This window comes from Leucobacter sp. gxy201, assembly GCF_051043335.1.
Taxonomy (GTDB): Bacteria; Actinomycetota; Actinomycetes; order Actinomycetales; family Microbacteriaceae; genus Leucobacter.
Window position 1 is genome coordinate 224,075 of sequence record NZ_JAMXWS010000004.1, and the last position, 55,374, is coordinate 279,448.

At 70.3% G+C, this 55,374-nt stretch carries 56 protein-coding genes (2 of these 56 only partly in view); 39 read left to right on the forward strand and 17 right to left on the reverse strand.

Features of this window, described 5'->3' with window-relative positions:
* The 4 genes from NHL51_RS08380 to NHL51_RS08395 all read right to left on the reverse strand — a co-directional run.
* On the reverse strand, positions 1 to 407 hold the 5' end (the start) of the coding sequence (locus NHL51_RS08380) for an ABC transporter permease (protein WP_434143034.1). It extends 430 nt beyond the left edge of the window; the window shows 407 of its 837 coding nt (coding positions 1-407); the start codon lies at positions 405 to 407; its stop codon lies off the left edge, out of view.
* On the reverse strand, positions 404 to 1,249 hold the full coding sequence (locus NHL51_RS08385; RefSeq protein WP_434143035.1) for an ABC transporter permease: 846 nt from the start codon (positions 1,247 to 1,249) through the stop codon (positions 404 to 406). The genes NHL51_RS08380 and NHL51_RS08385 overlap by 4 nt, the downstream gene beginning before the upstream one ends.
* A 63-nt stretch (positions 1,250 to 1,312) precedes the next feature.
* Complete coding sequence (locus NHL51_RS08390; protein ID WP_434143036.1) at positions 1,313 to 2,449, reverse strand: ABC transporter substrate-binding protein; 1,137 nt, start codon at positions 2,447 to 2,449, stop codon at positions 1,313 to 1,315.
* Between the two features lie 164 nt (positions 2,450 to 2,613).
* Positions 2,614 to 3,576 carry a cation diffusion facilitator family transporter gene (locus NHL51_RS08395; RefSeq protein WP_434143037.1) on the reverse strand — a complete coding sequence of 321 codons (963 nt, stop codon included), beginning with the start codon at positions 3,574 to 3,576 and terminating at the stop codon, positions 2,614 to 2,616.
* Between the two features lie 137 nt (positions 3,577 to 3,713).
* Between NHL51_RS08395 and proC the strand changes: the two genes are divergently transcribed.
* Positions 3,714 to 4,574 (forward strand): pyrroline-5-carboxylate reductase, encoded by an 861-nt coding sequence (proC, locus tag NHL51_RS08400; protein ID WP_434143038.1) that lies wholly within the window; start codon positions 3,714 to 3,716, stop codon positions 4,572 to 4,574.
* A gap of 11 nt (positions 4,575 to 4,585) precedes the next feature.
* On the opposite strand, the gene NHL51_RS08405 is transcribed toward proC, so the two are convergent.
* Together NHL51_RS08405 and NHL51_RS08410 are read right to left on the reverse strand one after the other, a co-directional pair.
* Complete coding sequence (locus NHL51_RS08405; RefSeq protein WP_434143039.1) at positions 4,586 to 5,251, reverse strand: potassium channel family protein; 666 nt, start codon at positions 5,249 to 5,251, stop codon at positions 4,586 to 4,588.
* On the reverse strand, positions 5,244 to 6,617 hold the full coding sequence (locus NHL51_RS08410) for a TrkH family potassium uptake protein (RefSeq protein WP_434143205.1): 1,374 nt from the start codon (positions 6,615 to 6,617) through the stop codon (positions 5,244 to 5,246). Before NHL51_RS08410 ends, NHL51_RS08405 begins: the two co-directional genes overlap by 8 nt.
* Before the next feature lie 239 nt (positions 6,618 to 6,856).
* Here NHL51_RS08410 and NHL51_RS08415 point away from each other — a divergent pair, with 239 nt between their 5' ends.
* The 4 genes from NHL51_RS08415 to NHL51_RS08430 all read left to right on the forward strand — a co-directional run bounded on the left by NHL51_RS08415 (position 6,857) and on the right by NHL51_RS08430 (position 8,332).
* The gene (locus NHL51_RS08415; RefSeq protein ID WP_434143040.1) at positions 6,857 to 7,330 is read left to right on the forward strand and encodes an ArsR/SmtB family transcription factor; all 474 of its coding nucleotides are present in this window, start codon (positions 6,857 to 6,859) and stop codon (positions 7,328 to 7,330) included.
* Positions 7,331 to 7,434: 104 nt separating this feature from the next.
* Positions 7,435 to 7,533 (forward strand): 30S ribosomal protein bS22, encoded by a 99-nt coding sequence (locus NHL51_RS08420; RefSeq protein ID WP_005504750.1) that lies wholly within the window; start codon positions 7,435 to 7,437, stop codon positions 7,531 to 7,533.
* Positions 7,534 to 7,643: 110 nt separating this feature from the next.
* Entirely contained in the window at positions 7,644 to 7,946 is a 303-nt protein-coding gene (locus NHL51_RS08425; RefSeq protein ID WP_434143041.1) for a glutaredoxin family protein, read from the forward strand.
* 83 nt (positions 7,947 to 8,029) lie between these two features.
* A complete protein-coding gene (locus NHL51_RS08430) occupies positions 8,030 to 8,332 on the forward strand; it encodes a Dabb family protein (RefSeq protein ID WP_434143042.1) in 303 nt (100 codons plus the stop codon).
* A 33-nt stretch (positions 8,333 to 8,365) separates the two neighbouring features.
* Here NHL51_RS08430 and NHL51_RS08435 read toward each other — a convergent pair whose 3' ends face one another.
* Genes NHL51_RS08435 through NHL51_RS08445 form a run of 3 tightly spaced genes read right to left on the reverse strand, consistent with a single transcriptional unit; the run spans position 8,366 to position 12,186 of the window.
* Positions 8,366 to 9,085 (reverse strand): SDR family oxidoreductase, encoded by a 720-nt coding sequence (locus NHL51_RS08435; protein WP_434143043.1) that lies wholly within the window; start codon positions 9,083 to 9,085, stop codon positions 8,366 to 8,368.
* A gap of 34 nt (positions 9,086 to 9,119) precedes the next feature.
* Complete coding sequence (locus tag NHL51_RS08440; RefSeq protein WP_434143044.1) at positions 9,120 to 10,283, reverse strand: FAD-dependent oxidoreductase; 1,164 nt, start codon at positions 10,281 to 10,283, stop codon at positions 9,120 to 9,122.
* Positions 10,273 to 12,186: an FAD/NAD(P)-binding protein gene (locus tag NHL51_RS08445; RefSeq protein ID WP_434143045.1), complete on the reverse strand. Its 1,914-nt coding sequence runs from the start codon at positions 12,184 to 12,186 to the stop codon at positions 10,273 to 10,275. The genes NHL51_RS08440 and NHL51_RS08445 overlap by 11 nt, the downstream gene beginning before the upstream one ends.
* A 172-nt stretch (positions 12,187 to 12,358) precedes the next feature.
* Here NHL51_RS08445 and NHL51_RS08450 point away from each other — a divergent pair, with 172 nt between their 5' ends.
* The 6 genes from NHL51_RS08450 to NHL51_RS08475 are packed head-to-tail and all read left to right on the forward strand — an operon-like array spanning position 12,359 to position 18,232.
* Positions 12,359 to 13,510, forward strand: coding sequence for an ABC transporter substrate-binding protein (locus tag NHL51_RS08450; protein WP_434143046.1), 1,152 nt, complete (start codon positions 12,359 to 12,361; stop codon positions 13,508 to 13,510).
* A gap of 44 nt (positions 13,511 to 13,554) precedes the next feature.
* Positions 13,555 to 15,486 carry an ABC transporter permease gene (locus NHL51_RS08455; RefSeq protein ID WP_434143047.1) on the forward strand — a complete coding sequence of 644 codons (1,932 nt, stop codon included), beginning with the start codon at positions 13,555 to 13,557 and terminating at the stop codon, positions 15,484 to 15,486.
* Positions 15,483 to 16,328, forward strand: a complete 846-nt coding sequence (locus tag NHL51_RS08460) for an ABC transporter ATP-binding protein (protein ID WP_434143048.1) — start codon at positions 15,483 to 15,485, stop codon at positions 16,326 to 16,328. Before NHL51_RS08455 ends, NHL51_RS08460 begins: the two co-directional genes overlap by 4 nt.
* Positions 16,321 to 17,070, forward strand: a complete 750-nt coding sequence (locus NHL51_RS08465) for an ABC transporter ATP-binding protein (RefSeq protein WP_434143049.1) — start codon at positions 16,321 to 16,323, stop codon at positions 17,068 to 17,070. Before NHL51_RS08460 ends, NHL51_RS08465 begins: the two co-directional genes overlap by 8 nt.
* Positions 17,067 to 17,612 carry a hypothetical protein gene (locus NHL51_RS08470; protein WP_434143050.1) on the forward strand — a complete coding sequence of 182 codons (546 nt, stop codon included), beginning with the start codon at positions 17,067 to 17,069 and terminating at the stop codon, positions 17,610 to 17,612. Before NHL51_RS08465 ends, NHL51_RS08470 begins: the two co-directional genes overlap by 4 nt.
* Positions 17,609 to 18,232, forward strand: coding sequence for a peroxidase-related enzyme (locus NHL51_RS08475; protein WP_434143051.1), 624 nt, complete (start codon positions 17,609 to 17,611; stop codon positions 18,230 to 18,232). Before NHL51_RS08470 ends, NHL51_RS08475 begins: the two co-directional genes overlap by 4 nt.
* A 10-nt stretch (positions 18,233 to 18,242) precedes the next feature.
* On the opposite strand, the gene NHL51_RS08480 is transcribed toward NHL51_RS08475, so the two are convergent.
* The gene (locus NHL51_RS08480) at positions 18,243 to 19,085 is read right to left on the reverse strand and encodes a helix-turn-helix domain-containing protein (RefSeq protein WP_434143052.1); all 843 of its coding nucleotides are present in this window, start codon (positions 19,083 to 19,085) and stop codon (positions 18,243 to 18,245) included.
* A 101-nt stretch (positions 19,086 to 19,186) separates the two neighbouring features.
* On the opposite strand from NHL51_RS08480, the gene NHL51_RS08485 reads away from it, so the two are divergent.
* Positions 19,187 to 19,690, forward strand: a complete 504-nt coding sequence (locus NHL51_RS08485; protein ID WP_434143053.1) for a VOC family protein — start codon at positions 19,187 to 19,189, stop codon at positions 19,688 to 19,690.
* Positions 19,691 to 19,800: 110 nt separating this feature from the next.
* On the opposite strand, the gene NHL51_RS08490 is transcribed toward NHL51_RS08485, so the two are convergent.
* The gene (locus NHL51_RS08490; protein ID WP_434143054.1) at positions 19,801 to 20,199 is read right to left on the reverse strand and encodes a GNAT family N-acetyltransferase; all 399 of its coding nucleotides are present in this window, start codon (positions 20,197 to 20,199) and stop codon (positions 19,801 to 19,803) included.
* A 176-nt stretch (positions 20,200 to 20,375) separates the two neighbouring features.
* Between NHL51_RS08490 and NHL51_RS08495 the strand changes: the two genes are divergently transcribed.
* From NHL51_RS08495 to NHL51_RS08545, 11 genes are all read left to right on the forward strand, one after another.
* The gene (locus NHL51_RS08495) at positions 20,376 to 21,053 is read left to right on the forward strand and encodes a class I SAM-dependent methyltransferase (protein WP_434143055.1); all 678 of its coding nucleotides are present in this window, start codon (positions 20,376 to 20,378) and stop codon (positions 21,051 to 21,053) included.
* A 74-nt stretch (positions 21,054 to 21,127) separates the two neighbouring features.
* Positions 21,128 to 21,640, forward strand: coding sequence for a YbaK/EbsC family protein (locus NHL51_RS08500; RefSeq protein WP_434143056.1), 513 nt, complete (start codon positions 21,128 to 21,130; stop codon positions 21,638 to 21,640).
* Between the two features lie 28 nt (positions 21,641 to 21,668).
* Complete coding sequence (locus NHL51_RS08505; protein ID WP_434143057.1) at positions 21,669 to 22,340, forward strand: response regulator transcription factor; 672 nt, start codon at positions 21,669 to 21,671, stop codon at positions 22,338 to 22,340.
* Positions 22,341 to 22,350: 10 nt separating this feature from the next.
* A complete protein-coding gene (locus NHL51_RS08510; protein WP_434143058.1) occupies positions 22,351 to 23,760 on the forward strand; it encodes a sensor histidine kinase in 1,410 nt (469 codons plus the stop codon).
* The gene (locus NHL51_RS08515) at positions 23,760 to 24,761 is read left to right on the forward strand and encodes a TAXI family TRAP transporter solute-binding subunit (protein ID WP_434143059.1); all 1,002 of its coding nucleotides are present in this window, start codon (positions 23,760 to 23,762) and stop codon (positions 24,759 to 24,761) included. Before NHL51_RS08510 ends, NHL51_RS08515 begins: the two co-directional genes overlap by 1 nt.
* A gap of 232 nt (positions 24,762 to 24,993) precedes the next feature.
* Positions 24,994 to 25,740 carry an amino acid ABC transporter ATP-binding protein gene (locus NHL51_RS08520; protein ID WP_434143060.1) on the forward strand — a complete coding sequence of 249 codons (747 nt, stop codon included), beginning with the start codon at positions 24,994 to 24,996 and terminating at the stop codon, positions 25,738 to 25,740.
* Positions 25,741 to 25,793: 53 nt separating this feature from the next.
* Positions 25,794 to 26,699: a glutamate ABC transporter substrate-binding protein gene (locus NHL51_RS08525; RefSeq protein WP_434143061.1), complete on the forward strand. Its 906-nt coding sequence runs from the start codon at positions 25,794 to 25,796 to the stop codon at positions 26,697 to 26,699.
* 76 nt (positions 26,700 to 26,775) lie between these two features.
* Positions 26,776 to 27,432: an amino acid ABC transporter permease gene (locus NHL51_RS08530; protein ID WP_434143062.1), complete on the forward strand. Its 657-nt coding sequence runs from the start codon at positions 26,776 to 26,778 to the stop codon at positions 27,430 to 27,432.
* Positions 27,429 to 28,382, forward strand: coding sequence for an amino acid ABC transporter permease (locus NHL51_RS08535; RefSeq protein WP_434143063.1), 954 nt, complete (start codon positions 27,429 to 27,431; stop codon positions 28,380 to 28,382). The genes NHL51_RS08530 and NHL51_RS08535 overlap by 4 nt, the downstream gene beginning before the upstream one ends.
* Positions 28,383 to 28,485: 103 nt before the next feature.
* Positions 28,486 to 29,274 (forward strand): TSUP family transporter, encoded by a 789-nt coding sequence (locus tag NHL51_RS08540; RefSeq protein WP_434143206.1) that lies wholly within the window; start codon positions 28,486 to 28,488, stop codon positions 29,272 to 29,274.
* Between the two features lie 116 nt (positions 29,275 to 29,390).
* The gene (locus NHL51_RS08545; RefSeq protein ID WP_434143064.1) at positions 29,391 to 31,088 is read left to right on the forward strand and encodes a DUF222 domain-containing protein; all 1,698 of its coding nucleotides are present in this window, start codon (positions 29,391 to 29,393) and stop codon (positions 31,086 to 31,088) included.
* 9 nt (positions 31,089 to 31,097) lie between these two features.
* On the opposite strand, the gene NHL51_RS08550 is transcribed toward NHL51_RS08545, so the two are convergent.
* From NHL51_RS08550 to aspS, 5 genes are all read right to left on the reverse strand, one after another.
* Positions 31,098 to 33,053 carry a choice-of-anchor G family protein gene (locus NHL51_RS08550; protein WP_434143065.1) on the reverse strand — a complete coding sequence of 652 codons (1,956 nt, stop codon included), beginning with the start codon at positions 33,051 to 33,053 and terminating at the stop codon, positions 31,098 to 31,100.
* The gene (locus NHL51_RS08555; RefSeq protein WP_434143066.1) at positions 33,050 to 33,814 is read right to left on the reverse strand and encodes a hypothetical protein; all 765 of its coding nucleotides are present in this window, start codon (positions 33,812 to 33,814) and stop codon (positions 33,050 to 33,052) included. Before NHL51_RS08555 ends, NHL51_RS08550 begins: the two co-directional genes overlap by 4 nt.
* Complete coding sequence (locus tag NHL51_RS08560; RefSeq protein ID WP_434143067.1) at positions 33,811 to 34,449, reverse strand: signal peptidase I; 639 nt, start codon at positions 34,447 to 34,449, stop codon at positions 33,811 to 33,813. Before NHL51_RS08560 ends, NHL51_RS08555 begins: the two co-directional genes overlap by 4 nt.
* 36 nt (positions 34,450 to 34,485) lie before the next feature.
* Complete coding sequence (locus tag NHL51_RS08565; protein WP_434143068.1) at positions 34,486 to 35,196, reverse strand: SipW-dependent-type signal peptide-containing protein; 711 nt, start codon at positions 35,194 to 35,196, stop codon at positions 34,486 to 34,488.
* Positions 35,197 to 35,534: 338 nt separating this feature from the next.
* A complete protein-coding gene (gene aspS, locus NHL51_RS08570; protein ID WP_434143207.1) occupies positions 35,535 to 36,863 on the reverse strand; it encodes an aspartate--tRNA(Asn) ligase in 1,329 nt (442 codons plus the stop codon).
* A 123-nt stretch (positions 36,864 to 36,986) separates the two neighbouring features.
* Here aspS and NHL51_RS08575 point away from each other — a divergent pair, with 123 nt between their 5' ends.
* From NHL51_RS08575 to NHL51_RS08605, 7 genes are all read left to right on the forward strand, one after another.
* Positions 36,987 to 37,862 carry a MurR/RpiR family transcriptional regulator gene (locus NHL51_RS08575; RefSeq protein WP_434143069.1) on the forward strand — a complete coding sequence of 292 codons (876 nt, stop codon included), beginning with the start codon at positions 36,987 to 36,989 and terminating at the stop codon, positions 37,860 to 37,862.
* A gap of 182 nt (positions 37,863 to 38,044) precedes the next feature.
* Positions 38,045 to 39,205: an ABC transporter ATP-binding protein gene (locus tag NHL51_RS08580; RefSeq protein WP_434143070.1), complete on the forward strand. Its 1,161-nt coding sequence runs from the start codon at positions 38,045 to 38,047 to the stop codon at positions 39,203 to 39,205.
* Positions 39,206 to 39,254: 49 nt separating this feature from the next.
* The gene (locus tag NHL51_RS08585) at positions 39,255 to 40,613 is read left to right on the forward strand and encodes an extracellular solute-binding protein (RefSeq protein WP_434143071.1); all 1,359 of its coding nucleotides are present in this window, start codon (positions 39,255 to 39,257) and stop codon (positions 40,611 to 40,613) included.
* An 8-nt stretch (positions 40,614 to 40,621) separates the two neighbouring features.
* The gene (locus NHL51_RS08590; RefSeq protein WP_434143072.1) at positions 40,622 to 41,395 is read left to right on the forward strand and encodes a tyrosine-protein phosphatase; all 774 of its coding nucleotides are present in this window, start codon (positions 40,622 to 40,624) and stop codon (positions 41,393 to 41,395) included.
* A gap of 46 nt (positions 41,396 to 41,441) precedes the next feature.
* Positions 41,442 to 42,371: a phosphodiesterase gene (locus NHL51_RS08595; protein ID WP_434143073.1), complete on the forward strand. Its 930-nt coding sequence runs from the start codon at positions 41,442 to 41,444 to the stop codon at positions 42,369 to 42,371.
* 89 nt (positions 42,372 to 42,460) lie between these two features.
* Positions 42,461 to 43,474, forward strand: coding sequence for a carbohydrate ABC transporter permease (locus NHL51_RS08600; protein ID WP_434143074.1), 1,014 nt, complete (start codon positions 42,461 to 42,463; stop codon positions 43,472 to 43,474).
* Between the two features lie 29 nt (positions 43,475 to 43,503).
* A complete protein-coding gene (locus NHL51_RS08605) occupies positions 43,504 to 44,463 on the forward strand; it encodes a carbohydrate ABC transporter permease (protein ID WP_434143075.1) in 960 nt (319 codons plus the stop codon).
* Positions 44,464 to 44,599: 136 nt separating this feature from the next.
* Here the strand turns inward: NHL51_RS08605 and NHL51_RS08610 are convergent, their stop codons facing one another.
* Positions 44,600 to 45,148: a flavin reductase family protein gene (locus NHL51_RS08610; protein ID WP_434143076.1), complete on the reverse strand. Its 549-nt coding sequence runs from the start codon at positions 45,146 to 45,148 to the stop codon at positions 44,600 to 44,602.
* 165 nt (positions 45,149 to 45,313) lie between these two features.
* Here NHL51_RS08610 and NHL51_RS08615 point away from each other — a divergent pair, with 165 nt between their 5' ends.
* The 9 genes from NHL51_RS08615 to NHL51_RS08655 all read left to right on the forward strand — a co-directional run.
* A complete protein-coding gene (locus NHL51_RS08615) occupies positions 45,314 to 46,660 on the forward strand; it encodes an LLM class flavin-dependent oxidoreductase (protein ID WP_434143077.1) in 1,347 nt (448 codons plus the stop codon).
* On the forward strand, positions 46,657 to 48,066 hold the full coding sequence (locus NHL51_RS08620; protein ID WP_434143078.1) for an NtaA/DmoA family FMN-dependent monooxygenase: 1,410 nt from the start codon (positions 46,657 to 46,659) through the stop codon (positions 48,064 to 48,066). The genes NHL51_RS08615 and NHL51_RS08620 overlap by 4 nt, the downstream gene beginning before the upstream one ends.
* Positions 48,063 to 48,617: a GNAT family N-acetyltransferase gene (locus NHL51_RS08625; RefSeq protein WP_434143079.1), complete on the forward strand. Its 555-nt coding sequence runs from the start codon at positions 48,063 to 48,065 to the stop codon at positions 48,615 to 48,617. The genes NHL51_RS08620 and NHL51_RS08625 overlap by 4 nt, the downstream gene beginning before the upstream one ends.
* Positions 48,614 to 50,674 (forward strand): FAD/NAD(P)-binding protein, encoded by a 2,061-nt coding sequence (locus NHL51_RS08630; protein ID WP_434143080.1) that lies wholly within the window; start codon positions 48,614 to 48,616, stop codon positions 50,672 to 50,674. Before NHL51_RS08625 ends, NHL51_RS08630 begins: the two co-directional genes overlap by 4 nt.
* Before the next feature lie 78 nt (positions 50,675 to 50,752).
* Positions 50,753 to 51,832, forward strand: a complete 1,080-nt coding sequence (locus tag NHL51_RS08635) for an amino acid ABC transporter permease (protein WP_434143081.1) — start codon at positions 50,753 to 50,755, stop codon at positions 51,830 to 51,832.
* Positions 51,833 to 51,876: 44 nt separating this feature from the next.
* Positions 51,877 to 52,668: an amino acid ABC transporter ATP-binding protein gene (locus NHL51_RS08640; RefSeq protein ID WP_434143082.1), complete on the forward strand. Its 792-nt coding sequence runs from the start codon at positions 51,877 to 51,879 to the stop codon at positions 52,666 to 52,668.
* A gap of 78 nt (positions 52,669 to 52,746) precedes the next feature.
* The gene (locus NHL51_RS08645; protein ID WP_434143083.1) at positions 52,747 to 53,781 is read left to right on the forward strand and encodes an ABC transporter substrate-binding protein; all 1,035 of its coding nucleotides are present in this window, start codon (positions 52,747 to 52,749) and stop codon (positions 53,779 to 53,781) included.
* A gap of 58 nt (positions 53,782 to 53,839) precedes the next feature.
* On the forward strand, positions 53,840 to 54,838 hold the full coding sequence (locus tag NHL51_RS08650; protein WP_434143084.1) for a transporter substrate-binding domain-containing protein: 999 nt from the start codon (positions 53,840 to 53,842) through the stop codon (positions 54,836 to 54,838).
* 200 nt (positions 54,839 to 55,038) lie between these two features.
* Positions 55,039 to 55,374, forward strand: partial view of a histidine phosphatase family protein gene (locus tag NHL51_RS08655; protein WP_434143085.1) — the 5' portion only. Its footprint extends 309 nt past the window's final position; 336 of the gene's 645 nt are visible here — the first part of the coding sequence; it begins with the start codon at positions 55,039 to 55,041; the stop codon falls past the right edge of the window.

Below are 55,374 nucleotides of genomic sequence, written 5' to 3' on the forward strand. Positions count from 1 at the left end.
GAGCCGATCGTCTGGCCGATCGCCCGGTAGATCGGGGCGAAGCCGACGACGAGCACGATCGCGGGGATGGCGATCGGCAGCACGGTCAGCAGGTCGAGTGCGCGTTCGAGCTTCGGGAACCGCAGATGCACGAGCACGATCGTCGGGAAGAAGAGCAGCAGCACGATGACGAGCGAGAGGCCCGCCAGCACGAACGAGTTGCCGATGCCCTGGAAGAGGATGCGGTACTTGCGCGCGTTCTCGGGGTCGAAGAGCGCGAGCCAGTGCTCGGCGCCGTAGCCGCCCGCGACCTGGCGCAGCGTGAACTCGAGCATCGCGAGCAGCGGGATCACGAAGACCAGGCCGATGGCGCAGATCACCGTGGTGGCGACGGCCTTCGACGGCCGGCCGGGCACCCGCGCGCTCATCGCTGCCACCTCGCCGACCGTGCCATGAGACGCCCGTACACGAGCATCACGACGGTCATGACGATGATCATACCGAGCGCGAGCACGCCCGCCGTGCTGGCATCGCTGCCTCCGGTCTCGCCGATGAGCGCCGCACGGATCTGCAGCGGCACGATCTGCGAGCCCTGGCTGATGAGCGCTGCCGCGGTCGCGTACGACGAGAACGCGTTGGCGAAGAGCAGCAGCAGCGACCCGAGGAACGCAGGGGCGAGCACGGGCAGTCCGACGCGGCCCCAGTACGCCGTGCTCGAACCGCCGAGGGTCGCCACGGCCTCGGCCCAGCCCGGCTTCAGAGCGCTGACGGCCGGGAGGAAGGTGATGACCATGAGCGGGATCTGGAAGTAGAGGTAGGGCAGGATCAGGCCGGGGAGCTGGTAGAGCCAGACGCCGCCCGCGAAGATATCGATGCCGAGGCCGTCGCGCAGCGTCACGGTGATGATGCCCTGGATGCCGATCGTCGCGATGAACGCGAAGGCGAGCATGACGCCGCCGAACTGGGCGAGTACCGAGCTCGCGGAGTCGACGATGCGCCGGGTCGCGCCCGACTCGGGGAGCGCGGCGAGAGCCCAGCAGAGCACGGCGCCGACGACGGCGCCGATGACCGCGGTGAGGGCGCTCACCCAGACGCTGGCCGTGAACGCCTCGAGCGTGGCGGGCGTGAACAGCGCGGCGAGCCCGCTGAGCGTGAATCCGTCGTCGCCGACGAATCCGCTGCCGACGGCGAGCACCGTCGGCACGAGGAGGAAGAGCAGCACGTAGATCGCGAACGGCGCGAGCCCGAGTGCCGGGAGGAATCGCTTCATGGTCTGACCCTACGCGTCGAGGCGGCCGCGGGGGGCCGGGGCCGCCTCGACGAACGAAGAGGGCTACTTGATGACGGAGGCCCAGCGCTCCGAGAGCAGCGCGTTCGCGGCGTCGGTCTGCGCCTGGTCGGGCGAGATCCAATCCTCGGCCGAGGTACCGAAGGTCGCGGCCTCGATGAGCTTCTCATCGGCGGCGCCGGCCTCCTTCAGGGCGTCGACGCGCACGGGCACGGCGTTCGCTTCGAGGAAGAGGCTCTGCGCCTCGTCCGAGAAGATCCACTCCTGCCACAGGCGAGCGGCGGCCGGGTTCGGCGCATCCTTGTTGATCGCCTCGTTGTAGAACGACACGTATGCGGGGCCGGGGAGCACGGTCGTCTTCCAGCTCGGCTTGTCGGCAGCGGCCGCGACGTTGTTGAACGACCAGTCGAAGACGGCCGGAGTCTCGCCCGAGGCGATGGTCGCCGGGGTCGGGTCGAGGGTGAGGAAGTTGCCGGCCTGGTTCAGTTCGCCGACGAAGTCGACGCCCGGGCCGAAGTCGTCGACGCCGCCGCCGTTCAGCGCCGAGATCCAGCCGACGGCCGCGAACGCCGCGCCGGCCTGGGTCGGGTCGCCGTTCAGCGCGACCGCGCCGCGGTAATCGGCGCCGAGCAGCGCCTCGAGGTCGGCGGGCTCGGAGAGCTTGTCGGAGTCGTAGCCGAGCGACATGATTCCCGAATAGTTGTTGACCCAGAGACCCGTGGCCTCCTTGTTCTCGTCGGGGATGTCGGCCCAGGTCTCGACCTGGTACGGCGCGAACTTGTCGGTGTTCTCGAGGGCGACCGCGGTGCCGAGGTCGAACACGTCGGGTGCGGTGTCCTGGCCCGCGAGGTTCTCGGCTGCCTGGATCTCCTCGGCGCTCGATGCGTCGGGCGAGGCGGAGTTGACCGTGATGTCGTATTTCTCCTCGAATGCGGAGATGATCGCGCCGTAGTTCGCCCAGTCCTCGGGGAGAGCGATGACATTCAACTGGCCCTCGGCCTCCGCCGCCTCGACGAGCCCCTCGAGACCGCCGAAGTCGGCGGCGCTCGTGGCGGTCGAGGCGTCGATGCCGGAGTCGGCGGCGCCCGAATCGCCGCCGCCCGAGCAGGCGGCGAGGCCGCCGCCGACGAGCAGAGCAGTGGCCGCCAGAGCGGTCGAACGCAGAATCACACGTGCTTTCACAGTGCTTCCTCACTTCGGAGAATGGAGCGCGCCGGGAAGGCCCCGTGCGCGCCTGTCTATACTCCTTCAGCGTATGGGCAAAGCATGGATCGCGTGGATCGAATGGGTAACGCTTCGGTAAACCATGCACTCGTGATGCGTGAGCGTTGCGAGTCGACTGAGCCTCAGTCGCTCGAGAGCATCACGATCGAACTGGTCGACGGCGTCTCGGCGTTCGGGTCGAGGTAGATGTCGGGCTCGATGTAGATGACGGATGCCGCGGGCACGGCATCCCGGATGCGCCGCTCGGCGAGGTTGACGATCGCCGAGACCTCGTTCATCATCGTCGTCGGAGCGATATCGACCTTCGCGCCGACCATGAACTCGTCCGGGCCGAGGTAGAGGGTCTTCATGTGGATGATGCGGCCGATGTCCTTCGAGTCGAGCAGCGCGGCCTCGATCTTCGCGACATCCTCTTCGCTCGCGCCCTCGCCGACGAGCAAGCTCTTCACCTCGCCGCCGACGATGACGGCCACGCACACGAGCAGCACGCCGATCGCGATGGTGCCGATGGCGTCGAAGACGCTGTTGCCGGTGATGACGGTGAGCCCGACGCCGCAGAGCGCGAGCACGAGGCCGACGAGCGCCGCGAGGTCCTCGAGCAGCACGACGGGCAGCTCGGGCGCCTTCGACCGGCGGATGAACTGCACCCAGGTCGAGCTGCCCTTGTGCGGGCGGCTCTCCTTGATCGCGGTGCGCAGCGAGAAGCTCTCGAGCGCGATCGCGATGACGAGCACCGCGAGGGGCAGCCACCAGTTCTCGAGCTCGTGCGGGTTGCGCAGCTTGTCGACGCCCTCGGCGATCGAGAAGACGCCGCCGATCGAGAACAGCACGATCGCGACGACGAAGGCGTAGACGTAGCGCACGCGGCCGTAGCCGAAGGGGTGCGACTTGTCGGCCGCCTGCTTCGCGCGCCGGCCGCCGAGCAGCAGGAGCAGCTGATTGCACGAGTCGGCGACCGAGTGCACGGCCTCCGCGAGCATCGACGACGAACCGGAGAGCGCCCACGCGATGAACTTGGTGATCGCGATGCCCATGTTGGCGAGAAACGCCGCGATGATCGCTTTGCTGCCGCCAGATGCGCTCATGACTCCAGTGCCTCCTCGTCGGGGCGGGATCCGTGCCCCGCCGTCACTCGCCCATTCTACGCGGGAGCGCATGCCGGGGCCTGAGGCACGGCGGGCCCCTTCGCGTGCCGCAGGCCGGTGAATCTAGACTGGGGGCCATGAACGATCAGCCAGCGCAGGCCGCACCCGCTCTTCCCCGCACCGCGATGCTCGGCGTCGGCTCGATGGGCGGGGCGATCCTCGCCGGCCTCCGCGGCCCCGACGCGCGCATCGAGCTGCCGATCGCGGTGACCACGAAGTCGGCCGCCAGCGCGGCCGCGTTCGCCGACTCCGATGACGTGATCGCGATCGCCTCCGAGCACGACGCCGACGCCAACCGGTCGGCCGTGCGCGGCGCGAAGCTCGTCGTGCTCGGCGTGAAGCCGTGGATGATCGCCGACGTCGTGCGCGAGATCGCCGACGCGCTCGAACCCGGCGCGATCGTCGTGAGCGTCGCCGCGGGCGTGCCGTCGACCGCGATCGAGGAGCTCGTGCCCGCCGGCATCGAGGTCGTGCGGGCCATGCCGAACACCCCGTCGCACCTCGGCCTCGGCGTCACCGGCATCGCCGCGGGGACGACGGCGTCGAGCGCCGCCCTCGAAACCGTGCGGGCGCTCTTCGAGACCGTCGGCACGGTGCTCGTCGTGCGCGAGGAGCAGATCAACGACATCGCGGCCGTGTCGGGCTCGGGCCCGGCGTACCTCTTCTACTACGCCGAGCAGATGATGGCCGCGGCCCTGCGCCTCGGCTTCGACGCCGAGCAGGCGCGCGTGCTCGTCGAGGGCACCCTGCGGGGTTCGGCCGAACTGCTCGCCGTCAGCGACGAGGGCCCGGAGCAGCTGCGCCGCAACGTCACGAGCCCGAAGGGCACCACCGAGCGGGCCATCGCCGTGCTCGAGGAGGCCGGCTGGGGCGATCTCTTCGATCGCGCGCTCGCCGCCAATGTGCAGCGGGCCGAAGAGATCAGCCGCGGCGAGTAGCCCGGCGCGCCTCAGCCGATCGCGGCGAAGCGCTCGACGTCGGCCGCGGCGCCCGACACGATGATGAGGTCGTGCGGCGAGATGACCGTGTCCTGCGTCGCGTGCGTGAACGGTTCTCCCGGCGTCTTCACGCCGACGACGGTGACGCGGTAGCGGGTGCGCACGCCGCTCTCCTTGAGCGCCCGGCCGCGGATCGAGCGCGGCGGGTACATCTTCGCGATCACGTAGTTGTTGTCGAACTGGATGAAGTCGAGCATCGACCCCGAGAGCAGGTGCGCGACGCGCTCGCCGGCTTCGCGCTCGGGGTAGATGACGTGGTTCACGCCGATGCGCTCGAGGATCTTGCCGTGCGAGAGCGAGATCGCCTTCGCCCAGATCTGCGGCACCCCGAGGTCCACGAGGTTCGCGGCGATCAGCACGCTCGACTCGATCGAGGCGCCGGTGGCGACCACGGCGATCTGGAACTCGTCGGCGCCGATCTGCTTGAGGGCTTCGATCGAGCGCGCATCGGCCTGCACCGCGTGCGTGACCCGGTCGGCCCATTTCTGCACGAGCGCGGCGTCGGTGTCGACGACGAGCACTTCGCGATCCTGCCGGTCGAGCTGACCTGCGGTCGAAGCGCCGAAGCGTCCGAGCCCGATGACGATGACGGGGGCATCATTGCGAATATCAACCAACGATCGGCCTTTCCTCGGGGTGCTTGTACAGTCGGGTGCGGCTGGTCGCGGCGACGGCCGCCGCCATGGTCACCGTGCCGACCCGGCCGAGCCACATGGTGGCGATGAGCGTGTATTTGCCGGCGTCGGGCAGCTCGGCCGACAGGCCGGTCGAGAGCCCGCAGGTGCCGAAGGCGGAGATCACCTCGAACAGCGCGACGTCCAGCGAGACCTTCGTGAGCTGCATGATGATGGTGCTCGAGATGAGCACGATCGTCGCGCCCCAGATGAGCACCGAGATCGCGAGGCGCAGCACCTCGTTCGGGATGCTGCGACCGAACGCCTGCATCTCCTGGTAGCCGCGGGCCTCGGCGTAGGCGGCGAGGAAGAGCACGGCGATGGTGGTCACCTTGATGCCGCCCGCGGTCGACGCCGAGCCGCCGCCGACGAACATGAGCATGTCCATGACGAGCATGGTCGAGCTGTTCATGTCGAGCGGGTCGATGATGCCGAGGCCGCCCGACCGGGTCATCACCGACATGTAGCCGGAGCTGAACAGCGTCTGCCCGAGGTTCTGCGAGCCGAAGGTGTCAGGATTGTTGAACTCGAGCAGGGCGATGAGCAGCCAGCCGAAGACGACGAAGATGAGCGTCGTGGTGAGCGTGAGCTTCGCGTGCAGCCCGAGCCGCTTGTGCGCCCGCCAGCCGCCGCCCGTGATGTAGCGGTAGAGCGCGAAGATGACGGGGAAGCCGATGCTCCCCAGGAAAACGCCGACGGCGAGCACGCTGAGCAGGTAGAAGTCGGTCGCGTACGGGTCGAGGCCGCCCGGCAGCGGCACGAAGCCGGTGTTCGTGAACGCCGACGCCGCGAGGTAGAACCCGTCCCACAGCGAGCGCAGCAAGCTGTAGCCGTCGAGCATGAGGCGCGGTGCGATGAGGATGGTCAGCGCGGCCTCGATGACGAGCACGCTGATGGCCACCGAGCCGAGCAGGCCGCCGATATCGCCGAGGCCGACGGCCTGGCTCTCGGAAGCGCCCTTCGACATGCGCAGGGGGTTCGTGTCGCCGGCGGCGAGCAGGCGCTGTCTGAGGCCGAGGCGGCGGGTGACGGTGAGACCGAGGATGCTTGCGAGCGTGAGCACGCCGATGCCGCCGATCTGCAGGCCGGCGAGGATGACGAGCTCGCCGAAGAGCGACCAGTGCGCCGCCATGTCGACTGTCGAGAGGCCGGTCACGCAGATCGCAGAAACCGCCGTGAAGAGCGCGTCGGCCAGGGGGGTGACCTCGCCCGAACGGCTCGCGATCGGCAGCGAGAGCAGCGCAGTCCAGATGAGGATCAGGCCGGAGAAGATGAGGATGGCGAACCGCGGCGGCGAGGAGTGGACCAGCGCGTCGATCCACGACTTCGACGACCGGGTGAAGCCCCGGCCGCGCAAGGCGTGTGCCCTCACGACTCCTTCTTTCCTGCAGCGATGTCGGTCTCGCCCGCGGCGGACGAATAGGTGCAATCGTACATGCACGCGCGCGCGGGGCGCGCGGGCACGTGCGGCTCCGCAGGGATCACCGGTCGCACACGGTCTGGGAACGCGACCGGGACGGTTCGCGGAGCCTCGGGTAGCCTTGACCCATGCCAGATATTTTCGGAGTCATCGCCGACGCGACTCGGCGCGACATTCTGCAGGTGCTGCTCGAACGGCATGCGACGGGCGATGAGATCAGCGTCTCCGAGATCGTCGGCAAGCTCGAGATCAGCCAGCCGACGGTGTCGAAGCACCTCAAGGTGCTGCGCGAGGCAGAGCTCGTCACCGTGCGCGAGGAGGGCCAGCACCGGTTCTACTCGCTCGACCCCGAGCCGCTCGAGATGGTCGAGGACTTCGTCATCCCGTTCCTCTCGGCGGGCTTCGACACCGAGGTGACGGTGGAGTACCTCTCGGAGGACGGGGAGCGCGTGGTCGGCCCCGACACCGATGACGGATTCGACGACCTGGGCGAAGTGCTGCCCGAGGAGGCGGCCGCCGCGGCGGAGCGCATCGGCCGGGCCGCGGCCCGGGCCGAGTCGCGCGTCAAGGAGCTCGTCGCGCGTTTCAAGTTGAAGGACTGAAGAGCCGGTTCTCGCTTCCAGTTCGCGCTCCCAGCCTCGCACGAGTAATATATGTGACTTGTGGGCCGCGCGACGGCCGGCCTGAGAAACTTTGTGAGGTAACCGTGGGTTCAGTTATTAAGAAGCGCCGCAAGCGGATGTCGAAGAAGAAGCACCGCAAACTGCTGCGCAAGACGCGTCACCAGCGTCGCAACAAGAAGTAGGTCGCCGCACTCGAGCGCGCGACTGCGCGAGGCGTCGGGCCATCGGTCCGGCGCCTTTTCGCGTCTCGGCGCAGAGCCGGCGCGGCTCGGGCGCCGGTAGAATGGGCACCGTGAATTCCGTGCAGATCACTCTCATCGGCAAGCCCGGCTGCCATCTCTGCGACGATGCGCGAGCGGTCGTCGCGGCGTCTCGCGAGGCGCTGCACCGCAGGGGGATCGCCACCGGGCTCGACGAGCTCGACATCCTGCAGGACGAGGCGCTCGCCCGCCTGCACTCGGAGGACGTCCCGGTCGTGATGATCGGCGGCAGACGCCACGCGATCTGGCGCGTCGACCCGGTGAAGTTCGAGGCCGCTGTCGAGAAAGCCGCCGGGAAGGCCGCGAAGAAGCCGCGCCTGCCCTTCCTGCGCTGAGCCGCTCGTGCCGGCTGCGCAGTGATCCCTGACGGCCCGCCGCCTGGCAGAATGGGCAGTGCCGTTTCGAGAGAGGACCCGACATGACCCTGCGACACATCGTGAACTGGAAGCTCAGCGGCGACACCCGCGAGGCGCGCGATGCCCAGGCCCGCGAGATCGCGGATGCGCTGCTGCCCCTGCGCGAGACCGTGCCGAGCATTCGGGCCATCGACGTGCACCGCAACGAGCTCTTCGACGGCGACAACTACGATGTCACGCTGATCGCCGACTTCGACGACGCCGAGGGCCTGGCGGCCTATGCGACCCATCCCGACCACGTCGCCGCGGGCGCGATCATCAAGGGGCACGCGATCGGCCGCGTCGCGACCGACTTCACGATCTGAGCGGACGCCGGCCTCGAACGCGGGGCCCGCGCCTCAGATGCGGGCGATCTCCTGGCGGGGGCGCACCGCGATGTCGGTGATCTGCACGTCGGCGGGCGCATCGACGACGAAGCGCACGGTGCCCGCGATCGACGCCGGCCTGATGTACCGCGACGCCTCGTACGGCGCATCGCCCACGAGGCCGCGCAGCATCTCGGTGTCCGTCTGCCCGGGGGCGACGGTCACGACGCGCACGCGGTGCGGCTCTTCGTCGATGCGCAGCACATCGGCGACGGCCCGGAGCGCGTGCTTCGTTGCCGTGTAGATGGCGTTGCCGGGGGCGGGGCGGGTGCTCGCGCCCGAACCGAGGAACACCACGGTGCCCTGCGACGCGCGCAGCAAGGGCAGCGCCAGACGGGTGAGCACGGCCTGGGCCGTGACGTTGACGGCGAAGTGCTCGTGCCATTCCTCGGCCGGGGCCGTCGCGACGGGGTGCGCCCGCGAGATCGCGGCGGCGTTCACGAGCACGTCGAGGCGGTCGAGGCCGGCGACGAGGCCCGCGAGCGCGGCCTCGTCGGTGATGTCGAGCCGGTGGGCCTCGGCACCGGTCGTCTCGGCGATCTCGGCGAGCGCCGCGGCGTTGCGCCCGACGGCGACGACGCGGTGGGTGCGGGCGAGCTCGGCGACGATCTCGCGGCCCATGCCGCCGGTCGCGCCGGTGACGAGGGCGACGGGATGCGCTTCGGCGCCGGTGCGGGTGGGCTGCTCGGTCATGCTGATGCTCCTTCGGGCTCGTGCCTTCACGACCCTACAGGGATCGATGGGCCGCGAGGCGGAAGGGCTCCGGCGGCAGCGCCGCACCGGTCGCGGCGTCGGCGAGCACCCGCCCGATCGCGGGTGCGAACTTGAAGCCGTGCCCCGAGAACCCGGCGCCGATCGTGAGCGCGCCGACGGTGTCGAGCACGAAGCGCCCCGACGTAGTCGACGTGTAGGTGCAGCTCATCTCGACGGGCCGGTCGGCGTCGAGCCCGGGGAACCATTCGGCGACGTAGTCGCGCAGCCGGGCGCGCTGCTCGTCGCTCGCGCGGAACGCCCGATCGTCGGGGTCGACGACGGCGCCGACGCGGTGGAACCCGACCTTCACGCCCTCGCCGGGGCTCGGCATGCCGTAGACGTTGCCGCCGAACGCGTCGAGATCGTCGCTCGGCAGCAGGTGGTTGAACGACGGCCAGACGTGCTCCGGATCGCGCGGCGGGAAATGCGCGGGATGCTCCTCGGTCACGACGAGCTCGGGCAGATCGACGAGCCCGGCCAGCAGATCGGCGCTCCACGCCCCGGCGGCGACGACCGCCCGCTCGGCCTCGATGACGCGCACGCCGCCGTCGGCGGTCTCGGCCTCGACCCGCATCGAAGCGCCGGCGGTACCGGCATCCCGGACGTCGAGCGCGCGTACGCGCACGCCGTGCTCGATGACTGCGCCCCGGTCGCGGGCGGCCTGCGCGAACGCGTCGAGCGCGCGGGCGGCGAGCACGATGCCCGCCTGCCGGGTGAGCAGCACATCGCCCTCGAACGCCATGCCGCCGAACCGCTCGCGCGCGGCCGCGGGCGCGCACACCTCGACCTCGGCCCCGCGGGTGACGAGCGTCTCGCGGGCGGCTTCGACGAGGGCGGGGTCGCCGTGGGTGACGAGGCCGTGCAGCCGCAGCAGCTCGAGGCCCGTCTCTGCTTCGAGCTCGCGCCACAGGCCGAGCGCCTCGTCGTAGAGATCGAGGTAGAAGCCCTCGTCGTAGGCGTTGTTCATGTTGCGGGTCGAGCCGTGCGACGCGCCCAGATCGTGATGCTCGGCGAAGCGCTCGAGCAGGTGCACGCGCTCGCCGCGGCGGGCGAGCTGCCATGCGGTCGCGAGCCCGATGACGCCGCCGCCGATCACGAGGGTGCCGGTGGCGGTGGATGAGGTGGGTTCAGTGGGCATGCGCCGGCTCGTCTCTGTCGGTGGCGGGGTCGGGGTGGTTCGCGAGTGCGCGGTCGAGCATCGCGGCGACGGCGGCGTCGATCTCGCGCAGCACGGTCGACCCGACGCCGGGAATCGGCGCGATGATGGTGAAGCGGCGCAGCTCCTCGTGCAGGGGGCCGACCGAGTGCAGGCCGGCGACGGGCGCACCGTCGGCGCCGATGAGGGCGCTGTCGGCCGGGGTGATCTCGAGTGTCGGCGGCCGGTGCGCCCCGGCACCCGTCTGTGCGCCTGTCCACAGTCGCGCGTCGCCGTCATCGATGAGCGCCGCGAGCAGCGGGCTGTCGTGGCGGGCCGGATCGGGCAGGTCGAGGCGCGCATCGAAGACGCGGTCGATCGGCGTCGCCGAGCCGTCGAGCGCCACGACGCGTCTGCGCGTGCCCGACGGCCCGTCGACGTGTTCGATGCGCGCTCCCGGGCCCGAGAAGCGCACCACGCCGGCGCGATGCGCGGCGAGCAGCTGCTCTACGCGGAAGAGCGGCGGGCCGCTGCCGATGAGGCCGGCGACCCAGAGGAACCGATCGAGGCCCGCGACGCTCTCGCGGGTGACTCCGCCGAAGTCGGTGAGGGGGATGATCGCGGACCGCGCGGCCTGGAACACGTGCAGCCCGCGCTTCCAGGCGCTGCGCATGCCGAGCGCTGCCTCGGCGGCATCGCGGTCGAGGCGGTCGGCGATCTCGGCGTCGATCTCGGCGAGCGTCGCTCCCTCGAGCGGGGCGCCGGGCCGCCAGGGGTCGAAGCGCAGCGCCGGGTCGGGCACGAGGTCGCGCTCGAGGTCGCGCCAGCGATCGACGTCGGCCGAGGCCCCGGCCGCGCCATCGAACCCGTCGAACTCGTCGAGCAGCGCGCTCGGCGCCTCGCGGTAGGCCTCGGCGTGCAGCTCCGCGAGCGCCCGATGGTAGACGGCGGCCGCGTCGCGCTCGATGAGGGGCAGCACGTCGCGCCCGAAGTCGAGCGGGCGGGCGGCCCGCAGCCGGGGCATCGCGGCGCTGAGCGAAGCGAGGTCGGCGGCCGGCGGCACAGCGCCGAAGTCGGGCTTCGCGAGGAACGGCAGGGCGGTGCGCGAGCCGGCGATGAGCACGGGCTCCCGGCCGCTCGGCGCGTAGTCGAGCTCGCCCGCGCGGGAGGCGCCGGGCCGCGGCGCGTAGCGCCCGCCGCGCTCCTCGGTCACGAGGCCGAGCAGATCGGTGAAGCCCATGCCGACGCCGCGCACGGCGACGGTCTCGCCGGGCAGCAGGCGCTCGATGCGCTGATCGATGGGGTTCGCGGGCGGCACGTCGTGGCCGTCTCCGGCGTGGCGCGGCAGCCAGCCGAGGGCGAGCAGTACCGCATCGACCGTGATCCGGTCGGCGCCGAGCGACACCGCGAATCGGCCGTCGGCGGTGCGGGCGACGCGCGTGGCGCGGGCGCGATGCTCGATGAGGCGGGCGCCGGCGGGCAGCGACGCCGCGAATCCGGCGTACGCCCACCGCAGGTATGCACCGTAGAGCGCGCGCGACGGGAAGCTCCAGGGCCGCGTCGCGGCGGCGGCCTCGCGCTCCTCGGCGGAATCGGCCGCGATGCCGCCGTCAGCAACCCGGGTGCACCACTCGGCGAAGCTCGGGCCGGGCGAATCGTGCTCGAAGCCGAGCGTCGCGTCGCCGAAGACGGTGGACTGCGCGGGCACCGTGTTCATCACGAGCGATCGCGGCTGGCCGGCGCGCCAGATGCGGCCCGACCCGGCGGGGAACTCATCGATCACGTGCACATCGAACGCGAGCGGGTCCCTGACCGGATCGCCGCCGTTCAGCCGTGCCGCGATGCGCCCGAGCGCCGCAGTGCCGCGGACGCCGGCGCCGATGATCGCGATCGAGGGGGAGGTCACCCTACGGTTATCCCATGGGCTCGGCGGTGCCGCAAATTCGCGAGGATGCCAACGCTACGTTATGCGTAATATAAGTTCATATAGGTCAGCGCCCGCCGTTCGTGCGCGAAACTGTGAACAGTTCGGGCGAACGGGCTTCGCCCCCCTCTCAGTCCTTCAAGGAGATTCAGTCATGCCTTCACGCTTTCGCAAGGTTCTTGCGGTCGGAGCCGTCGCAGCGCTCTCGATCGGCCTCGCCTCGTGCTCGTCGAGCGGCGGCGACACCGCGGGCGACTCGGCCGATGCGCCCGTGAAGTTCGGCGTCGCCCTGCCCGACACCGGCAACTCGGCCCAGTACGGCGAGTACTTCCGCCAGGGCCTCGACCTCGCCGCCGAGCAGCTCAACGAGGCCGGCGGCGTCCAGGGCCACCCGGTCGAACTCGTCTACGAGGACACGCAGGCCGACCCGGCGCAGGCGCCGCAGGTCGCGCAGAAGTTCGTCGACGACGAATCGATCCTCGCCGTGCTCGGCGACTTCGGCACCCCGGCCACCTCGGCCGCGAGCCAGATCTACCAGGATGCGGGCCTCGTGCAGTTCGCGTTCTCGGCCTCCGGCCCGGACGTGACCGACCCGGGCGACTACATCTTCGCGACCTGGGTATCGCAGGAGTACGAGGCGCCCCGCCTCGCCGAGTTCGCCGCGCAGACCGGCGAGAAGGCCGCCGTCTTCTACCACGACACCGACTGGGGCCAGGAGACCTTCGGGTTCTTCCAGGAGGGCGAGAAGCAGTCGGGCCTCGACGAGGTCTACTCGACGGCCTACGACCCCGAGAGCACCGACTTCAGACCGCTGCTGCTCGCCGCGCAGAAGACCAACCCCGAGGTCATCGTGCTGATCTCGTATGCCGCCGACGGCGCGCTCATCACCAGCCAGGCGCGCGAGCTCGGCATCGAGACCCCCATCGTGGGCATCAGCTCGATCTACAACCAGCAGTTCATCGACCTCGCGGGCGACGCTGCCGAGGGTGTGCAGACGCTCAGCTACTTCACCCCCGACAACGACGACCCCGAGGTGCAGCAGTTCATCGCCGATTTCACAGCCGCCACGGGCGAAAAGGTGCCGAGCGACTACGCGATCCGCGCCTACGACGCGCTGCACGCCGTCGCCCAGGGCGCCGAGCGCGCGAAGAGCCTGACCCGCGCAGATCTGCGCGACGCACTCGACGACGGCGGCGACTTCACGTCGGTGCTGTACGGCAGCTACCAGCTCGACGACACCCGCCGCGTGAGCGACGCCGAGCAGTTCCCGCTCGTGATCAAGGACGGCGCCTTCACGCTCCAGTAGAACCGCCGTCGCCAGCCCGCACCCTCCGGAGAACCAGGAACCCCGTGGACATCCTTCTTGCCGGCCTCGTCGGGGGAAGCACCTACGCGCTCATCGCCGTAGGTGTTTCCCTCGTTTTCGGGGTCTCGAACATCATCAACTTCGCGCACGGCGCGGTCTTCGCCGTCGGCGCCATGATCTCGTGGTGGCTGATCGGCCCGCTCGGCCTGCCGATCGGCATCGTCGCCCCCGTCGTCGTGGTCTTCACCGGCCTGCTCGGCTGGGCGGTCTACCTCGTCGCGGTGCGCCCGCTGCGCAAGGCCCCGGGCATCGCGGTGCTACTCGCGACCTTCGCGGTCGGCGTCATCCTCGACAACCTCTCGCTGCGCATCTTCGGCGGGCAGACCCGCCGCCTCGAGAGCGCCTTCGCCCGCGACAACTTCGAGCTCCTCGGCTTCCGCTTCGGCACGCTCTCGCTCGTCATCATCGGCGTCAGCATCGCCTGCGTCGCGCTGCTCGTGTGGCTGCTCGGGTACACGAAGACGGGCCGCGCGATCCGTGCCACCTCGCAGGATCAGGAGGCCGCGCAGCAGATGGGCATCCCGGTCGAGCGCATCCAGGCGCTCTCGTTCGTGATCGCCTCGGCGCTCGGCGGCATCGCCGGTCTGCTCGTCGGCATGTACACGTCGAACGTGTCGCCCGGCATCGGCTTCCTCGCCGGGCTCCAGGGCTTCGCCGCCGCGACCATCGGCGGGCTCGGGTCGATCGCGGGCGCCATCGTCGGCGGACTCGTGCTCGGCATCGCCGAAGCGCTCGGGGTCTCGATCTGGGGCGACTCGGTGCGCCAGCTCATCACCTTCGGATCGCTGCTGCTGGTGCTGTGGATCAGGCCCGGCGGCCTGCTCGGCCGCGTGCCGACGATCGGCGCAGAGCCGATGACCGGCACCTTCTTCGGCGCCGGTCGACCGCTGCGCCTCCCGAAGTGGGCCGGTGCCGTCGCCGTGCTCCTGCTCGCCGCGCTGCCCTTCATCACGAGCGACTACTTCCTGCGCGCCGGCAGCCAGGTCTGGGTCTACGCACTCTTCGCGCTGTCGATCACGATCGCGGGCGGCTTCGCCGGGCAGATCGTACTCGGGCAGGCGGGCGCGCTCGCGATCGGGGCCTACACGTCCGCGATCCTCATCACGCGGCACGATTGGAACTTCTGGCTCGCCCTCCTCGCCGCGGGCCTCGCGGCCGGGCTCTTCCAGGTCATCCTCACGGCGCCGACCTGGCGTCTGCGCGGGCACTACGTCTCGATGGCGACGCTCGCGGCGGGCGCGGTGATCTCGGCGCTCGCGCTGAACCTGCCGCAGATCACGGAGGGATCGCGCGGCATCTCATCGATCCCGCGCCCGACCCTCTTCGGGCAGAGCCTCGGCTCGGCGTCGGCGATGTACTGGCTCACCCTCGCCATCCTCGTCGTCGCGATCGCCTTCGCCTCCCGCCTCGGCACGTCGCGGCTCGGCCGCATCTGGGCCGCAGTGCGCGAGGACGAGGTCGCGGCGGCCTCGGCCGGCCTCCACCCGGCGTCGTACAAGTCGCTCGCCTTCGGCCTCGGCTCCGTGCTCGCAGGCATCGCCGGGGCGCTCTACGCATCGCAGGTGACCTTCATCGAGCCGAAGCAGTTCGACGTCTCGCTCTCGGTGCTCGCCGTGACCATCGCCATCCTCGGCGGCCTGCGCGCCCCCGTCGGCGTCATCATCGGAGCGGCGATCCTCGTCGGCGTGCCCGAGCTCTTCCGCCCCCTCGCCGACTGGCGCCTGCTGCTCTACGGCGTGCTGCTGCTCGGCCTCATCATCCTGCGGCCCCAGGGTCTGTGGTCGCACGTCGGCTGGGTGCAGCGGCTGTGGTCGCGCCTCGGCGGCTCCGGTTCGGGCTCCGGAAGCACGGCGTCGGCGATCCCTGTCGAGCAGCCCGCCGAGACCGTCGACACCGCGAAGGAGGCGCGCGCATGAACGACGCACTGCTCACCGTGACCGGCATCACGAAGCGCTTCGGCGGCCTCACCGTCGTGAACGGCGTCGGCTTCGCCGTCGCTCCGGGCGAGGTGCTCTCGATCATCGGGCCGAACGGCTCGGGCAAGACGAGCACCCTGAACATCGTGAGCGGCGTGCTCGCCGCCGATGCGGGCGAGGTCGACCTCGCGGGCGTGAAGCTCACGGGCCGCCGGCCCCACCAGATCGCGCGCCTGGGGCTCACCCGCACCTTCCAGAACGGCCGCGTCATCGGCAACCTGACGGTGCAGGACAACGTGCTCGTCGGCCTCGACGGCCTCGGCCAGCGCCGGTCGAAGCTGCGCGAACTGCCGGGGCTCCGGTGGCTGCCGCTCCTCGGCGAGACCTTCGCCGCGCTCTTCGCGCGCCGTTCGGCCGCGGGAGCCGATGCCGCCGCCGATGCCCGGGTGACCCGCCAGCTCGAGCGCTTCGGCGAACGCCTGCTGCCGCGGCGCGGCCAGTACGCGTTCACGCTGTCGTACGCGAACCGCCGCCGCACCGAGATCGCCCGCGCACTCGTCGCCGAACCCCGCATCCTCGTGCTCGACGAACCGACCGCCGGCATGAACCAGACCGAGACGAGCGAGGTGCTCGAACAGCTCCTCGAGCTGAAGCGGCACGGCCAGACCATCCTGCTCGTCGAGCACAAGCTCGACCTCGTGATGACGCTCTCCGACCGCATCATCGTGCTCGACGAGGGCCGCATCATCGCCGAGGGCACCCCCGCAGAAGTGCGCAGCGACCCGCGCGTCATCGAGGCGTACCTCGGCACGACCTTCACGAAGGAGCACGCCGATGACTGAACTGAGATTCGAATCGGTGTCGGTATCGTACGGCCCGAGCCCCGCGCTCATCGATGTCGACCTCACCGTCGGCGCAGGCGAGATCGTGTCGCTGCTCGGCGGCAACGCCTCGGGCAAGTCGACCACGATGAAGACCATCCTGGGTCTCAAGCGCCCCGACTCGGGGCGGGTGCTCTGGGACGGCGACGACATCTCGCACTGGTCGACCGCCCGGCGCGTGAAGGCCGGCATCGCCTCGGTGCCCGAGGCGCGGCGCGTCTTCGGCGACATGACCGTCGAGGACAATCTGCTGAGCGGCGCCCACACGCGCCGCGACCGCGGTGTCAAGCAGACGCTCGCCGATGTGTACGAGTTCTTCCCGAAGCTGCTCGCGAGGCGCGGGCAGCGCGCCGGCAGCATGTCGGGCGGCGAACAGCAGATGCTCGCCTTCGGCCGCGCGCTCATGAGCCGCCCGCGGCTCATCTGCATGGACGAGCCCACCATGGGTCTCGCCCCCATCATCGTCGAGCAGGTGCTCGCACGCATCGCCGACCTCAACCGCGACCTCGGCGTCTCGGTGCTGATGGTCGAGCAGAACGCCGAGCTCGCGCTCTCGATCGCGACGCGCGGCTACGTGCTGCGCACCGGCGAGATCGTGCTCTCGGGCCCGGCCGCCGAGCTGTCGAGCAACCCCGCGATCCAAGAGGCCTACCTCGGCCGCGGGCTGCAGCAGGAATCGTCCGAGGAAGGAACACCAGCATGACCGTGCAGGACACCATCGGAGCCCTCGCAGGGCTCGACACCGCGGCGTCGGAGCGCATCCGCGGCCACCGCCCGGGCGTGACCGAGGCCGCGGAATCGAGCCTCCACGCGCTCTTCGACGTCGGGCCCGACGACGAGGCGCCGGGGCTCGCCCGCGCGACCCGGCTGCTCGCCGCGGCCCGCGCCGCGCACCTCGACGGGGCGCCGGGGCTCGCCGAGTTCTACGCCGAGCAGCTGGGGGAGGAGGAGCCCGTCGCCTCCGGCCCGGCGGCGTTCGACGCCGCGGGAGCCCGCGACCTCGTGCGCATCGGCGCCGACTCCGAGGCGGGCCGCGCGGCGCAGCGCAGCATCCGCGCGCTGCTGCGGCACGTCGACCTGCTCGTGCAGCGCCCGGCCGCCGCGACCGCCGACGACCTCGACTCGCTCGCGGCCGCAGGGTGGGGCGTCGTCGAGATCGTCGTGCTCTCGCAGGTGGTCTCGTTCACGACCTATCAGACCCGCGTCATCGCAGGGCTGCGCGTCCTCGAGGAGGTCGGGGCATGAGCCGGCATTTCACCATGGAGGAGCGCGCCTGGCACGCCTGGATCGAGGCCGCCGGCCCCGACACCGCGAGCGAGCGGCAGCGCGAGGCCTACGAGACGAGCGTGTGGCCGAACTCGCCGTACTTCCGCCTGCTCGCCTGGCACCCCGACTCGCTGTCGGCGCGCACGGAGCTCGACCGCGAGATCTTTATCGCCCGCCCGGGCCTGCCGCGCGGCGACCGCGAGCTCGCGGCCACCGTCGCGTCGCGCGTCAACGGATGCGAGCTGTGCGCGAGCGTGCACGCCCGCTTCACCGCGACGTTCTCGAAGGACGCGGAGACGGTGACCCGCCTGCTGCACGAGGGCCCCGAGGCCGAGCTCGAGGGCCGGGTGCGCGCGATCGTCGACGCGGCGGCCGCGCTGACGCGCAGTCCGAGCGCATTCGCCGCGCACCACGTGCGCGCACTGCGCGAGGTCGGGCTGAGCGACGCCGACATCTCGGACGTGATCCAGGCGACCGCGTTCTTCGCCTGGGCCAACCGCCTCATGCTCAGCCTCGGCGCGCCGCTGCCCCCGGGCAGCGAAGACGCCGCGGCGCTCGCCGACCAGCGGGCGAACGACGCGATCGCGGCCGGGGGGTGACCGCCGGCGTTCAGTCGGCGGGCGCCCCGGGCTCGGCTTTCGCACGGTAGACGCTCGGCGCGAAGCCGAGCTGAGCGCGGAAGTCGGTGGTGAAGTGCGCGTGGTCGGCGTAGCCGAGCTCGCTCGCGAGCGCGGCGATGGTGAGACCGGGGTCGTCGCGCAGACGTTCGGCACCCTCCTGCAGCCGACGCCTGCGGATCATCGAGTGCAGCGAGAGCCCGAAGTACCGCGCGGCGATGCGCTGCAGCGTGCGGAGCGAGGCGTGGAGGCGGTCGGGAAGCTGATCGGCGCGGCGGATCGCCGAGTCGGCGAGAGCGTCGGCCAGTCGGTTCGCGAGCCCCGCCTCGGCGTGCGCCTCCGGCACGGGAACCCGCGCGGCGATCCAATCCCCGAGCGCGGATGCGGCGGCCGTGCGCCGTGCGTCGTCGGGATCGGCGAAGCCGGAACCGCCGGTGACGCCCGCGGTCCCACCGACCGTCATGGCGCGGACGATCTCGGCCAGCAGCGCGGGCTCGCGGAGGGGCCGTTCGGCGTCGCGGATCCCGGTCGGATCGATCTGCAGCGCCGGTACCGCTGCCGGGCGCAGCAGCGCGCCGACGGCCCAGCCCGTGCCCGTGAGCACGCGTTCGGAGCGTCTCGTGGTCGGGCCCGAGACGATCACTGCATCGGGCGAGGCGACGAGGTTGCAGGCGGGAAAGGCGAGGAGCTCCTGACGCGATGCTTCGCCCTCGTCGAGGCGCCATTCCGGGATCCAGAACCACCGCACGGCGTGAGCGATCTCGGGGCCTGCGGGCAGGCGGTGGAACTCGGGCAGGCGATCCGGGTAGAGCACGCCGCGCCGGCTATCGTTCATCGGTTCCTCCGGTCGCGCCGTACGGTCAGGCCACCCGCCGGCTCGTCGATCTGGCGCGAATCTGCAAGCCTGCAGGTCGCAGCCGATCCTATGCTCTGAGCATGGATACGAACGAGACACGCGCCGCGAACGGCGCCCACACCACGAACGGCATGCCGCGCGGTTCGACGAGTCTGACCCCGTTCCTCGCGGTCGCCCGGGCCGGCGAGGCCGTCGAGTTCTACCGCGACGTCTTCGGCGCGCGCGTCGTCGATGTGACCGAGTTCGGCGGGGTCGTCGCCCACGCCGAACTCGACTTCGGCACCGGGCACCTGCAGCTCGGCGAGCCCATGCCCGAGTACCACCTGGTGCCGGCGCCGGAGGGCGACGACGACTGCTACTCGCTGGCGCTCTACACGCCCGACGTGGATGCCGTGGTCGAGCGCGCGGTCGCCGCAGGGGCGACGGTGCGCGAGCCTGCGGCGCACTTCGTGTCGGGAGACCGCTTCGCGAGCATCCGCGACCCCTTCGGCGTGCGCTGGTCGATCATGACGCGCGTGGAAGATCTGTCCGAAGAGGAGAGCGTCGCCCGCGTCCGGGAATGGTCACGGACCTTCCAGCCGTGATCCCTGGGCCGTCCGGCGGGGATTCCCCGCGACCGTAGTGGCGAATCGCGAGCGGATAATCGAAGCACGGTGAACCCGCTATCCGCTCGTACGGGGCCTATACGGCCCGCTCAGCCCTCGATCGCGGCGAGGTGCTTCGACGTCGGCTTGACGATATTTCCGGCGTACTCGTCGTCGTGCTTCGCGACCCACTTCACGACGTAGGGGCAGACCGGCACGATGTCGAAGCCGTCGGCGATCGAACGGTCGACGGCCTCGCGCACGAGCACCGACGCGAGGCCCTGGCCGCTATAGCTCGGGTCGACGAAGGTGTGGTACAGGATGCGGTGCGGCTTCTCCCCGAAGCCGGTGACCGCGTAGCTCTCCTCGCCGATCTCCTTCGCGGCCGTGCCCTCGGCTCCCGGGTGCTCGCCGCGGTCGAGCAGCACGAAGCGCGACTCCGACTCGCGGTGCTCGACGACGAAGCGCTCCTGCGCTGTTCGATCCTGCGCTGCCTGATCCTGGGTCATGGTGGCTCCCGCCTCTCGTGGATGTCGGTGCGCGCTGCGCTGTGGATCTCACCGGTCCGCCGGCACCGGTGCCGCTCTGCGAATCTATCGCACCGTCCTCCACCGCAACAGCGCGGCCCGCCCGATCATTCCGCGGCCCCTTGCACTCCGCTCGCCCGCACGAGCATCATGAAGGCATGGCAGATCACCACGAGCATCGCGCATCCCCGCAGCATGCCGAGCATCGCGACCCGCGCGCCTTCTGGGAGGATCGTTACTCCGGAGCGGAACCGGTCTGGTCGGGGCGCGTGAACCGCTCCCTGGCGGACATCGCGGGGGAGTGGGAGCCCGGCCGATCCCTGGACCTCGGCTGCGGGGAGGGCGGCGATGTGCTGTGGCTCGCGGAACAGGGGTGGTCCGCAGCCGGCATCGATCTTTCGGAGACGGCCATCGCACGGGCGCGCGAGGCCGCGCAGGTGCGGGGGATCGGCACCGCGAGATTCTTCGCAGCGGATCTCGGCGCGTGGGCCGATGGTACGGCCGCAGAGCAGGCGCACGGGCCGTTCGACCTGGTGACGGCCTCGTTCTTCCAGTCGCCGGTCGCCCTCGACCGAAGTCGGATACTGCGCGCGGCGACGACGCGTCTCCCGGTGGGCGGTCGCCTACTGGTCATCTCGCACGCCGCGGCCCCGGGCTGGGCGCCCGACCATCCGGGGGAGTTCCCGAGCCCCGAGAGCGAGCTCGCGATGCTCGCCCTCGGTGCGGAGTCGTGGGAGATCGAGCTCGCCGAGGTGCGGGTGCGCACCGCGATCGCGCCGAGCGGCGATCGGACGGAGCTGGAAGACACGGTGGTCGTCGTCCGCCGCAAGGCGTAACCGGGACCGGGGCGCCGCGTCGCGTTAGGGTGGAGCATCCGAGAAGGTAACCGGAACCGGCGAAGGAGCAGAGTATGGGAGTCGCGCGCGTGCGTGAGCAGCTGGCGGAGCAGGGCTGGTCGGGCGAGATCCTCGAATTCACCGAATCGAGCGCCACCGTCGAGCTGGCCGCCGAGAAGGTCGGCACCGCCCCCGCCCGCATCGCGAAGACGCTCGGCTTCTACGACCCCGAAGCGCCCGAACGGGCGGTGCTGGTGGTCGCCGCCGGCGATGCGCGGGTGAACGGCGGCATGTTCAAGCGCCGCTTCGGCGGGAAGCCGCGTATGCTGCGCGCCGACGACGTGCTCGAGCTCACGGGGCACCCCGTGGGCGGCGTCTGCCCCTTCGCGAACCCCACCGAGGCCCGCGTCTTCCTCGACGAGTCTCTGCGCCGCTTCGGCACCGTGTACCCGGCCGCCGGCACCGCCGCCTCGGCGGTGGAGATCTCCGTCGAAGCGTTCGCCGGGCTCAGCGGGGCCGAGGGCTGGGTCAGGGTCACGACGGGGTGGGGCGAAGAGCCCGGAGAGCCCCAAACGGCCGCGGCGTAGCCGGTGGCGGAGCAGGAAGCGATCGACCGTGGATATCCTCATCGTCGAAGACGACGACCGCGTCGCCGGAGCCCTCGCCGGCTTCCTCGAGAAGGCCGGGTACGCGACCGTGCGCGTCGCCGAGGGCGCTGCGGCGCTCGCGGCGCTGAACGCCGAGACTGAGGCCGTGCTGCTCGACCTCGGGCTGCCCGACATGGACGGCCTCGACGTGTGCCGGCGCATCCGCGGCGTCTCGAGCGTGCCGATCATCATCGCGACCGCTCGATCGCAGGTCGAGGAGCGCATCAAGGGGCTGCATGCGGGCGCCGACGACTTCGTGGTGAAGCCCTTCGACGTGCGCGAGCTCGTCGCGCGCCTCGAAGCGGTCACCCGTCGCGCGCGCACGCTCTCGAACGACGCCGTGCCGAGCCAGAGCCTCGATGCCGACGGCGTGCAGATCGACTTCGCGAGCCGCGTCGTCGTCGTCGACGGCGTCGAAGCGCCGCTCACGCCGAAGGAGTTCGACATCGTCGCCGTGCTCGCCCGCTACCCCGGCGTCGTGGTGCCGAGCGACCGCATCATCCGCGAGGTCTGGGGCACCGACTGGAGCGGCTTCAAACGTTCGCTCGAGGTGCACCTCGGGTCGATCCGCCGCAAGGTCGCGCGCGAGGGGTTCATCGCGAACGCGCGCGGCGTCGGCTACCGTCTGCAGCTCGGATAGCCGGGCAGCCATGCGCACGCGGCTCTTCGGAGTGTTCCTCGCCCCGCTCATCTGCATCCTCCTCGCGCTCGGCGGCGCCTACGCGTGGAGCGCGGGGCGCACGATCCAGCAGGAGTTCGCCACTCAGCAGCTGGGCGACCTCAGCTACTTCGCGACCGAGGCGCGGCAGGCGCTGCGCGCCGAGAACCCCACCGCGATCGAGGGCGAGCTCGCACGCTACAGCTCGCTCTACGGGGCGCAGGCCGTCGTCGTCGACCGCGCGGGGGCGCCGTGGGCGTCGGGCGCCGAGCAGGCGCCGGTCATCGACGACGCGGGCGGCGAGCAGCTCGCTCTCGCGCTCTCCGGCCGGCGCAGCGAAAGGCCGCCCGCCGTGTGGCCGTGGTCGCCGGCCGTCGCGCCGATGGCCGAGCCGATCTTCGACGACGGCGTCGTCATCGGCGCGGTGCTCATCTCGGCGAGCACCGACGCCGCGCGCACGCAGACCCTCACGCAGTGGGTGCTGCTGCTCGCCGCTTCGATCATCATCATCCTGCTGCTCGGGGTCGTCGTGTCGCGGCTCGCGAACTGGGTACTGCACCCGATGCTCCGCGTCGACCATGCGATGGCCGCGATCGAACAGGGCGATATGGAGGCCCGCATCGACGACGACACCGGGCCGCCCGAGATGCAGCGGATGATCCGCGTCTTCAACCAGATGGCCGACGAGATCGAACGCGTCGTCTCCCGGCAGCAGGAATTCGTCATGAACGCCTCGCACGAGCTGCGCAACCCGCTCGGCGCGCTCACGCTGCGCGTCGAATCGCTCGCGACCGGCCTCGACGCATCGTGGGCCGATGAGATCGAGGAGACGCGGGAAGAGGGGCGGCGCATGTCGCGGCTGCTCGACACTCTGCTTTTCATGGCGAAGGCGATGCAGAAGGATTCGCCGTTCGCCCCCGTCGACCTCGGCGGGCTCGCGCGCGATCGGGCGGATGCCTGGCGGGCCGTCGCCGAGCGGAAGGGCGTCGGCATTGGGGTGTCGGGCGATGCGGGGGTCTGGAGCGTCACCGATCGCACGGCAGTCGAGAGCGCGCTCGACGCGGTGCTCGACAATGCGGTGAAGTTCGCGCCCGCGGGCACGGCGATCGAGGTCGACGTACGGCAAGACGGGGCGAGCGCAGGCGGTGACAGTGGCGGCGAGTACGGCACGGGCTGCGCGATCTCGGTGCGCGACCACGGGCCCGGGCTCGACCCCGACGAGATCGAACGGGCGGCGGGCCGGTTCTGGCGCAGCCCGCGCGACCAGAACGTGCCCGGCTCGGGACTCGGGCTCGCGATCGCGACCGACCTGCTCGCGTCGCTCGGCGGGCACGTGCGGGTCGCCGCGGCCGATGGCGGTGGGCTCGAGGTCGAGCTGCGGCTGCCCGGTGGAGGGCTCTGATGCGCGGCGCTCCGGCGACCCCGGGCCAGGTGCGGCTCGGCGCGACGCGGCGACTGCGCAGGCGGGCGATGGCCGTGCTCTGCGGCATCGCGCTCGTGCTGCTGCCCGCGTGCGCGCCCGGGGGCGACGCGAGCGCCGCCCCCGTCGAGATCGCGGGCGGCGACCCCTCGGGGGTCTACTACAACTACGGTGCGCACCTCGCCAGCGCGGCGGAGCGCGAGCTCGGGCTGAACATCGCGGTCGCCGAGACCCGGGGATCGGTCGAGAACCTCCAGCGCGTCGGCTCGGGCGAGGCGGACTTCGGCTTCGCCCAGGGCGACACGACCGTCGACGCGGTCGTCGGGCAGGGCAGCTTCGGCATCGCGCTCCCGATCCGCTCCGTCGCCCGGGTCTACGACGAGTACGTGCACATCGTCGTGCCCGAGGAATCGGATATCGACTCGCTCGGCGACCTCGTCGGCCACCGAGTGTCGCTCGGCGCGGAGGGTTCGGGCGTGCAGGTCATCGCCGGCCGGGTGCTCGAGGCGGCGGGCGTCGATCCCTCTTCGCTCACGAACGCGGCGCTCGGGCTCGACGATTCGCTCGCCGCCATGGGCGACGGGAGCATCGAAGCGTTCTTCTGGGTGGGCGGCCTGCCGACGCCGGGCATCGAGCGCCTCAGGGAGACCGTGCCGCTCAGGCTCGTGCCGATCGGAGCGGATGTCGTCGAACAGGTGAACGAGGGCCACAAGGGCGTGTACCGCACTGCCGAGTTCCCCGTCGGCATCTATGCCACCGAAGGGTCGGTGATCACGATGACCGTGCCCAACTACCTCATCACGAACGCGAGCGCGCCCGATCCGCTGGTGCACGATGTGCTGCGGGTGCTCTTCGAATCCCGGGCGAGCATCGCGCAGCAGGTCACCTCCGCGGGGTTCCTCGACCGACGCCAGGCCATCTTCACCAGCCCGATCGAATTGCACCCCGGGGCGGCCGAGTTCTACGTCGCATCGCGTCGCTGAGAACCGGCCGGCGGAGATTCGTTGCCGTTCTGTGACCCTCAAGAATCGCTCAAGGCTTGAGTTCGGCCCATCGAGCATGCCTACACTCGGGAAGGACGGTTCAAGGGTGAACCGATGAGCCACGGGCTTCACCGCCCCGCGATTCACTCGCCCTGATCCGAACCCGGACAGGGCTTTTCTTTTGTGAAGCGCGTGCCGCCCGCGAGGGCGCAAGGCAGATGTGGAGACAGAGATGACTACAGGCGAACCACTCGTCGTCGTCGAGAACGTGCAGAAGCACTACGGCGAATTCCAGGCGCTCACCGACGTCAACCTCACCGTGGACAAGGGCGAGGTCGTCATCGTCATCGGCCCGTCGGGCTCGGGCAAGTCGACGCTGTGCCGCTCGATCAACCGTCTCGAGACCATCACGAGCGGTTCGATCCGCATCGACGGCAAGGAGCTGCCGGCAGAGGGCAAGGGGCTCGCAGATCTCCGCGCCGAGGTCGGCATGGTGTTCCAGTCGTTCAACCTGTTCGCCCACCTCTCCATCCTCAAGAACGTCACCCTCGGCCCGATCAAGGTGCGCGGCCTGAGCAAGGCCGAAGCCGAGAAGGAGGCGATGGAGCTGCTCGCCCGCGTCGGCGTCGAGAAGCAGGCGCAGAAGTTCCCGGCGCAGCTCTCGGGCGGCCAGCAGCAGCGCGTCGCCATCGCCCGGGCACTCGCCATGCACCCGAAAGTCATGCTCTTCGACGAGCCGACCTCGGCGCTCGACCCCGAGATGATCAACGAGGTGCTCGACGTCATGGTCGAGCTCGCGAACGAGGGCATGACGATGATCGTCGTCACCCACGAGATGGGCTTCGCCCGCAAGGCCGCCGACCGCGTCGTATTCATGGCCGACGGTCAGATCGTCGAACAGGCCGCGCCGAGTGAGTTCTTCACGAACCCGCAGTCCGACCGCGCGAAGGATTTCCTCTCCAAGCTCATCGTCAATTAACCCACGGGACGGCTCGCACCCGAGCCGTCCCGTTCAACCGAAGGGAACGCACCATGCGATTCAAGAAAGCATTCGCCTCGGTCGGCCTCATCGCGGCCGCAGCACTCGCGCTCACCGGCTGCAACAGCGGCACTCCGGGCGCACCCGAAGGCGGCGACACCGGCACCGGTGACGCGGCGCTCTGGGAGGTGGCGACCGACGTCAAGCTCGACGGCAGCCCGACCTTCGACAAGATGCAGAAGGACGACAAGGTCGTCATCGGCGTCAAGGAGGATCAGCCCGGTCTCGGCTACCTCGACAACGTGACGCAGGAGCGCACCGGCTTCGACGTCGACATCTCCCGCTGGATCGCGGCCTCGCTCGGCTTCGACGAGGACAAGATCGAGTTCAAGGCCATCGCCTCGGCGAACCGCGAATCCGCGATCGTGAACGGCGACGTCGACTACTACGTCGGCACCTACTCGATCAACGACAAGCGCAAGGAGCAGATCGACTTCGCCGGTCCGTACTTCATCACCGGGCAGGGCCTGCTCATCCGCAAGGGCGACACCGATTACCAGTCGCTCGACGAGCTGAACGGCAAGACCGTCTGCTCGGCGACCGGCTCGACGCCGATCCAGAACATCAAGGAGAACTTCCCCGAGATCAAGACGCAGGAGTTCGACCTCTACTCGGCCTGCGTCGATGCGCTGCTGAGCGATCAGGTCGACGCGGTCACCACCGACCAGGCGATCCTCATCGGCTACGCGGCCCAGGACCCCGACAATCTCGAGGTGACGAGCGGCCCGCTGCTCACCGAAGAGAAGTACGGCGTCGGCCTCACCCAGGGCGATGACGTGCTCCGCGCTCACATCAACGATCTCTTCACCAACGGTGGCGACACCTGGCAGGCGATCTTCGACAAGAACCTCGGCGACTCGGGCATCAAGGTCGACCAGCCGAAGGTCGACGCGTACTAGCGGCCGCGGGTGCGAGGCAGGGGCTCCCGCCTCGCACCCCGGCTCCTGACCATCCGTCCAATAGAGAGGAAGACGCATGGACGTCATCTTCGGAAACCTCGACCTCTGGGGCAGCGCGATCAAGAACACGCTCCTCGTGTTCGTGTTCGGCGGGCTGCTCGCGCTCGTGCTCGGCATCATCGTCGGGGCGATGCGCGTGTCGCCCGTGCCCATCGCGCGCGCGGTCGGCACGCTGTACGTGAATCTCGTACGCAATACGCCGCTCACGCTGGTCTTCTTCTTCTTCGTGTTCGGATACCCGAAGCTCGGGCTCCCCGACCTCAGCCCGTTCGTGCTCGGCACGCTGGCGATCGGCATCTACACCGCGACCTACGTCGCGGAGGTGCTGCGCGCCGGCATCAACACCGTGCCGGTCGGGCAGGCCGAGGCCGCTCGAGCGATCGGCCTCCCCTTCGGGCAGGTCATGACGCTCGTGGTGCTGCCCCAGGCGTTCCGCTCGGTGGTGCCGCCGATGATGAGCGTGTTCATCGCGCTGCTCAAGAACACGACGGTCGCCGCAGGCTTCTCCATCGCGGAGCTGGCCGCCATGCGCGCCACCATCAACGACTCGCACGGCCGGCCGGGCAGCCCGATGGAGGTTCTGCTCTGGGTCGCGGCGGTGTTCGTCGTACTGGTGCTGCTGCTCAGCTGGGGCCAGAACCGCCTCGAGAACAAATGGAGGATCGCGCGATGAGCACCTCAGTCCTGTACGACGTTCCCGGTCCCCGGGCCATCGCGCGCAACCGCCTGCTCGCGGTGCTCACGGTGCTCGTCGTCGTCGCCGTTCTCGGCTTCCTCGTCTACCGCTTCACGGTCACCGGCCAGTTCTCGCCGAAGAAGTGGGGCCTGTTCAGCTACAGCGTGATCTGGGAGCAGATCGCGCTCGCGCTCGGGATGACGCTCGCCGCATTCGCCTCGGCGGCGGTCGGCAGCATCGTGCTCGGCTTCCTGCTCGCCCTCGGCCGTCTCTCTGACCACCGGGCCGTGCGGGTGCCCTTCACCGTGGTCACCGAGATCTTCCGAGCGGTGCCCGTGCTCGTGATGATGATGCTGCTCTACTTCGGTCTGCCGTCGATCGGCATCAAACTCGCCCCGTACTGGGCGGTCTCCATCGCCCTGATCATCTACAACGGCTCGGTGCTCGCCGAGGCCCTGCGCGCCGGCATCGAATCGCTGCCCAAGGGCCAGAAAGAGGCCGGGTATGCGATCGGGCTGCGCAAGAGCGGCGTCATGTGGTTCATCCTGCTGCCGCAGGCCGTGCGGGCGATGCTGCCGGTGATCGTCGCGCAGTTGGTCGTCACGATGAAGGACACGGCGCTCGGGTTCATCATCACCTACCCCGAACTGCTGCACCTGGCGAAGCAGCTGTCGAGCAATGTGCAGTTCGAGCGCCCGCTGCTGCCGGCCGCGTTCGTCATCGGCGGCATCTACATCGCCATGTGCCTCATCCTCTCGGGCCTCGCGAAGTGGCTCGAGGTCCGCATGAGCCGGTCGCCGAAGGTGAAGGCGCAGGCGACTGCGGGTGCGGGCGCGGTGCTCGTCGGCGGTGCTGCGGTCGCTGCCGTCACTGCGGATCCACGGATGCGCGAGGGCGAGACCGTCACCGAGATCATCAGCACGCAACATCTCGACGATGAGCAGTGAAGCCCGCTGAAACGGGGTTGCGGGCGGGGCGAATGAGCGCCCGCCCGTGACCGTCGTACCGCTCGCCGCCGCGCGCACCGCCGACGCCCTGGCATTCTTCGAGATGCCCGAGGGGCTCGGGTGGGGCACACTGGCGATCCTCTGCCTCGCGGCATTCGCAGCGGGGTGGATCGACGCCGTCGTCGGAGGCGGTGGGCTGCTGCAGCTCCCCGCTCTGCTGCTCGTGCCCGGCATCTCGCCGGTGCAGGCGCTCGCGACGAACAAGCTCGCATCGATCTTCGGCACGACGTCGAGCAGCTACACCTTCTACCGCAGAGTGCGGCCGAGCCTGCGCACGACGCTGCCGATGGCCGCGGTCGCGCTCGCCGGGTCGTTCGGCGGTGCCTCGCTCGCGGCCTTCCTGCCGGCGCAGGTGTTCAAGCCGATCATCGTGGCGGCGCTCGTCGTCGTCGCGCTCATCACCTTGTTCAAGCCCTCGATGGGCGCCGTGACGAAGCTCAGGTACCACGGGTCCCGGCACCTGCTGATCGCGATGACGATCGGGCTCGCTATCGGCTTCTACGACGGACTGCTGGGGCCCGGCACCGGCACCTTCCTCATCATCTCGCTGGTCGGCATGATCGGCTACGACTTCCTGCAGGCGAGCGCGAAGACGAAGATCGTGAACTTCGCGACGAACCTGGGCGCGCTGCTGTTCTTCATTCCGCTCGGCGCGGTGCTGTGGCCGTTCGGGCTCGTGATGGGCATCGCGAACTTCCTCGGAAGCCTCGTCGGGGCCCGCATGGCGATCGCCAGGGGCACCGGCTTCATCAGGGCCCTGTTCCTCGTCGTCGTCGGCGTGCTCATCGTGAAGCTCGGCTTCGACATCTGGGTCGAATTCTTCGCCGCGTAGCGGGCGCTTCGTCGGCCCGGGCACCTTCCTCCACAGGCCCGGAAATTCGCATGATTCCACAGTTTTTACTCGAACATATGTTCGACTATTGCTCTCATTCGTGAGAGAATAGAAGCATGGACGCCAGCATCGAAGCTCGCTCCGGAATCGACTCTCGGCTCGACGCACCGGAACCGCTCAGCGGCGCACTCGCGGGCGAGATCGAGGAGCTGGCGCGGCAGTTCGAGGAGCTGCTGCGAGGTTCCGGCGCGGTACCCGGGGCAGTGTCCGGTTCACTGCCGGGTGCGGCGCTCTCGGGGTCGGAGGCGCTCGCCGCCGCCGCGATGGTCGAGCGGATGTCGCGCCTGGTCGAGTCGGCGCAGGTCGCGCTCGCAGGTCGGGTCGACGACGACAGCGACCGGCCGCTCGGCGAGCCGGCGCTGGCGCACCGCTACGGCTGCACGGGAACGGTCGAGCTGCTGCAGCGCGTCACCCGGGCTCCGGCGCGCGAGATCTCGCGCCGCCTGCGTCTGGCGGCGAGCGTGCTGCCGCGGCCGGCCATGAGCGGGGGAGCGCTCGCGCCGCGGGTGCCCCACGTCGCCGAGGCCTTCGCCGCCGGCGAGATCTCGTTCGAGTGCGCGGCGATGATCACGCGCACGCTCGAGCAGTCCGAAGCGGTAGCGGCCTCCGAGACGCTCGAAGTCGCGGAGCGGGAGCTGGTCGCCGCCGCGACCGGCAGCGACGGCAAGCTTCCCGAGCACGACGACGGCATGCGCACCATGTGCCAGGTATGGAAGGCGTTTCTCGACCAAGACGGGCCCGAACCGAACGAGACGGTGCCCGAGCATCGGCGCGGCCTCCGCCTCGGTCTGGGACGCGACGGGCTCGTGCGCGTCTCGGGAGCGCTGCTGCCCGAGGCCGGCGCCGCGCTCGGCCGCCTGCTCGATGCGATGAATGCGCCGTCGGCGCTGCGCCGGGTCGCGCGGCAGGAGTCTGGGGCCGATTCCGGTGAACCCGGTGCCGATGCGCGAGAACTTCAGGCCCGAGGTCTTCAGGCGCAAGATTTTCAGAAGCACAGCGGTGTGCGCTTCGAACTCGTCGAGGATTCCGAGGCCGAGGCCGGCAATGATCTTTACGCCGACACCGGGGCCCTGCCCGCCGAGGTCGATCGGCGTACGGCCGATCAGAAGCGCCACGATGCGTTCGCGGCCGTGCTCGAGATCGCGATGCAGTCGCCCGGTGTGCCCGATCTCGGCGGAGCTCCGGTCACCGTGATGATCCAGGTGGAGCAGCGGGATGTCGAGCAGCGCCGCGGGGTCGGCTGGGTGCAGGGGCACGACGGCGTGCTCGCCCCGGTGCCCATGCACTCGGTGCGCCGCGCGGCCTGCACCGGAGCGGTGCAGCGCATGGTGCGCGACGAGCTCGGCCGCATCATCGAGCTCGGCTCGGCGCAGCGGGTGTTCAACGCGCACCAGCGCCGGGCGATCGCTCTGCGCGATGGCGGCTGCATCATCCCCGGCTGCCGGGTCCCGGCGACCTGGTGCGAGATCCACCACGTCACGGAGCACGCGAAGGGCGGCCCGACGCACACCGACAACGGGGTGCTGCTCTGCTGGCACCATCACCGCGGTCTCGAATCCTCGGGCTGGTCGATCCGCATGAACGACGGCCTCCCCGAAGTGCGGGCCCCGAACTGGGTCGACAGCTCCCGGCGCTGGTACCGCACCGGCTCGCCGCTCAGGGCTCCGAGCCACCGGTCCCGAGACCGACGGCAGCCAGACCGAGCGGCTCCGGAACTTCCAGATCGCGAACTTCCGGAACGCAAAGCCGGCTGAGCTCTATCTCTAGTACCCCGCGCAGGGGCTGCCCGGCTGCGTCGCCGTTGCGACCGCGCATCCCGGGCCGACCGAACCCCGACCGAGATAGAGGATGGCGCCGTTCGCAAGCCCCTCGAGTACACCGATACGGAGCGCGGCCACGTCGTAGCGGCCGTCCGGCAGACCGGCCACTGATGTGGTCTCCCAATCTTCAGGTTCATCGCCGCCCGAGAACGGGTCGTTCTGGGCGTTGAGCACAACAGAAATGACAGGTTTGAGTGAGGGGCCCGCAGGGAGCAAAAGGTTTGTGTACAGTCCTGATGCTGTTGTTACGACCAATACGACTGCTTCGCGCACATCAGTGGGAAGCGCTCGCAGGGGCCCGAGTACGGTTTCGAGAGCGTTCTTGACTGTCGGCCCCAGATTTCCGATGAGACCGGAGGTGAGTGCATTGAGGAGGCCGTTGACGGTGGCTTTCAGTCCAAGCAAGCCGAGCGGATCAAGAACGTTGAGCAGCGTGAGGTCGACGGTCGTACTCACTTGAGTTGTGAGGCCGTTGAGCGGACCCGAAACGACGGCTTGAACAGTGCCGATATTGGCTACCCCCACGCCTAGAACGGTCACGCGAAGCTTGGCGGTGACTAATACGTTGAGCTGAATGGCGTCGATGGCGCTGGCAAGGAGCCCTTCAATATCGTGAAGCCAATCTCCCAGAACATCCGTAACGGTATTAGTGAGCGTGGTCAGCACCTGCTCGTCGGCAAGCAGGTTCGAGTTCGGAGGCAATCCGTTGAGACCATTGCCATAGGCTCCCGGATAGGCCTCCTGTAGTAGCGCGACAGTGTTCACTCGGATCGTGCCCTGCGAGAGGTCTACACTGACTACCCCATGGCTGTCGGTAAGAGGCTCGGCCCGGTGAATGGCATTTCGAAGCGCAGCCGTGTCGACGGTTGCTGTGAGAGTGAGCGCAACGCTGTTCGTGCTCAAGACGCCGCTGACGAGTGTGGACAGGAGCCCCGTGACTGAAGTCAATAGCCCGTCCAGAACCGATTGGTTCGAAGCGAGCCCGTTGACTGTCGTCTCCAAGTTCTGCACCACGCCATCGAGCTTCTGAGTCAGACTGCCCACAGCCGGCGTTTCGATCACGAGGTCGGCGCTCGTCGCCAGGTACTCGCGCGACAAATTGCCGACCTGGGTTTCGACCCCATTGACCAGCTCCGTGCGTAGCGATGACACTCCATTCCAGGCCGCATCGCAGCCATCGAGTGCCGCGCGGCCCGTCACAGCTCCTACCTCGAGAGAAAGATCGGTGACATTGGCGAGCGTTGCGGCGACCGTCGGATCGACCTGTGAGATCAGCTGCTTGAGATTCACGGTGGCGAGCTCCGGATACCCGCTGCCTGGAGCGGTCGCGATGCCGCCGCTCGAATCGATGAACCCGGCGGCGCCCTGGGCGACACCACCGGCTGTCGCCTGCGCATACTGACCGAGCACGCCGGTCTGGTTGTCGAGGGGCAGCTGCAGCATGCCATCGCCGAGGTCGAGGTTGATCGCCTGGCCGAGTAGGCCGACATTCAGCGGGTTGCCCCAGGCAGGGGCTAGAGGCGCTGGATTCGCACCCGGGTCGGGAGTGTGTCGATCGCGGGTGCCATCGTTGGTGACGAGCACTCCGCTCGCTTCTGCGACCTGATCCAAGTCGATGCCGAGCAGTGAACCGCTGAGTGCGCGCCCCTCGCCGCGTGTTGTGAAGGCGCCGTCGGGCTGGGTGCAATCGAGAGTGCCGACCGTCGGCGCGTGCACCCACTCGGCGTCGTTCCAACTGGCGGAGGTCGTGACTCCGCCCTGAGCGACGAGCGCCGTCGATACGAGCACGGCCGCGGCCGCCGCGCCGACGCCGCGCTTCCAGAGACGGTCGGTCGGCACGAACGGACGAGCGTGCGCGGGGCGCGAAGTCAGTCTGCGCAGCAGATCGCGGAGGCTCATCGTGCTTCCCCTGCCGTAGAACCCGCGTGGAGACGGGTGCGCGACCTGCCCCGCAGGGCTGCCGCGAGACCGAGCCCGGCGAGGCCCGTGGCGAGCACTCCGAGCGCGAGAGCATCGGCGCCGGTCACCGCGAGATGCTTCGGAGGCACAGGTGTCGGCTGCACCGGCACGACGGTGCCGCCATCGCCGCCGTCATCGCCGGCCGCGTGCACGCCGAGGCCCACGCGCGCGGTGAGCCCGTCGAGGGCATCACCGGGAGTCGCGGCCGGAATCGCGAGCGTCACCAGCAGCTGCCTCGGCTCGCCCCGCCGCAGTTGCGCGAGATCGTATCGGTCGGCCGACTGCGACACCGCTGCGAGCGGTGTGGTCGGCAGAACGGTGGTCGGGGATCCCTGGCACGCGGGCGCATCTCCCGGCGCCGCCGAGAGATCGAAAGCGCCCGAGCACGTCTCGACCGCGGCCGTCATGCCCGCCGCCTCCACGAGCTCGCCGTTCGCGCGCAGCTCGATCGCGAGCGTGCTCGATTCCGCATCCTCGAGCGCAGCCCGCACCAGCCAGCGCATCGAGTCGCCCGGCCCGAGCCTCGCCTCGAGCGGCGTCGCCGAATCCACGGCGAGCGACAGGTATCCCGTCTCGCCCGTCTCGGCGATCGGTTGGAACACCGCCGATGCGCGCACCGCCGTGAGCCCGACCCCGAGGCAAGTGACGGCTGCGAAGACGATCGCGAGCAGCGCAGGAGCGAACGCGGGGCGTCGGGTCATCGGAGCACCTCCTCGGCATGCTCGGGGTGGTGCGCGTCGGCACCCGAGCCGGTTCCGGCGTCAGTATCGCTGTCGTCATCGGGGTCGCGGGGCTTCGGCCAGAACGCCCAGACGACGTACGCTCCGACGAACAGGATCAGCGCGCCCATCGCGATCGGCGTCTGCAGCATCATGAGCGCGTCCCCGAGACCGGGAATCGCGAACACGACCTTCCGCGCATCGGTGAGCGCATAGGGCAGGTGGTCGGGCTGATCGTTGTCATCGCCCTGCAGCGCGAGCTGCCGGGCCGTCGCACTCGTGAGATCGGGCGGCCCCGACCCCGGTGCCGCCGCACGGATGTCGGCCTCGTTCGCCGCGCGCTCCTGCACCGGACCGACCTCGATGACGCGGTGCGTGACCGGCATCGACTCGCCCGCTCGTTGCACCGTCACCACGTCGCCGACTTCGATCTCGTCGGCCTGCACCGGCACCGTGACCGCGACCGCGCCCTGCGGCATGGTCGGGCTCATCGAACCGGTGCGGAACGTGATGAGCGACGCTCCCGCGACGGCCTGGAACACGAACCAGCAGACAAGCCCGAGCGCCGCCACGACGACGAGCGTCGTGACGGCGGCTCCGGCTACCCGGCGGAACATGAGCGCGAGGCCGTCGTGCGGGGGTTACGCGGCGGGCTAGTTCGAGACTGACTCGAACTTCCACATCGGCGCGATGGTCTTGCCCTGCAGATCATCGATGTTCGCGGTGCTGCCGGGCAGTGTCAGCACGAAGCAGTAGTGCTGTGCGGCGCCGGGGTCGGTGCTGGTGGCGCCGGCCGGCAGGTTCTGCGACGCGCCAGCAATGGTGTTGAGGTTCACGTTCGAGAGGTCGGTGATCGCAGTGCCCCAGCCAGAGGTGTCGAATGCGGCGGGGGTGCAGTTCGGTGCGGTGGGCGCGCTCGACGTGTACACGCTGACCCGCATCGCAGCCCAAAGCTCTGGGCTGGTAGGTGCAGTGCCGCTAGTGAAGTCGGGATTCGGAGTAGCGCCCTGGAGTGTGACGTCTCCGGCGATCGAACCAGCGACCGTGCGGAGCGACACCGGGGCGTATATCGGCGAATCGGGCACCATGGCCGTCGGGTTGACGGTGAACTGGAGTTCGCCACCTGCCGGGGTCTCCTCGTCGGTCCAGGCCCCCGCGGCGAGCGCCGGGTCGGTGTTCTGCTGCACCTCGAATGTGCTGGTGCCGATCCCTGGATCACCGTCCGCGCCGCCCCAGACCCACTCGGAGTCGTTCCACGACGCGAGCGTGTAGGTGGCGCCGACTCCGACGACGAGCAGGCCCGCCGCGACCGCCGCGATCTTGCGATTTCTGCGTGACGAACGTGATGAAGATGATGTGGACATGCGTTTGACCCTTCCCCGGGGTAAAGCGAGGGGATCCATCGACTCTTCGACCCCATTTGTCGAAGTAGGAGTATCGAACGGCCCCCTGCCGCCGAACCCTCCGCCGCAGTGCGGTTTTCGGGCTTGGTGAAGAGAACGATATCAGCTTGGACACCGTCCCACAATTTCGAAATCTGAGCGTTGTTGTGGAGTCTGCAATGCGTCGCAGTAGTGGACCTTGTGCGTCTCAGTAGTGCGGCTCATCGGATGGCACCGGGACGTGCGGAGGAGGGAGGAACGGGACAGCCCCGACGCTTCCGAAGATGCGCCGGGGCTGATCCCTGGAGATGAAACCGCGGTTACGGCATCAGGCGGTTCGGGCCGCGGAAGAGGTAGGTCGTCTCGCGGATCGACGGCTGATGCAGCATGAGCATGAGCACGCGGTTCAGACCCATGCCGAAGCCGCCGTGCGGGGGCACGCCGTAACGGAAGAAGTCGAGGTAGAACGCGAGCTCCTTCGGGTCCATGCCCTTGTCGAGCGCCTGCGCCTCGAGCACCTCGATGCGGTGTTCGCGCTGCGCGCCCGTCGAGATCTCGGTGCCGCGGTAGATGAGGTCGTAGCTGTTGGTCAGCGACGCGTCATCCTCGTGGCGCATGTGGTAGAACGGGCGGATCGACGACGCGTAGTCGGTGAGGAAGACGAACTCGCTGCCGTACTTCTCCTCGACGTAGGCGGCGATCTGGCGCTCGCCCTCCGGGTCCATGTCGGCGTCGGCGCGGGGCACCTCGTAGCCGCGCTCCTTCACGATCTCCTTGGCCTCGGCCAGCGGGATACGCGGGAACGGGCGGGCGGGGACCTTGATCTCGATGCCGAAGAGCTGCTCGATCTCGGCGCCGTGCTTCTTCTTGACCGCGGTGAGGCCGGCGACAATGAGCTCCTCGTGCAGCTCCATCACGTCCTCGTGCGAGTCGATCCAGCTCAGCTCGGTATCGACCGAGGTGAACTCGGTCGCGTGGCGCGAGGTGAACGAGGGATCGGCGCGGAACGCGGGCCCGACCTCGAAGATGCCGCCGAAGCCTGCCGCCTGCGCCATCTGCTTGAAGAACTGCGGGCTCTGCGCGAGGAACGCCTGGCCCTCGAAGTACTCGACCTCGAAGAGCTCGGCGCGCGACTCCGACGCCGACGCCATGAGCTTCGGAGTCTGGATCTCGATGAAGCCGCGGTCGACCCACACCTGGCGCAGCGCGTGCAGGAAGGCCGTCTGCGCGCGGAAGACGAGGTTCTGCTCGGGGCGGCGCAGATCGAGGAAGCGCCAGTCGAGGCGTACGTCGATGTTCGAGTCGTCGGCGACCGGGTTGTCGGGCAGCGCCTTCGCGACGACCTTGATGGTCTCGATCTGGATCTCGACGCCGCCGAGCTTCACGCGCTCGTTGTGCTGCAGCTCGCCCGTCACGGTCACGAAGGTGCCGTGGGTGAGCTCGGAGATGGTGTGCGTGCGGGGCACGAGGATGTCGGAGCGCGGGTTCTCGGGGTCGGGCTCGCGCAACACGCCGCCGTTCACCAGCTGCACCGCACCGCTCTCGTCGCGCAGCACGACGAACTGCACGTACCGCTGGTCGCGCACCTTCTCGACCCAACCGGAAACTCGTACGAGGCCGTCTTCGCGGGCGGCCAGGTCCTTGATCAATACACGCTCAGTCACCCGAGACAGTCTACGTGACGAAACCCGTGCGCCGATCGCGCGGGCCATGAGGATCGCGCGAAGGCGCCGGACACCTGTCGGACACCCGGATGTGTTAGCACAGAGGGTATGAACTCCGACGCCTCGCCGCCGCTCGGCGGTACGCGCGCCCTGATCCAGTCGCACCTGCCGTCGCTCGTGCCGAGCGAGCGCCGTGTCGCAGAGGCCTGCATCGACGACCCCGTGGCGGTCGCGCGCATGTCGGTCGCCGACCTCGCGGGCCGAGCCGACGTGTCGCCCGCGACGGTCGTGCGGGCCTGCCAGCGCATGGGGTTCGGCGGCTTCCAGCGTCTCAAGGAGCTGCTCATCAGGGATCAGGCGTCGCCCCCGGCGTCGCTCGCGCCGGGCGGCGAGGCGGCGGTCGACACCGGTCATCCCGTGGAGCAGGTGTTCTCGAGCGCCATCGACGGCATCCACGGCGCCCTCGGCGCGCTCGACTTCTCGGCCTTCGACGCGGCCGCGCTCAGCATCCGCGACTGCGGTCGCCTGCTCGTCGTCGGCAACGGCGCCTCGCTCGCCCCCGCGCAGTCGGTCGCCCTGCACTTCCTCACGAGCGGCCGGGTCTGCGAAGCCCCGGTCGACATCGTCGCCCAGCACATCGCCGCCAAGCTGCTGAAGCCGGGCGACGTCTGCCTCGCGGTGAGCGACAGCGGCATGAACCATTTCACGCTGCGCTCGGCGCAGCTCTCGGCCGAGGCGGGCGCCACCGTGATCGGGGTGACGAGCTACGGCGGCTCGGAGCTCGCGCAGGTCGCAGACCATGCGCTCGTCGCCGGGGCCGGCTTCCACAACTGGAACAGCAGCCATGTGGCCGGCAACATCGTGCAGATGCTGCTGCTCTCGGCGCTGCACGCGGCGTCGCTCGGCGGGCTCCCCGACACGATCACTGCGCAGCGGGCCTCGATCGCCGAGGCGAAGACGATGGTCGTGCCCGCCGAAGACTGAGGCGCGTTCACCCGCCGTTCCGCTCGTTCATCTTCGCGCGACGGAATTCAGGCGAACGGCGGCTCCCGTTCGCCTGCCCCTCCCGAACCGTTCACCCTCGGCCTCCAATCTGGAATCAAGCGTTTCCTGCATTCCGCAGTTCATGAAATTCGATTCCCTGGAGGTGGCCGGTGGCTCGGCTCGTGCTCAATCAGATCTCGCGAGAGTTCGGTGACTTCACCGCGACCGATCGCGTCAGCCTCGACATCGCGGACGGCGAGTTCCTCGTGCTGCTCGGCCCCTCGGGCTGCGGCAAGACCACGCTCCTGCGCATGATCGCCGGCCTGCTCGAACCCACGGGCGGCAGCATCGAGATCGACGGCGATGACATCACGGCGCTGCCGGCGCGCAAGCGCGACCTCGCCATGGTGTTCCAGAGCTACGCCCTCTACCCGCACCTGTCGGTCGAGAAGAATCTCGCATTCCCGCTCAAGGTGCGACGCACCCCGAAGGCGGAGATCGCCCGCCGGGTGCGCGAGGCCGCCGACGCCGTCGAGATCGGGCACCTGCTCGACCGCAAGCCGAAGGAGCTCTCGGGCGGTCAGCGCCAGCGCGTCGCCCTGGCCCGCGCTCTCGTGCGCGAGCCGAAGGCCTTTCTCATGGACGAGCCGCTCTCGAACCTCGACGCGAAGCTGCGCACCGCTACCCGCCGCGAACTCGCGGCGCTGCATCGGAAGCTCGGCGCGACGTTCGTCTACGTCACCCACGATCAGGTCGAGGCGATGACGATGGCGACGAAGATCGCCCTGCTGAACCGGGGCCGCGTCGAGCAGTACGGCACTCCCGAAGAGCTCTACGACACCCCGAGCTCGGTGTTCGCCGCCGGGTTCCTGGGCTCTCCCGCGATGAACCTGCTCGACGCCACCCTCACCACGACCGACGGCCACATCTCGGTCTTCGCCCCGGGCACCGAGGCAATGCTCTGGCAGGGCGCGACCCCCGAGCGCGACATCGTCGTCGGCGTGCGTCCCGAGCACCTCGCGATCTTCGCGGGCGGCTCGGCCGAAGCGGTGCCGACTGCAGGGATCGCGCTGCGCGGCACCGTCGAGCTCATCGAGAACCTCGGCCGCGAACAGCTCGTGCACTGCCGCATCGGCGACGACCGTGTCACCGCCGCCTGCGATCGCGACGAGCGCTGGGAGGTCGGCGAGCTCGTCGTGCTGACCGCCCCGACGGCGCGCGTGCACCTCTTCGACCGCGACAGCGGCCGCCGCCTCGAGTGGCAGCCCGAGCGCACGGCGATCCCTGCAGCCGCCGATACCGCGAGCACTGCCGCCGCGCACGTCGCCCTGCCCGCACACTAGCCCCCCCCATCAGTCCAGCCGCATCACCCTCCTGAAAGGACCCACCCACATGCGACTTCGACGCACACTCGCCTCCGGCGCCTGCGCCATCATCGCGAGCGTCGCCCTCGCCGCCTGCTCGTCGGGCTCGGCCGCCACCGATTCGGCCGCCGCCGTCGTGCCGAAGCTCGGTGCAGATGAGCAGGTCGAGATCGTCTTCGAGAGCTACAACCTCACGCAGGCCGGTGTCTGGACCGACACCGTGAACCAGCTGATCTCGGAGTTCGAAGAGGCCAACCCGAACATCACCGTGAAGGCGCAGCCGACGCAGGGCGCAGCCGCGGCCTCCGGCAACTACGTCGGCAGCGTGCAGACGCAGCTGCTCGCCGGCAAGGCGCCCGACGTCGCCCAGCTCACCTTCGACGCGCTCGAGTACACGGCGACCCAGCTCGGCGCGAAGCCGCTCTCGGACATCGTGGAGGCGGAGGAGCTCGAGGCGCACTTCGGCGGCGAGAATCCGATGCACCCGAACGCGAAGGTGCTCGCCGACTGGGACGGCAAGACCTACGGCATGCCCTACGTCTTCTCGACCCCGGTGCTCTTCACCAACGCCGACATGCTGCAAGCCGCCGGCGTCGAGGGCACCCCTGACCTCAGCACCTGGGACCAGGTCGAGAAGGTTGCGGCGCAGGTCTCGGCGCACACCGGCAAGCCGTCGCTCGACATCAACTGCACCGTCAAGGGCGGTCACTGGTGCATGCAGGGCCTGTTCAAGTCGAACGGCGCCGAGGTGCTCTCGGAGGATCGCACGACGATCGGCTTCGGCTCGCCCGAGGCGGTCGAGACCGTCGAGCGCTTCGCCGAGATGACCGAAGCGGGCGTGCTGCGCAGCGCCGATTCGGCCGCGCAGATGGAGGGCATCGCGAAGGGCGACACCGCCATGATCCTCACCACCTCGGCCCTGCAGGGCATGTTCATGCAGGCCGCCGACGCGGGCGGCTGGACCCTCGAAGCCGCCGCGATGCCCGCGTTCGACGGACAGGAAGCCGTGCCGACGAACTCCGGCTCCGCGCTCTTCGTGCTCAGCGACGACCCGGCCAAGCAGCGCGCCGGATGGGAGCTCATCAAGTTCCTCACCAGCGACCGCGCCTACGAGCTCATCTCGAGCCAGATCGGATACCTGCCGCTGCGCACCGGGCTCGTCGAAGAGGGCGGCGCGCTCCACGACTGGGCTCAGCAGAACCCGCTCATCGAGCCGAACCTCGCCCAGCTCGACCGCATGCAGCCCTGGGTCTCGTACCCCGGCAACAGCTACGTGCAGGTCGACGACCTGCTCGCCACCGCCATCGAGGAGGTCGTGTACTTCGGCAAGCCCGCAGAGGCGACCATGACCGATGCCGCCGACCGCGCCCAGGCGCTGATCGGCTAGGGGTCGCAATGAGCACCATCGTCGACACCTACGCCGCCGGCCCCGCGATCTGCATCGAGGGCACCTACAACTTCCGCAGCACCGCGGGCTACCCGGCCGCGGGCGGAACGATCCGGCCGAACAGCCTCCTGCGCTCGGACGCGCTGCACCGCCTCGGCGCCCGCGGCATCGCGCAGTTCGCCGAACAGGGCATCGTGCGGGTCATCGACCTGCGCGACGAGACCGAGGTGCGCACCTCCCCGAGCGTCTTCGCGAGCGACGAGCCCACCCGCGGCAGCGCCATCGAGACCGTGCACCACCCGATCTTCGCGGGTGCGGCGATGCCGACGACCCGGACGGTGCCCTCGCTCGAAGAGATCTACCGCGCTATCGCCACCGATCGCGTCACCGCGCTCGTCGGCGCCGTGCGGCTGATCGCCGACGCCCCGGCCGGCGGCGTGCTCGTGCACTGCACCGCGGGCAAGGATCGCACCGGCATGGTCGTCGCCACGGCGCTCGCCGCCGTCGGCGTGCCCCGCGAGCAGGTGGTCGCCGATTACGCCGCGAGTGCCGACAACCTCGCCGGCGAGTGGGCCGACCGCATGATCGCGTCGTTCTCGGAGCGCATGCCCGGCCCGATCAACGAGGCCGTGCGCGAGCTCGTCAGCGCGAGCCCGGCCGAGGCGCTGGGCTCCGCGCTCGACGTGATCGACGAGCAGTACGGCGGCGTGGAGCCCATGCTGCTCGGCCACGGCTTCGACCCCGCCGCCCTCGAGCGGCTGCACGCCCGGCTCGTCGGCTGATCCCTGATTCCCATCGCACAGCACGAACAAGAAGAGAGGCACAGAAATGACCAACACCCAGCATCCTCCGGTCGAGCACTTCATCCTGCACATCAGCGACACCCACTTCGTCGGCGGCGCCGAGAAGCTGCACGGCTCGATCGACAGCGACGCGAACCTCGCCCGCCTGTTCGAGGACTTCGCACGCAGCCAGGCCCGCCCCGAGGCGATCGTCTTCACCGGCGACCTCGCCGACACGGGCGACGCCGACGCCTACGAGCGCCTGCGCGCCATCGTCGAGCCCGCCGCCGAGAAGATCGGCGCCCAGGTGATCTGGGTCATGGGCAACCACGACACCCGCACGCCGTTCCGCAAGGCTCTGCTCGACTCCGATGCCGGCGAAGAGAGCGTCGACATGGTGTACGACGTGAACGGCCTGCGCATCATCGCCCTCGACTCGACCGTGCCCGGTCAGCACCACGGCGAGATCACCGACGAGCAGTACGCCTGGCTCGCCGACGTGCTCGCGACCCCCGCCCCCGGCGGCTCGGTCATCGCGCTGCACCACCCGCCGGTGCCCTCGCTCATCGAACCGATCGCATTCGTCGAGCTGCAGGATCAGGCGCGCTTCGCCGAGGCCATCCGCGGCACCGACGTGCGCGCCGTGCTCGGCGGGCACCTGCACTTCAACACCTTCAGCGAGATCGGCGGCGTGCCCGTCTCGGTAGCCTCGGCCACCTGCTACACGCAGGATCTGAACGTCGAACCGGGCGCCATGCGCGGCCAGGACGGCGCGCAGGGCTTCAACCTCGTGCACTTTTACGGCGACCGCGTCATGCACACGGTCGTGCCGATCGGCGAGTTCTCGACGGTGTACGAGGCGACGGCCGAGCAGCTGGCCTCGTGGACCTCGCTCTCGATCGCGGAGGCGAACGAAGAGATGGCGAAGAGCCTGAACGCGGATCCCGCCGCGGAGCCCGAGCCCGCGCTCGCCTGAGCGGCCCGCCCGATCCGTGCGGGCGGGGCCCGGCCCCGCCCGCCGATCCGCCCGCACACCCCTCACCACCCAGTAGAACGGAACGACCGTTGTTCACCGAGGTTCTCCCGCCGGCAGCCGCACTCGCAGCGGCGGAGCCGATCCCTGAAACCGCATCGACCCCTGAACCAGCCGCGCGTACCCGGCGTGCCCGGCGCACCCGCGCCAAGCGCGCCCGGAGCACCGAGCGCTTCACGATCGCCCCCTACCTCTACGTGCTCCCCGCGGTCGTGCTGCTGCTCGTCTGGACCTACATCCCGCTCGTGCAGACCTTCGAGCTCTCCTTCTTCGACTGGAACCTGATTCCGACCCAGCCGAAGACTCCGGTCGGTCTCGAGAACTACGCGACCGTGCTGAGCCTGCCCGAGCTGCACCAGGCGCTCTGGAACACCGTGCTCTACATCGGAGCCTTCCTCGTGCTCTCGGTCGCGCTGCCGGTCGTGTTCGCGCTGATCTCGCGCCGCGTCGCGGGCCGGGCGAAGACCGTCTACCAGGCCCTCATCTTCGTGCCGTTCCTCGTCACGCCGGTCGCGACGAGCGCGGTCTGGCGGTGGCTGTTCGCGCCCGAGGGCGGCACGATCCCTGCCGTCGCCCGCACCCTCGGCATCGAGATGGGCAACGTCTTCCGAGAACCCGAATCGTCGATGTGGGCCGTCATCGTGATCGTCGGCTGGCAGATGCTCGGCTTCGGCGTGCTCGTCGTCTCGGCCGGCCTCGCGGGCATCAGCCCCGACTACGGGCACGCCGCCGCGACCGACGGCGCCACCGAGCGCCAGATCACGTGGCGCGTCACTCTGCCGCTGCTGTCGCCCTCGCTCGTGTTCCTCGCGCTCATGACCATCCTGCTCTCGGCGCAGTGGACCTTCCCGATCATCGACCTCGTCACACAGGGCGGCCCGAGCAACTCGTCGACGAACATCTACTACCTGCTCTACCAGTTCGGCTTCCGCAACTTCGACGCCGGACTCTCGGCCGCAGCGGGCACGCTCTTCTTCATCGCGTTCGGGCTCATCGCGCTCGTCTTCGTCGAACTCTCCGAGAAGCTCAGCTTCCACGACAACTGAGCCGTCACACCTCCCAGGAGCACACTTCCATGACCTTCACCCTCGTCGCCCCGCAGCACCTCGGCGCCCTCGACCCGGTCGACATCAGCAAGCCGGCCGCCGCCGGCACCCGCCCCGGTGCCGCCTCCGATGCTCCCGACGCCGCCGACGCCGCAACCCGGGCGCTCGCCCGGAGCCGCACCCGCCGCAGGCTCGCGAACATCCCCGCGTTCGTGCTGCTCACGGTGCTCGCGATCATCTCGGTGTTCCCGATCTACTGGATGTTCGTCACGGCCTTCCGGCCCGCCGATCAGATGCTGTCGACGAACCCGCTGCCCGGCCCGTTCAGTATCGAGAACTTCGAGTACGTGTGGAGCACCATCCCCATCCTCGGCATGCTCGCGAACACCTTCGGCATGGCGCTCGGCCTCGCCGTCGGGCAGCTGTTCATCGCGATCCTCGCGTCGTACGGCTTCGCGCGCTGGTCGTTCCGCGGCCAGAAGGTCCTGTTCCTGCTCTTCGTCGGTTCGTGGCTCGTGCCGTTCCAGGTGACGATGATCCCGAACTACGTGCTCATCTCGAAGCTCGGCCTGCTCAACACGGTGCTCGGCGTCATGATCCCGCAGCTCGCCGCCGCGTTCGCCGTGATGCTGCTCAAGCAGCACCTCGACTCGTTCCCGCGCGAACTGCTCGAGGCGTCGTCGATGGACGGCCGGGGCGCGTGGCGCACGCTGTGGGAGGTCGTGGTACCGAACCTGCGCCCGGCGCTCGCCGCGCTCGGCATCATGCTGTTCATCAGCGCGTGGAACGAGTACCTGTGGCCCGCGCTCATCATGCAGCAGGGCGATGCGCTCATCCAGGTCGGCATCCGCGGCTTCCTCGGCGCCGAGGGCAACAACTGGGGCGCCGTGATGGCGGCGAGCGCGATGGCATGCCTGCCGATCCTGCTCATCTACATCTTCCTGCAGCGCTACGTGGTCGACGCCTTCGTGCGCTCGGGGCTCAAGTAGGGGTTCTGGCGCCGGACGCTTCGGGTGAACCCGAAGCGTGGAGCCTGATGCACCGCTGGGCGCGTCTCAATGGTGCATCAGGCTCCACGCTTTCGAGATCCGCGCCTGGTCGTGATGCGCGCCCCCGCGCCCGCGCTCAGATCTGGTAGTCGAGCTCGCGGTAGGCGCCGCGGTGGAAGACGAGGGGCTCGCGCTCGGGGGAGTGGTGCAGCGCTGCGACCCGCACGAGGAAGATGAGATGGTCGCCCGCCTCGATCTCCCGGTCGATGCGGCCGGCCACCCAGCCCGCGGTGCCGGCGAGCAGCGGTGCCCCGTTCGCTTCGGCCGGCACCCACTCGACGCCCTGCCACTTGTCGGTGCCCGAACGAGCGAACTGGGCGCTCAGGTGCTGCTGGGCGGTGCTCAGGAAGTTGATGGCGATGCGCCCCGTGTCCCGCACGGCGGCGAGGCTGCGCGAGGTGCGCGCGACCGAGAACGACACGAGCGGCGGGTCGATCGAGACGCTCGTGAACGACTGGCAGGTGAAGCCCACCGGGCCGGCGCCGGTCGCCGTCGTGATGACCGTGACGCCCGAGGGGAAGGCGCCCATGACGTCGCGGTAGGCGCGCGGTTCGAAGACGGCGTCGGGCGGGGCGTCGAGGGTGGTGGGGGCGGGCTCGGTACGGGTGGCGGCGTGCGCGGGCATGCGGCTCCTTGCGGGTGGGTTCAGCCAGGGATCGTGCAGCCAGCGTAGGTCTCGCCGAGCGGTCGCTGCCACCCCATTCGCAACAAAAGGTAATGGCACCCATTCCGTTACCGAATGTTTCAGTGCGGCTGCGCGGGTGGGGCCGAGCGGCCTAGCCTCGTCTCCATGCCGCACACGACTCACCCCGAAGCCCCGAGCACCGCACCCCCGCACGCCGACGCCGCGCCGTTCACCGTCGGCGTCGCCCTCGACGGCGCCGGGGCGCACCCCGCCGCCTGGCGCGAGCCCGACGCCGACGCGAGCGCGCTCTTCGCCCCCGCCCACTGGCAGCGCCTCGTCGGCGAACTCGACGACGCCGGTGCCGACTACGTCGCCCTCACCGATGCGCTCGCGCCGCAGCACGAGCTCCTCGGGGCCGGGGCCGGCAGCGAGAACGGGGTGACCGGGCGCCTCGACGCGCTCCTGCTGCTCAGCTGGATCGCCCCTCGTACGCACCGCATCGGGCTCATCCCGACCGTCACTACGACGCACACCGAACCCTTCCACGTCGCCACCGCGCTGCAGACCCTCGACCACGTCTCGAGCGGCCGCGCCGGCTGGCAGCTGCGCATCTCGGCGAGCGCCGCCGAGGCCGACGCCTTCGGGCGCCGTGAGGCCCCCGCCATCGACGCCGCGGCGGTGCTCGCAGGCGAAGGCGACGCCGCCCTCGACGAACTGCTCGCCGAGGCCGCCGACGTCGCCGAGGTGACGAGCCGCCTCTGGGACAGCTGGGAGGACGACGCGATCATCCGCGACGCCGCGACCGGCCGCTTCCTCGACCGCAACCGCCTGCACCACGTGCGTTTCGAGAGCGCCCGCTTCAGCGTCGCCGGCCCCTCGATCGTGCCGCGCTCGCCGCAGGGGCGACCGCCCGTCGCGCTGCTCGCCCACTCCGACGCCGTCTACCGGCTCGCAGCCGAGGCCGCCGACGTCGTGTTCGTCACGCCGGAACCGCAGGACCCGGGCAGCAGCACTTCCGGCGGCCGTTCGGCGGACGACATCGTCGCCGCCGTGCGCCGTGCCGAAGCGGAGGCCCGGGCCTCGGGGCGGCGCCGCGAACGGGAACCGCTGCGCATCGTCGCCGACCTCGTGGTCGCGCTCGACGGCGCTGGCGACGGCGCGGGCACCGGAGTCGGCGAGACCGGAGCCGAACGACTCGCCCGCCTCGATGCGTTGGGCCCGGTGCTCCGGAGCGACGCCCGGGTCGGGACCGGCACGGCCGCCGAGATCGCCGACCTCATCGCCGCGTGGCGCGAGGCGGGCATCGAAGGCGTGCGGCTGCGCCCCCTCGCCCAGCCGGCCGACGTGCACGCGATCGCCCGCGACCTGCTGCCCGAACTGCACCGCCGCGGTCTCGCTCAGGCGATCCCTGTCGAAGCAGACACCCCGTCGCTGCGCGAGCGCTTCGGACTCGACGCCGCCATCAACCGATACGCCGCGGCAGCGGCGCAGACCGAGGAGGTCGCAGCATGACCGCGCAGCGCCCAGTGCATCTCGTCGCCCACTTCCCGGGCGTCAACAGCCAGACCGTCTGGAGCGACCCGCGGTCGGGCAGCCAGATCGACTTCGATTCGTTCCGCCGCTTCGCGCAGACCGCCGAGCGCGGCTTCTTCGACTACGTCTTCCTCGCCGAAGGGCTGCGCATGCGCGAGCACGGCGGCGAGATCCACGACCTCGACGTCGCGGGCCGCCCGGCCACCCTCCCCGTCCTCGCGGCGATGGCCTCGGTGACCGAGCACATCGGCGTCGTCGGCACGCTCTCGAGCACGTTCAACGAGCCGTACGAGCTCGCGCGCCAGCTCGCCACGATCGACCACCTCTCGGGCGGCCGGGTCGGGTGGAACGTCGTCACCTCCTCCGACGCCTTCCATGGCGGCAACTTCCGCCGCGGCGGCTTCCTGCCCTACCCCGAGCGCTACGAGCGCGCCGCCGAGTTCGTGGCCCTCGCGAAGCGGCTCTGGGCATCGTGGCAGCCCGGAGCAGTGACCGCCGATGCCGCGGGCGGCCGGTTCGTCGACCCCGGCCTCGTGCAGCGCGTCGACCACGACGGCAAGCACTTCGGCATCTCGGCGACCGGCACCGTGCCGCGCAGCCCCCAGGGCTACCCGGTCATCGTGCAGGCGGGCGACTCGCCCGCCGGGCGCGACTTCGCCTCCGAGCACGCCGAGATCATCTTCTCTCGGCACAACGACTTCGCCGACGGCCAGCGCTTCTACGCCGACGTCAAGGGGCGCCTCCCCGCCGTCGGCCGCGATGAGGGCGGCCTGCTGATCCTGCCCGCCGCGACCTTCGTGATCGGCGACACTGCCGAGGATGCGCGCGAACGCTCGCGCGAGATCGCATTCCAGCAGATCAGCGAGCCGACGGCCCTCGCCTGGATCGAGGCCGTGTGGGGCCGCGAGCTCCCGGGGCTCGACCCGAACGGCCCGCTGCCCGCGAGCGCGCCCGGCGACGGCGCCCGCCGCGAGGGGCAGCACAACCCGCAGCTCGTCGACCGCATCTCGAACGCCCGCCGCCTGCGCGAACGCGCCGAACGCGAGGGGCTCACGCTGCGCGAGCTCGTCGTCGCCGAGACCGCCGACCACACCTTCGTCGGCACCCCGGAGTTCATCGCCGGCGAGATCGACCGCTACGTGCAGGGCCGCGCCTCCGACGGCTTCGTTCTCGTACCGCACCTCACGCCGGGCGGGCTCGACGAGTTCGTCGACCGCGTCGTGCCGCTGCTGCAGGAGCGCGGCGTCTTCCGCACCGAGTACCCGGGCCAGCGCGACCCCGGGGCGACGCTGCGCACTACGCTCGGGCTGTCGGCGCCTCCGGGCCTCGCGGGCGCCGAGCCTGCTCCCGAGCGCGTCGAGCCCGCCGAGCGAGTGGCCGCATGAGCGGCGGGGCGACGAGCCCCGGCGCGCCCCTCGGCCCGGGCTACGCATTCGAGCGAGTCGACTACCACGACCCGCTCGCGGCGCCCCTGCTCCGGGACCTCGAACGCGAGTACGACGAGCGCTACGGCAGCGACATCATGGGCGAGCCCGCGATCGTCGAGATCGAGCGGTACCCGGCCGAGCGCTTCGCCCCGCCCCTCGGCGCGTTCATCCTGCTGCTGCACGACGGCGCACCCGTGTCGGGCGGAGCGTTCATGCCGTTCGACGAGACGACCGCCGAGGTGAAGCGGGTGTGGACGAGTGCCGAACGCCGCGGCGAGGGCCTCGCCCGCCACGTGCTCGCCGAGCTCGAGCTCGAGGCGGCGCGCCTCGGCTACGCGCGCATCTACCTGACGACCGGGCCGCGGCAGCCCGAGGCACGCGCGCTCTACCTCGCCACCGGGTACACGCCGCTCTTCGACACCGCCCTCACGGGCGAGGAGATCGGCGGCCCGCTGGCGTTCGAGAAGGCGCTGGCCGGGGCCGCGGATCTCGCGGAGACGGCGGCGTGAACGCGGCCGGCGGGCCTCCGAGCGCGGTGCAGGCGGATGCCGTGCGCGTCGTCGGCATCGGCGCCGGGCCCGCCGGCATCATGGTGCTCGAGCGGCTGCTCGCGAACCACGCCCGCGACACCCCCGAGCTGCGGCTCGATATCACCCTGGTCGACCCGCACGAGCCGGGCGGCGGCCGCATCTGGCGGCGCGCTCAGTCGCCGCTCCTGAAGCTCAACACGATGCTGCGCGACGACTCGGTGTTCACCGACGCCTCCTGCGAGATCGACGGGCCGGTCGTGCCCGGCCCCTCGCTCGCCGAGTGGGTCGACGGCGTGCGCGCCGGGCGCATCGCGCGGCCGGCGTGGTGGGATGCGCGGCTCGAGCGCGAACTGCACGAGGTCACGGGCACCTCATTCCCGACCCGACGACTCAACAGCGCCTACCTCGAGTGGGCCTATCGCGAGATCGTCGCGCGGGCGGCGCCCTCCGCGTCGGTGACGTGGGTCAGGGATCGCGCGGTCTCCGTCGAGGGCGCGTCGCCCGCCCGCGTGGCCCTCGCCTCGGGCGGCGTGCTCGAGGCCGACCTCGTGCTGCACACGATCGGGCACAACGGCACCGAGCCGTCGAACGCCGCGCAGCGGATCGCCGGCTTCGCACGCGCTCATGGGCTCGCGTACGTGCCGCCCGCGTTCACCGCGGACGTCGACTTCGACTGGGTGGAGCCCGGCGCCGACGTCATCGTGCGCGGCATGGGGCTCGCGGCCGTCGACCTCGTCGTGCTGCTCACCGAGGGGCGCGGCGGAGTCTTCGAGCGCGAAGGCGGGCCCGGCGCGACCGGGCGGCTGCGCTACCGGCCGAGCGGCCGGGAGCCCGTGCTGCACCTCGGGTCGCGCCGGGGCGTGCCGTACCGCTCGAAGGTCACGTCGGAGCTGCGCGGCGACGCTCCCCGCCTCGACTACCTCGGGGCGGCGTTCCACGAGCGCGCGGCGGCCGGCGACCCCCTCGATTTCGACGCCGAGGTGTGGCCGCTCGTCGCGGCCGAGCTGCTCACCGGCTACTACCGAGAGCTGTTCACCGGGCACCCCGAGCACGTACGCGGCGGATGGGCCGAGTTCGCCCCGGCGCTCCGAGCAGCCCTCGCGCGGCCCGGAGGGCACGATTCGGCCGAGCTGTCGGCCCTCATCGCGCAGCACGTGCCCGACCCCCTCGACCGCTTCGACCTCGCATCGTTCGACCGGCCTCTGCAGTTCCCGGGCACCGGTGCAGCAGACGCCGGCAGCGGTGCGGGCGACGGTGCGGGCGGCGGTTCGGGGCCGACGGGCGCTCGCGCCGAAGATGCCGCGCTGCAGCGGCGCCTGCGCGAGCACATCGGGCTCGATCTCGCCCAGCGCACGGCCGCTCGCCGCAGCGCGACCCAGGGGCTCTTCATGGCAGCACTGCACGCGTACATGTCGCTCGCCGACGTACCGCCCGAGCGCTGGAACGCGCGCAGCCGCACCCACTCGCTGCCGCGCCGCTGGCACCCCTACTTCAGCTACCTCGCGAGCGGCCCGCCCGGGCACCGCCTCGAAGAGCTCATCGCGCTCTCCGAGGCGGGCGTCGTGCACTTCCTCGGCGGCGATGTCGCGCTCGAGCTCGACGAGGAGCGCGGGCTCTTCCGCGCATCGGGCAGCGCGCACTCGGCCGGCCGGTCGGTGCGCGCGGAGGCGGAGGCGCGCACCCTGATCGACGCCTGGCTGCCCGAGGCCACGGCGGCGCGAAGCGACAATCCGCTGCTGCGCCAGCTCGTCGCGAGCGGGCAGGCGCGCGAGGTCGCCGTCGTCGACGACGGCTTCGCCGGCAGCACCGGGCAGCTCGCCGTCGAGCCGGACGGCCGCCTGATCGGCGCCGAACGGCAGTACGCGCTCGGCGCGTTCACCGCCGCGCCGACGGGAGGCGCGTTCGCCCGCCCGGGTCTCGACTCGCTGCCCTTCCGCACCTCCGATCGCGTGGCGCGATCCCTGCTGGCCGATGCCGCGGGCCTCGCCACGACGGTGCAGGGCGCTCTCCCTGCGGCCGATCTCGTGCGAGTGTGACGGCTTCCATTACGGAATCTTGCGTCATGTTTCGACGGCGGTTGCGGAGCCCCGGGGCACTGCGCATAAGCTCGCAGCATGTCTCCCATAACAACACGTGATCGAATCGGTGTCGAGGCCGATCCCGGCGCCGCAGCCCCCACCGCCACGGCGATCGCTGCGCCGACCGAGGTCGTCGCAGCCGCGGCTCCCGCAGCCGTGTCTCCGATCGCCGTGGACCGCGTCGTTCCGCTGCGGCACTGGGCTCGCTGGATCGCCAGCGCCGTCGCCGTCTTCCTGCTCGCACAGCTGCTGTGGACCTTCTTCACGAACCCGCAGTGGCGCTGGAACGTCTTCGCCGAGTACTTCTTCAACGCGGCCGTGCTGCGCGGCCTCTGGCTCACGCTCTGGCTCACCGCCGTATCGGCGGTCATCGGCTTCGTGCTCGGCGCGGTGCTCGCCCTCGCCCGGCTCTCGGGCTCGGCGCTCCTGAACTCGTTCGCCTGGGGGTTCATCTGGTTCTTCCGCTCGGTGCCCCTCATCGTGCAGCTCGTCATCTGGTACAACCTCGGCTATCTCTTCCCGAAGCTCGGCATCGGCTGGCCCTTCACCTACGACTTCTGGGTCGTCGAATTCGACACGGTGCGCCTGCTCTCGGCCTCCGTCGCCGCGATCCTCGGCCTCTCGCTGCACCAGGCCGCCTACTCCGCCGAGATCATCCGCGGCGGCCTGCTCTCGGTCGACCAGGGGCAGCTCGAGGCCGCGAAGGCGCTCGGCATCCCGCGCGCCCGCCGCTTCTTCCGCATCGTGCTGCCGCAAGCGCTGCGCGTCATTCTGCCGAACGCGTTCAACGAGGTCATCGGCCTGCTCAAGGGCACCTCGGTCGTGTTCATCGTCGCGCTGCCCGAACTCTTCTACACCGTGCAGGTGATCTACAACCGCAACAGCCAGGTGATCCCGTTGCTGCTCGTCGCCGCCGCCTGGTACACGATCTTCACCACCGTCCTGAGCATCGCCCAGTACTCGCTCGAGCGCCGCTTCGCCCGCGGCACCGCGCGCGAGCTGCCCCCGACGCCCCTGCAGCGGGCCCGGGCCGGCCTGCGCCGCTTCACCGCGGGTGCACGCACCCGCACGCAGAACGCGCCGGCCGTCGCCGCGATCATCGCCGAAGCGCGCTGATCCCTGCAGAGCCCACCACCCGGCCACTGAAAGGCACCCGAGACATGACCACCGCCCCCGCCACCGCCCCCGCCCGCACGGGCCTCGTCGAGATCGCCGACGTGCACAAGTCGTACGCCGAGAACGAGGTGCTGCACGGCGTCTCGCTCACGGTCGAGCCCGGCCAGGTCGTCGCGCTGCTCGGCCCGTCGGGGTCGGGCAAATCGACCCTCTTGCGCGCCATCAACCACCTCGAGACCATCGACGCCGGTTCGATCACCATCGACGGCGACTACATCGGCTACGAGCGCCGCGGCGACCGCCTCCACGAGCTGCCCGAGAAACGGGTGCTGCAGCGGCGCACCCGCGTCGGCATGGTGTTCCAGAACTTCAATCTCTTCCCGCACCTCACCGCGATCGAGAACGTCGTCGAGGCGCCGCTCGCCCTGAAGCGCGCGACGAAGCCCGAAGCGCTCGCCCAGGCCCGCGCGCTGCTCGCCCGTGTCGGCCTCGCCGACCGCGCCGACCACTACCCGCGCCAGCTCTCGGGCGGCCAGCAGCAGCGCGTCGCCATCGCCCGCGCCCTCGCGCTCGAACCCGACGTGCTGCTCTTCGACGAACCGACCTCGGCGCTCGACCCCGAGCTCGTCGGCGAGGTGCTCAGCGTCATCAAGGACCTCGCGAATGAGGGCCGCACCCTCGTCATCGTCACCCACGAGATCGGATTCGCCCGCGAGGTCGCCGACCACGTCGTCTTCCTCGACGCCGGCCGCGTCGTCGAGCAGGGCAGCCCCGACCGGGTGCTGCGCGACCCCGAAGAGGAGCGCACCCGCGAGTTCCTCGACTGGGTCATCTGACCGCAGCCACTGCACCGCACCACCACCGTCACCGTCACCGTCATCATCCGCACCCCGACCCGAACAGGACCCCGACCCATGACCACCGCACCGCCCGCGCAGCGCACGCACCGCCGCGCCCCCGCCTCCCGTCTGCTGCTCGCCGCCACCGCGGCCCTCGCGATCGCCGGCCTCGCCGCCTGCTCCACGCCGTCGACCGCGGCACCGGGCGCCCCCGGCGCTCCCGGCGCCCCGGGCGCAGGCGCCGCATCGCCCTTCGACCTCACCTCGGCGAACGCCGACGACCGCGTACGCATCGACCCCGTGCCCGAAGCCGTCCAGGCGCTCGAGCAGAGCGGCTTCCAGCCGATCCAGGAGGGCAGGCTCACCGTCGCCGTCAACGCCTACGAGCCCCCGCTCAGCCTGCTCGCCGAAGACGACAACAGCACCCTGCTCGGCGTCGAGCCCGACATCGCCCAGCTCGTCGCCGACGGCCTCGGCCTCGAACTCGACCTCGAGAACGTCGCCTGGGCCGACTGGCCCCTCGGCGTCGAATCGGGCAAGTACGACGCCGTCGCCTCGAACGTGACCGTGACCGAGGAGCGCAAGGATCTCTTCGACTTCGCCGTGCACCGCAACGACGTCCTCGCCTTCGCGGTCGCCGCGAACAGCGACATCGACAGCATCACGAAGGCCGAGGACGTCGCGGGGCTCCGCATCGCCGTCGGCAGCGGCACGAACCAGGAGAAGATCCTGCTCGACTGGTTCGCCGAGAACGAGAAGAACGGCCTCGAGCCCGGCGAGCCCGTCTACTACGACGACAACGCCGCGGCCTTCCTCGCCGTCTCGTCGGGCCGTATCGACGCCGCCTTCGGCCCGAACCCGACCGCCGCGTACCGCGTCGCGACGACGGGCGAGTGGAAGGTCGTCGGCACGCTCAACGGCGGCTTCCCCGACAACGCCCAGATCGGCGTCGCGACCGCGAAGAGCAACGGCCTCATCGACCCGGTCGCGATCGTGCTGAACCATGCCATCGAGAGCGGCGACTACGCCGCCGCGCTCGACCGCTGGCAGCTCGGCGACGAGGCGGTCGAGGAGTCGCTCGTCAACCCGCCCGGTCTGCCCCGCCAGTAACCGCACCTTCCGAGCATCCCCGCACCTTCCGAGCATCCCGAATCACCCAGGAGTCCCCATGCCATCCATTCGACGACCCGTTCTCGCTCTGCTCGTCGGCCTCGCCGCAGCATCGTCTCTGACGCTCGCCGGATGCTCGGCGGGGGCCGTCGACGGGGCGCTCGGAGCCGGTGCTCCGCAGGCCGCGGGCTCGGTGTTCGACCTCACGACGGGCAACCTCGACGACAGGCCCCACATCGAGCCCGTGCCCGACGCGGTCGCCGCCCTCGAAGCGAGCGGCTTCACGCCGATCCAGAGCGGCAGGCTGACCGTCGCGCTCGGCGGCAGCGGGGCGCCCCCGACCTCCTTCTTCGCGGAGGACGACGCGCAGACGGTGCTCGGCAGCGATGCCGATCTCGCGTCGCTCATCTCGGAAGGGCTCGGGCTCGACTACGCGCCCGAGAACGTCGCCTGGGCGGACTGGCCGCTCGGCATCGAGTCGGGCAAGTACGACCTCGCCCTCACGAACATCGGGGTGACCGAGGAGCGCAAGGACCTGTTCGACTTCGCGACCTACCGCGACGCGGTGATGGGGTTCATCGTCGCAGGCTCCAGCGAGGTGCAGAAGATCGAGGAGCCGGCCGACATCTCGGGGCTCAAGGTCATCGTCGGCAGCGGCACGAACCAGGAGCGGTTCCTGCTCGACTGGATCGCGCAGAACAAGGCCGCCGGCATCGACCCCGGCGAACCGGTCTACTACGAGGATGCGGCGGCGGGCAACCTGGCGCTCGTCTCGGGCCGCGCAGACGTCAGCATCCAGCCCTACTCGCAGGCGAAGTTCCAGGCCGACACCGCGGGCGAGACCCGCGTCGTCGGCAAGTTCAACAGCGCATACCCGGTCAGCGGCCAGGTCGGGGCTGCGACGGCGAAGGGCAACGGGCTCGTCGAGCCCGTGTCGATCGTCATCGACGAGCTCATCGCCTCGGGCGTCTACGACGAGGTGCTGGGCCGCTGGGGGCAGGAGGACGAGCGGCTCGACGAGTCTCTCGTCAACCCGCCCGGACTGCCCCGCTACTGACCAGAGCGTCCGTGAGCGTGGAGCCGAATGCACTACCGGGGGCGTCCCGATGGTGCATTCGGCTCCACGACTCCGGTACCGACCCCGTCCGGGCGCAGCGCGCGCAGATCGACGCGTTCCGCGCCCCGCGCCCCGAAGGCGGCCCGGCACTCGGGTGGCGACCCGCGATCTCCCAGCCATCGCGAACGTAGAATGGGGGCGTGAGCGATAAATTGCTGCATCTGGTGCGCCATGGCGAGGTGCACAACCCGGAGGGCATCCTGTACGGCCGCCTGCCCGGCTACCGCCTGTCCGAACTCGGGCACCGCATGGCCGAGGCCGCCGCGCTCGAGCTCGCGGGCAGCGACCGCGCCGTCGCGCGGCTCATCGCCTCCCCGCTCGAGCGGGCGCAGCAGTCGGCGCGCCCCATTTCGAGCGCGTTCAGTCTCGAGATCGGCACCGATGAGCGCATCATCGAGCCGACGAACAGCTTCGAGGGGCAGAAGGGCAGCGGCCCCGACTCCGACTTCAAGAAGCCGCGCTATTGGTACCGCTAC

Excerpts from the sequence above, each read along its gene's own strand:
- NHL51_RS08385 (WP_434143035.1), bottom strand. The coding sequence starts at position 1,249 with ATGAAGCGATTCCTCCCGGCACTCGGGCTCGCGCCGTTCGCGATCTAC.
- NHL51_RS08395 (WP_434143037.1), bottom strand. The coding sequence starts at position 3,576 with ATGAGCGCATCTGGCGGCAGCAAAGCGATCATCGCGGCGTTTCTCGCC.
- proC (WP_434143038.1), top strand. The coding sequence starts at position 3,714 with ATGAACGATCAGCCAGCGCAGGCCGCACCCGCTCTTCCCCGCACCGCG.
- NHL51_RS08415 (WP_434143040.1), top strand. The coding sequence starts at position 6,857 with ATGCCAGATATTTTCGGAGTCATCGCCGACGCGACTCGGCGCGACATT.
- NHL51_RS08430 (WP_434143042.1), top strand. The coding sequence starts at position 8,030 with ATGACCCTGCGACACATCGTGAACTGGAAGCTCAGCGGCGACACCCGC.
- NHL51_RS08435 (WP_434143043.1), bottom strand. The coding sequence starts at position 9,085 with ATGACCGAGCAGCCCACCCGCACCGGCGCCGAAGCGCATCCCGTCGCC.
- NHL51_RS08440 (WP_434143044.1), bottom strand. The coding sequence starts at position 10,283 with ATGCCCACTGAACCCACCTCATCCACCGCCACCGGCACCCTCGTGATC.
- NHL51_RS08450 (WP_434143046.1), top strand. The coding sequence starts at position 12,359 with ATGCCTTCACGCTTTCGCAAGGTTCTTGCGGTCGGAGCCGTCGCAGCG.
- NHL51_RS08460 (WP_434143048.1), top strand. The coding sequence starts at position 15,483 with ATGAACGACGCACTGCTCACCGTGACCGGCATCACGAAGCGCTTCGGC.
- NHL51_RS08465 (WP_434143049.1), top strand. The coding sequence starts at position 16,321 with ATGACTGAACTGAGATTCGAATCGGTGTCGGTATCGTACGGCCCGAGC.
- NHL51_RS08470 (WP_434143050.1), top strand. The coding sequence starts at position 17,067 with ATGACCGTGCAGGACACCATCGGAGCCCTCGCAGGGCTCGACACCGCG.
- NHL51_RS08475 (WP_434143051.1), top strand. The coding sequence starts at position 17,609 with ATGAGCCGGCATTTCACCATGGAGGAGCGCGCCTGGCACGCCTGGATC.
- NHL51_RS08480 (WP_434143052.1), bottom strand. The coding sequence starts at position 19,085 with ATGAACGATAGCCGGCGCGGCGTGCTCTACCCGGATCGCCTGCCCGAG.
- NHL51_RS08485 (WP_434143053.1), top strand. The coding sequence starts at position 19,187 with ATGGATACGAACGAGACACGCGCCGCGAACGGCGCCCACACCACGAAC.
- NHL51_RS08490 (WP_434143054.1), bottom strand. The coding sequence starts at position 20,199 with ATGACCCAGGATCAGGCAGCGCAGGATCGAACAGCGCAGGAGCGCTTC.
- NHL51_RS08495 (WP_434143055.1), top strand. The coding sequence starts at position 20,376 with ATGGCAGATCACCACGAGCATCGCGCATCCCCGCAGCATGCCGAGCAT.
- NHL51_RS08500 (WP_434143056.1), top strand. The coding sequence starts at position 21,128 with ATGGGAGTCGCGCGCGTGCGTGAGCAGCTGGCGGAGCAGGGCTGGTCG.
- NHL51_RS08510 (WP_434143058.1), top strand. The coding sequence starts at position 22,351 with ATGCGCACGCGGCTCTTCGGAGTGTTCCTCGCCCCGCTCATCTGCATC.
- NHL51_RS08515 (WP_434143059.1), top strand. The coding sequence starts at position 23,760 with ATGCGCGGCGCTCCGGCGACCCCGGGCCAGGTGCGGCTCGGCGCGACG.
- NHL51_RS08520 (WP_434143060.1), top strand. The coding sequence starts at position 24,994 with ATGACTACAGGCGAACCACTCGTCGTCGTCGAGAACGTGCAGAAGCAC.
- NHL51_RS08525 (WP_434143061.1), top strand. The coding sequence starts at position 25,794 with ATGCGATTCAAGAAAGCATTCGCCTCGGTCGGCCTCATCGCGGCCGCA.
- NHL51_RS08530 (WP_434143062.1), top strand. The coding sequence starts at position 26,776 with ATGGACGTCATCTTCGGAAACCTCGACCTCTGGGGCAGCGCGATCAAG.
- NHL51_RS08535 (WP_434143063.1), top strand. The coding sequence starts at position 27,429 with ATGAGCACCTCAGTCCTGTACGACGTTCCCGGTCCCCGGGCCATCGCG.
- NHL51_RS08540 (WP_434143206.1), top strand. The coding sequence starts at position 28,486 with ATGCCCGAGGGGCTCGGGTGGGGCACACTGGCGATCCTCTGCCTCGCG.
- NHL51_RS08545 (WP_434143064.1), top strand. The coding sequence starts at position 29,391 with ATGGACGCCAGCATCGAAGCTCGCTCCGGAATCGACTCTCGGCTCGAC.
- NHL51_RS08550 (WP_434143065.1), bottom strand. The coding sequence starts at position 33,053 with ATGAGCCTCCGCGATCTGCTGCGCAGACTGACTTCGCGCCCCGCGCAC.
- NHL51_RS08555 (WP_434143066.1), bottom strand. The coding sequence starts at position 33,814 with ATGACCCGACGCCCCGCGTTCGCTCCTGCGCTGCTCGCGATCGTCTTC.
- NHL51_RS08560 (WP_434143067.1), bottom strand. The coding sequence starts at position 34,449 with ATGTTCCGCCGGGTAGCCGGAGCCGCCGTCACGACGCTCGTCGTCGTG.
- NHL51_RS08565 (WP_434143068.1), bottom strand. The coding sequence starts at position 35,196 with ATGTCCACATCATCTTCATCACGTTCGTCACGCAGAAATCGCAAGATC.
- NHL51_RS08575 (WP_434143069.1), top strand. The coding sequence starts at position 36,987 with ATGAACTCCGACGCCTCGCCGCCGCTCGGCGGTACGCGCGCCCTGATC.
- NHL51_RS08585 (WP_434143071.1), top strand. The coding sequence starts at position 39,255 with ATGCGACTTCGACGCACACTCGCCTCCGGCGCCTGCGCCATCATCGCG.
- NHL51_RS08590 (WP_434143072.1), top strand. The coding sequence starts at position 40,622 with ATGAGCACCATCGTCGACACCTACGCCGCCGGCCCCGCGATCTGCATC.
- NHL51_RS08595 (WP_434143073.1), top strand. The coding sequence starts at position 41,442 with ATGACCAACACCCAGCATCCTCCGGTCGAGCACTTCATCCTGCACATC.
- NHL51_RS08605 (WP_434143075.1), top strand. The coding sequence starts at position 43,504 with ATGACCTTCACCCTCGTCGCCCCGCAGCACCTCGGCGCCCTCGACCCG.
- NHL51_RS08610 (WP_434143076.1), bottom strand. The coding sequence starts at position 45,148 with ATGCCCGCGCACGCCGCCACCCGTACCGAGCCCGCCCCCACCACCCTC.
- NHL51_RS08615 (WP_434143077.1), top strand. The coding sequence starts at position 45,314 with ATGCCGCACACGACTCACCCCGAAGCCCCGAGCACCGCACCCCCGCAC.
- NHL51_RS08620 (WP_434143078.1), top strand. The coding sequence starts at position 46,657 with ATGACCGCGCAGCGCCCAGTGCATCTCGTCGCCCACTTCCCGGGCGTC.
- NHL51_RS08625 (WP_434143079.1), top strand. The coding sequence starts at position 48,063 with ATGAGCGGCGGGGCGACGAGCCCCGGCGCGCCCCTCGGCCCGGGCTAC.
- NHL51_RS08635 (WP_434143081.1), top strand. The coding sequence starts at position 50,753 with ATGTCTCCCATAACAACACGTGATCGAATCGGTGTCGAGGCCGATCCC.
- NHL51_RS08640 (WP_434143082.1), top strand. The coding sequence starts at position 51,877 with ATGACCACCGCCCCCGCCACCGCCCCCGCCCGCACGGGCCTCGTCGAG.
- NHL51_RS08645 (WP_434143083.1), top strand. The coding sequence starts at position 52,747 with ATGACCACCGCACCGCCCGCGCAGCGCACGCACCGCCGCGCCCCCGCC.
- NHL51_RS08650 (WP_434143084.1), top strand. The coding sequence starts at position 53,840 with ATGCCATCCATTCGACGACCCGTTCTCGCTCTGCTCGTCGGCCTCGCC.